Annotated in this window: 45 protein-coding genes (1 of these 45 running past the window's edge); 20 read left to right on the forward strand and 25 right to left on the reverse strand. The window is 40.8% G+C overall.

All coding sequences use genetic code 11. The annotated features are described in order from the left end of the window. Window positions 1-16: 16 nt before the first annotated feature. From B5X76_RS01250 to B5X76_RS01315, 14 genes are all read right to left on the reverse strand, one after another. The gene (locus B5X76_RS01250) at window positions 17-1141 is read right to left on the reverse strand and encodes a FecR family protein (RefSeq protein WP_079640611.1); all 1125 of its coding nucleotides are present in this window, start codon (window positions 1139-1141) and stop codon (window positions 17-19) included. Window positions 1142-1488: 347 nt separating this feature from the next. Beyond that, window positions 1489-2385: a 3-hydroxyacyl-CoA dehydrogenase gene (locus B5X76_RS01255; protein ID WP_079640612.1), complete on the reverse strand. Its 897-nt coding sequence runs from the start codon at window positions 2383-2385 to the stop codon at window positions 1489-1491. A gap of 10 nt (window positions 2386-2395) precedes the next feature. Then, window positions 2396-2770, reverse strand: coding sequence for a DUF1304 domain-containing protein (locus B5X76_RS01260; protein WP_079640613.1), 375 nt, complete (start codon window positions 2768-2770; stop codon window positions 2396-2398). Between the two features lie 33 nt (window positions 2771-2803). Then, the gene (locus B5X76_RS01265; RefSeq protein WP_079640614.1) at window positions 2804-3433 is read right to left on the reverse strand and encodes an RNA polymerase sigma factor; all 630 of its coding nucleotides are present in this window, start codon (window positions 3431-3433) and stop codon (window positions 2804-2806) included. Between the two features lie 182 nt (window positions 3434-3615). Further along, the gene (locus B5X76_RS01270; RefSeq protein ID WP_079640615.1) at window positions 3616-4221 is read right to left on the reverse strand and encodes a HEAT repeat domain-containing protein; all 606 of its coding nucleotides are present in this window, start codon (window positions 4219-4221) and stop codon (window positions 3616-3618) included. A gap of 144 nt (window positions 4222-4365) precedes the next feature. Continuing rightward, window positions 4366-4632: a hypothetical protein gene (locus tag B5X76_RS01275; protein ID WP_079640616.1), complete on the reverse strand. Its 267-nt coding sequence runs from the start codon at window positions 4630-4632 to the stop codon at window positions 4366-4368. A 17-nt stretch (window positions 4633-4649) separates the two neighbouring features. Next, window positions 4650-5810 (reverse strand): TlpA disulfide reductase family protein, encoded by a 1161-nt coding sequence (locus B5X76_RS01280; protein ID WP_079640617.1) that lies wholly within the window; start codon window positions 5808-5810, stop codon window positions 4650-4652. 166 nt (window positions 5811-5976) lie between these two features. Beyond that, window positions 5977-7473, reverse strand: a complete 1497-nt coding sequence (locus B5X76_RS01285; RefSeq protein WP_079640618.1) for a TlpA family protein disulfide reductase — start codon at window positions 7471-7473, stop codon at window positions 5977-5979. 4 nt (window positions 7474-7477) lie between these two features. Further along, window positions 7478-8914, reverse strand: a complete 1437-nt coding sequence (locus tag B5X76_RS01290) for a PKD-like family lipoprotein (protein WP_079640619.1) — start codon at window positions 8912-8914, stop codon at window positions 7478-7480. Between the two features lie 11 nt (window positions 8915-8925). After that, on the reverse strand, window positions 8926-9639 hold the full coding sequence (locus B5X76_RS01295) for a DUF4843 domain-containing protein (RefSeq protein WP_176140961.1): 714 nt from the start codon (window positions 9637-9639) through the stop codon (window positions 8926-8928). 4 nt (window positions 9640-9643) lie between these two features. Next, window positions 9644-11068, reverse strand: a complete 1425-nt coding sequence (locus tag B5X76_RS01300) for a RagB/SusD family nutrient uptake outer membrane protein (protein ID WP_079640621.1) — start codon at window positions 11066-11068, stop codon at window positions 9644-9646. A gap of 12 nt (window positions 11069-11080) precedes the next feature. After that, window positions 11081-14323, reverse strand: a complete 3243-nt coding sequence (locus B5X76_RS01305; protein ID WP_176140962.1) for a SusC/RagA family TonB-linked outer membrane protein — start codon at window positions 14321-14323, stop codon at window positions 11081-11083. A 159-nt stretch (window positions 14324-14482) separates the two neighbouring features. Next, on the reverse strand, window positions 14483-15712 hold the full coding sequence (locus B5X76_RS01310) for a FecR family protein (protein ID WP_079640623.1): 1230 nt from the start codon (window positions 15710-15712) through the stop codon (window positions 14483-14485). A gap of 96 nt (window positions 15713-15808) precedes the next feature. Beyond that, window positions 15809-16408, reverse strand: coding sequence for an RNA polymerase sigma factor (locus B5X76_RS01315; RefSeq protein ID WP_079640624.1), 600 nt, complete (start codon window positions 16406-16408; stop codon window positions 15809-15811). Between the two features lie 320 nt (window positions 16409-16728). On the opposite strand from B5X76_RS01315, the gene B5X76_RS01320 reads away from it, so the two are divergent. From B5X76_RS01320 to B5X76_RS01330, 3 genes are read left to right on the forward strand one after another with little or no spacing between them, the layout of a single operon-like run. Then, on the forward strand, window positions 16729-18180 hold the full coding sequence (locus tag B5X76_RS01320) for a TonB-dependent receptor (RefSeq protein ID WP_079640625.1): 1452 nt from the start codon (window positions 16729-16731) through the stop codon (window positions 18178-18180). 17 nt (window positions 18181-18197) lie between these two features. Beyond that, window positions 18198-20267: a tetratricopeptide repeat-containing sensor histidine kinase gene (locus tag B5X76_RS01325; RefSeq protein WP_079640626.1), complete on the forward strand. Its 2070-nt coding sequence runs from the start codon at window positions 18198-18200 to the stop codon at window positions 20265-20267. Between the two features lie 11 nt (window positions 20268-20278). Further along, entirely contained in the window at window positions 20279-21028 is a 750-nt protein-coding gene (locus tag B5X76_RS01330; protein ID WP_245800887.1) for a LytR/AlgR family response regulator transcription factor, read from the forward strand. A gap of 51 nt (window positions 21029-21079) precedes the next feature. On the opposite strand, the gene B5X76_RS01335 is transcribed toward B5X76_RS01330, so the two are convergent. Continuing rightward, complete coding sequence (locus tag B5X76_RS01335) at window positions 21080-21373, reverse strand: RNA polymerase alpha subunit C-terminal domain-containing protein (RefSeq protein WP_079640628.1); 294 nt, start codon at window positions 21371-21373, stop codon at window positions 21080-21082. A gap of 128 nt (window positions 21374-21501) precedes the next feature. On the opposite strand from B5X76_RS01335, the gene B5X76_RS01340 reads away from it, so the two are divergent. Beyond that, entirely contained in the window at window positions 21502-22146 is a 645-nt protein-coding gene (locus B5X76_RS01340) for a CatB-related O-acetyltransferase (RefSeq protein ID WP_079640629.1), read from the forward strand. Window positions 22147-22340: 194 nt separating this feature from the next. Here B5X76_RS01340 and B5X76_RS01345 read toward each other — a convergent pair whose 3' ends face one another. Both B5X76_RS01345 and B5X76_RS01350 read right to left on the reverse strand, forming a co-directional pair. Next, the gene (locus tag B5X76_RS01345; RefSeq protein WP_245800891.1) at window positions 22341-22790 is read right to left on the reverse strand and encodes a DUF1398 domain-containing protein; all 450 of its coding nucleotides are present in this window, start codon (window positions 22788-22790) and stop codon (window positions 22341-22343) included. Between the two features lie 99 nt (window positions 22791-22889). Then, window positions 22890-26327, reverse strand: coding sequence for a pyruvate carboxylase (locus B5X76_RS01350; RefSeq protein WP_079640818.1), 3438 nt, complete (start codon window positions 26325-26327; stop codon window positions 22890-22892). A gap of 451 nt (window positions 26328-26778) precedes the next feature. Here B5X76_RS01350 and B5X76_RS01355 point away from each other — a divergent pair, with 451 nt between their 5' ends. Then, window positions 26779-27303 carry a hypothetical protein gene (locus B5X76_RS01355; RefSeq protein ID WP_079640631.1) on the forward strand — a complete coding sequence of 175 codons (525 nt, stop codon included), beginning with the start codon at window positions 26779-26781 and terminating at the stop codon, window positions 27301-27303. A gap of 80 nt (window positions 27304-27383) precedes the next feature. Here B5X76_RS01355 and B5X76_RS01360 read toward each other — a convergent pair whose 3' ends face one another. From B5X76_RS01360 to B5X76_RS01370, 3 genes are all read right to left on the reverse strand, one after another. Continuing rightward, window positions 27384-29801, reverse strand: coding sequence for a TonB-dependent receptor (locus B5X76_RS01360; RefSeq protein ID WP_079640632.1), 2418 nt, complete (start codon window positions 29799-29801; stop codon window positions 27384-27386). Between the two features lie 257 nt (window positions 29802-30058). After that, window positions 30059-33244 (reverse strand): GH92 family glycosyl hydrolase, encoded by a 3186-nt coding sequence (locus B5X76_RS01365; RefSeq protein ID WP_079640633.1) that lies wholly within the window; start codon window positions 33242-33244, stop codon window positions 30059-30061. A 289-nt stretch (window positions 33245-33533) separates the two neighbouring features. Continuing rightward, entirely contained in the window at window positions 33534-34985 is a 1452-nt protein-coding gene (locus B5X76_RS01370) for a sulfatase family protein (RefSeq protein WP_079640634.1), read from the reverse strand. Window positions 34986-35630: 645 nt separating this feature from the next. Here B5X76_RS01370 and B5X76_RS01375 point away from each other — a divergent pair. Continuing rightward, window positions 35631-36419 (forward strand): CPBP family intramembrane glutamic endopeptidase, encoded by a 789-nt coding sequence (locus B5X76_RS01375; protein ID WP_079640635.1) that lies wholly within the window; start codon window positions 35631-35633, stop codon window positions 36417-36419. A 189-nt stretch (window positions 36420-36608) separates the two neighbouring features. On the opposite strand, the gene B5X76_RS01380 is transcribed toward B5X76_RS01375, so the two are convergent. The 3 genes from B5X76_RS01380 to B5X76_RS01390 form a co-directional block, all read right to left on the reverse strand. Beyond that, on the reverse strand, window positions 36609-36959 hold the full coding sequence (locus tag B5X76_RS01380) for a DoxX family protein (protein WP_079640636.1): 351 nt from the start codon (window positions 36957-36959) through the stop codon (window positions 36609-36611). Between the two features lie 74 nt (window positions 36960-37033). Continuing rightward, entirely contained in the window at window positions 37034-37789 is a 756-nt protein-coding gene (locus B5X76_RS01385) for an SDR family oxidoreductase (protein WP_079640637.1), read from the reverse strand. An 86-nt stretch (window positions 37790-37875) separates the two neighbouring features. After that, window positions 37876-38250: a helix-turn-helix domain-containing protein gene (locus tag B5X76_RS01390; RefSeq protein ID WP_079640638.1), complete on the reverse strand. Its 375-nt coding sequence runs from the start codon at window positions 38248-38250 to the stop codon at window positions 37876-37878. Between the two features lie 467 nt (window positions 38251-38717). Between B5X76_RS01390 and B5X76_RS01395 the strand changes: the two genes are divergently transcribed. Continuing rightward, complete coding sequence (locus B5X76_RS01395; protein ID WP_079640639.1) at window positions 38718-39590, forward strand: AadS family aminoglycoside 6-adenylyltransferase; 873 nt, start codon at window positions 38718-38720, stop codon at window positions 39588-39590. Between the two features lie 89 nt (window positions 39591-39679). Here the strand turns inward: B5X76_RS01395 and B5X76_RS01400 are convergent, their stop codons facing one another. Then, the gene (locus B5X76_RS01400) at window positions 39680-40090 is read right to left on the reverse strand and encodes a hypothetical protein (protein WP_079640640.1); all 411 of its coding nucleotides are present in this window, start codon (window positions 40088-40090) and stop codon (window positions 39680-39682) included. A 262-nt stretch (window positions 40091-40352) separates the two neighbouring features. On the opposite strand from B5X76_RS01400, the gene B5X76_RS01405 reads away from it, so the two are divergent. The 13 genes from B5X76_RS01405 (at window position 40353) to B5X76_RS01465 (ending at window position 57033) form a co-directional block, all read left to right on the forward strand. After that, a complete protein-coding gene (locus B5X76_RS01405; protein WP_079640641.1) occupies window positions 40353-40931 on the forward strand; it encodes an RNA polymerase sigma factor in 579 nt (192 codons plus the stop codon). Window positions 40932-41010: 79 nt separating this feature from the next. Then, window positions 41011-42150, forward strand: coding sequence for a FecR family protein (locus B5X76_RS01410; protein WP_079640642.1), 1140 nt, complete (start codon window positions 41011-41013; stop codon window positions 42148-42150). A gap of 250 nt (window positions 42151-42400) precedes the next feature. After that, window positions 42401-45817, forward strand: coding sequence for a SusC/RagA family TonB-linked outer membrane protein (locus B5X76_RS01415; RefSeq protein WP_176140963.1), 3417 nt, complete (start codon window positions 42401-42403; stop codon window positions 45815-45817). An 11-nt stretch (window positions 45818-45828) separates the two neighbouring features. After that, on the forward strand, window positions 45829-47319 hold the full coding sequence (locus B5X76_RS01420; protein ID WP_079640644.1) for a RagB/SusD family nutrient uptake outer membrane protein: 1491 nt from the start codon (window positions 45829-45831) through the stop codon (window positions 47317-47319). Between the two features lie 26 nt (window positions 47320-47345). After that, window positions 47346-48071 carry a DUF4843 domain-containing protein gene (locus B5X76_RS01425; RefSeq protein ID WP_176140964.1) on the forward strand — a complete coding sequence of 242 codons (726 nt, stop codon included), beginning with the start codon at window positions 47346-47348 and terminating at the stop codon, window positions 48069-48071. Window positions 48072-48088: 17 nt separating this feature from the next. Beyond that, a complete protein-coding gene (locus tag B5X76_RS01430; RefSeq protein ID WP_079640646.1) occupies window positions 48089-49660 on the forward strand; it encodes a PKD-like family lipoprotein in 1572 nt (523 codons plus the stop codon). A 46-nt stretch (window positions 49661-49706) separates the two neighbouring features. After that, window positions 49707-50936 (forward strand): thioredoxin family protein, encoded by a 1230-nt coding sequence (locus tag B5X76_RS01435; protein ID WP_079640647.1) that lies wholly within the window; start codon window positions 49707-49709, stop codon window positions 50934-50936. 62 nt (window positions 50937-50998) lie between these two features. Beyond that, window positions 50999-52366, forward strand: coding sequence for a TlpA disulfide reductase family protein (locus B5X76_RS01440; protein ID WP_079640648.1), 1368 nt, complete (start codon window positions 50999-51001; stop codon window positions 52364-52366). Between the two features lie 98 nt (window positions 52367-52464). After that, window positions 52465-53109 (forward strand): DNA alkylation repair protein, encoded by a 645-nt coding sequence (locus B5X76_RS01445; RefSeq protein WP_079640649.1) that lies wholly within the window; start codon window positions 52465-52467, stop codon window positions 53107-53109. Between the two features lie 70 nt (window positions 53110-53179). Next, window positions 53180-53572, forward strand: a complete 393-nt coding sequence (locus B5X76_RS01450; RefSeq protein ID WP_079640650.1) for a hypothetical protein — start codon at window positions 53180-53182, stop codon at window positions 53570-53572. Between the two features lie 122 nt (window positions 53573-53694). Beyond that, complete coding sequence (locus B5X76_RS01455; protein WP_139375167.1) at window positions 53695-54207, forward strand: hypothetical protein; 513 nt, start codon at window positions 53695-53697, stop codon at window positions 54205-54207. A gap of 57 nt (window positions 54208-54264) precedes the next feature. Beyond that, window positions 54265-54672, forward strand: coding sequence for a hypothetical protein (locus B5X76_RS01460; RefSeq protein WP_079640652.1), 408 nt, complete (start codon window positions 54265-54267; stop codon window positions 54670-54672). Between the two features lie 141 nt (window positions 54673-54813). Beyond that, the gene (locus B5X76_RS01465) at window positions 54814-57033 is read left to right on the forward strand and encodes an ATP-binding protein (protein WP_079640653.1); all 2220 of its coding nucleotides are present in this window, start codon (window positions 54814-54816) and stop codon (window positions 57031-57033) included. A 30-nt stretch (window positions 57034-57063) separates the two neighbouring features. On the opposite strand, the gene B5X76_RS01470 is transcribed toward B5X76_RS01465, so the two are convergent. Further along, a protein-coding gene (locus B5X76_RS01470; RefSeq protein WP_079640820.1) for a YihY/virulence factor BrkB family protein crosses the window boundary here: on the reverse strand, window positions 57064-57671 show its 3' portion. Its footprint extends 370 nt past the window's final position; 608 of the gene's 978 nt are visible here — the last part of the coding sequence; its start codon lies off the right edge, out of view; its stop codon occupies window positions 57064-57066.

The raw sequence follows: 57671 nt of genomic DNA on the forward strand, positions 1-57671 counted from the left end.
TTTTGCCGCTATAGAGCTAACGGATCACATGGATCGTACGCCCTTCTATCCGAAATCGTACCATGCCCGAAGATTCGATAGATTTAAGTACCTGCGATAGCGGTTTGCCCCTGGATATCCATCCCCCAGATTCCAGACCTTCGGGTACAGAACCGTCGTAGACGATATCGACATCATACCATCGGGCTATCTTGCGCATGGCCACTTTGAAATCGACATGGTTTAAGTAAAAATCGCCGTCTTTCCAATCGGTGATATTCTCTGTCTCGGTACGTACGATGCGAATATCCTTTCCGGTATTGATGGCCTGTTCTCCAGGTCGGACAAGGTGTTCTCCTTTTTCGGTCTTGATCTTAATAGAACCCTCCACCAGCGTAGTGCTCGTAACGGGTTCATCCAGATAGGCATTTACGTTGAAGCTGGTTCCCAAAACCTCGACTTGCTGCGTGCCTGTCCTTACAATAAAAGGTTTAGATCTATCTTTGGCCACTTCAAAATAAGCTTCTCCTACAAGCTTGACCCTACGCTGGCCCGCCTGGACCAGTTTGGGCGCATAGGTCAAACTCGACCCCGCGTTCAACCAGACCCGGGTACCATCCGGCAAGCGTACCTGATAGGTCTCCCCATTAGAAGTAGACAAGGTATTCTCTTTATTGACATCAGCACCGTTGCCCTTTAGTGCATAAATCAACTGCCCATCAGCTGATTTTGTAATGCTCACCCCGGATTCTTCGGCTATGGTGCCGCTCAAGGCATCGGACAGTCTTACCTTCTTGCCGTCGGCTAAGGTCAACGTAGCACCCTGTGCCCCTGGAGCTACATCCTGCACAAGACCGCTTGCAGACTCCAAACCAAGCTGTTTCTTATCGTAGTAGAAATAAAATCCAAATGCAATGACTAGGATAGCTGCCGCCACAGCGCCGATACGCTGCCAGCCTTTGAACCTACGGACAGGGATTATCACATCCGGCTGCAAACGATTCCAGATCTGTTCGCTGGTATCCTCCAATTCGGCTTCCGAAATCTGATCCAGATCCTTACTCCTTAATTGAAAAAGCCAGAGCTTGGCAATGCGCTCTTCCTCCTCATTGTAAGTGCCGGATTCTACTTTCTCTAAAATGGGTTTAATATCTTTTTGCATCGGGTCTGTAATCCTTAGTTAGTGTTAAGGCGTGCAACTATACCCAATTGGTGACAAGGAGAAAACTTTTTTTTGGATTATTTCAAAAACAACTCAAAAAACAAAATCAAGTAGGTATTTGACAAGGAGAAATAGTGCCACTAAAGGTAAAAATCACCGAAGAAATCGTAGATCTGGTTCAAATAGATTATGGTATCAAGACAGCAGCGCTAACTAGAAATGGTAATTCCCAGTGCCTCTTGAACTGACAATTACCATTTTATAAAGTTCATGTTTAACATATCAACTTTCGACCCTTATAACATTAAGGGTTGAAGGTTGAGATGTTGATGATAAGGCATCTTTAGTTACTTTAAGAAATCTTCTTCTTTATATTTTGGATTAGGATACTTATAAAATCCTTCACCTGTTGCAACGCCTAATTTACCTTGATCTATAAACTCCGATTTTAATTTTTCTACGATTTCAATCTTTACAGGGTCTTTAGTCGCGTCAGCGGCCATTTTGTTAATATTATAAGCAGTAGTAATACCTACTACATCCAATATTCCAAAGGGACCAAGCGGCGCTCCTGTAGCTACCATCCAAGTTTTATCAATCGTCTCAATATCCGCAATATCTCTTACCCACAAATCCATACCAGCACTTAGAAGCGGTACTAAGAGGGAATTTACAATATAACCGGGCTGTTCCTTATGCAAAGGCAAAGCCACCATTCCTATCTGTTTAGCAAATAGCAGCAAACTTTCAAATACCTCATCAGATGTACCTGCGTGCTTCATCACTTCTCCGGTATTATGTTTCCATATTTCATTCGCAAAATGAAGTGCAACAAATTTTTCCGGACGCCCTGTATACTCGGCAAACTGGCTAGGCAACATAGTCGATGAATTTGTTGCAAATACCGTTTTAGCGGGTGCCAATTTTGCTAATTTCTGATAGAAATCAATCTTAATCTCCGGGTTTTCAGGAACAGCTTCAATAACTAAATCGGCATCTTTTACAGCCTCTCCCAAATCCGAACTATAGGATAATCTTGCTTTGGTAGCTGCCAATTGTTCATCTGTAGCACCTAAGTCTCTTTTAAAAGCAGCACTTAAAATAGCAAACTTTGCTTTTGCCTTTTCTAAAACTTCATCATTAATATCGTAAACAGTTACATTAAAGTTATGAAAAGCTGTTTGAAAAGCGATTTGATAGCCTAATACACCGCTTCCGGCTATTGTTACATTTTTAAACTCCATACTTTTTGTTTTAAGAATTATAAGAAATCAATACACAAATCAGCGCAAGTATTGCGGGTAGCCCTTGTTTTAAAAGGATACTTTTAGAAGAGGTTATACCTCCATAAAGTGCTGCAACAATCACGCATCCTAGAAAGAATACACGGATATTAAAACTCCATTCTGGGTTTTCGATAAAAAAAGACCATATCAGACCCGCCGCTAAAAATCCATTGTACAAACCTTGATTAGCCGCTAAGCCTTTGGTTGCCTTAAACAGTTCTTCCGGTAAAGCACCTTTAAAAGTCTTTTTGCCAACCGTTTCCCAAGCGAACATCTCCATCCAAAGAATATACAAATGTTCAAGAGCTACAATTCCCGTTAATATTAAGCTTAAAGTTTCCATATTTTAAATCGCCATAACTTCTAACATACTTTCCTAACCTAAGAAACAATATAAAAGGACAACTTGTTTTACAATATAAAAAAAAAATCTGTTCATGATGTAGACCACATAGATGAGCATCCCAAGATTATCTCTAAGCTTTTTTGCGGCTCTTTTCAAATGCGTATTTACGGTGTTTTCAGAGATATTCAGTTGCTCGGCGATCTCCTTAGCACTGAGATACTGTTCAAAGCGAAGTAGATATACCTCTTTCATCTTTTGCGGCATAGCATCGATCTCTTGCCGGATCATCTGGGCAATGTCTTTTTCGCGAATCAGATAGTCGGTCTCCGTGCTATCAATATCAATATAATGATCTCCCTGTTCAATATATTTACGGATTACGGACTGGTGTCTAAAGATATCAAAGATCTTATTGAGTACTGATTTGTAAAGAAAGCTAGAAACCGAGGAATTGATAGCAAAACGGGTCCTATTGTTAAGGAGCCAGGCAAATACATCCTGCACAACATCCTTGGCCTCTTCTTTGTTGCGGAGCTTATTGTAGGCGAATAAATAAAGCAGCTTATTGTACCTATCGTAGATTTCTTTGAATGCACGATCATCTGCTGACCGTACAAGATCAGCCAACTCTATATCACTATATGATGTGTAATCGGTCATTGGCAAAAAAATGGACCGCAAGTTAGCTAAAAAATATTATTCTACCGCCAATCCTTACGGTCTAAGCACTTCTTATTTTCTCAACATTTCTATTCATAATATGCCTTACGACATAACGATAAACAAGCTGTTTCAAAACTCCTAATTTCTGTTGGTGTTTTTCATAGAAAGAATCCGGTGAATCAGCCTTTTTTAAGCACACACCTATGTGTAAAAGCAATTTTCTTATTCTCCAAATTCCATCTGGATATTTCCTTATTGATGAGTTGCATATGCTTTTTACCTATATCACGCAATGCATTACCGACAGACTTACGGAGATACGCACTGTCGCTAGCTTTATGCTGACTTATCAACTTTATGGCGACTTCAGGATTAGTCTTAAAATATGGGCGTGAAGTCCATATACGCAATCCCTCTGTCACTGCCCTGCAGACATTTGGATCTTTATCTTTAAGCCAGGACAGGATTTCAGGTAGAGCTTTTTCGTATCCTATATCCTTGCAATACTGATCAAAAGACTTTGCAACAATTTCCTGCACTTGCCAACTCTGGTCTGATCGAGCGGTTTCTTTCAACACAGGTAGTACGGTGGCGTCTTTGCATGCAATAAATCCTAAAACAAACACCCCACAAGCCCTTACTTGGTAAAGATTATGGTTAAGCAGACTTAACGCTTTTTCTTTCGAATGAAATACACCTTGCTGTTCAACTATTTTTCGAGCTTCAATCTCAAACGTTTTAAAACCATGTTCAACAGCGGCCAACGCCGCAATATTTACATCCATATATCTAAATATCAGTCTGTATACGCAAAATACACTTTTTTTGGTAGATCGTCTTTTTAAACTAATCACAAAAAAGTCCGTTACCCTCTCTTAGAGAAGTAACGGGCTTTAGTTCATATTAATACCTGTGATAAATACTCTATACTAATTAGCTATCAAGAGTCGAAGTGACTCTACGGGTATCGTATTCTTGATAACCATCTGTACACTGGGATTCATATCACTATGTAATAAGGTGCGGGTGTTGGACACCGTGCCAACGATATTACCAAACTGGTCCATTACCGAACCTCCGCTGGAGCCCGTTGCATAGCCGGCAGAGATCGACATCACGTTTCTCAAATCTTCGGGACACACAATGATTTCATTAGAATTTACGACCAATCGATTTGATAAATTTAGAAACAACATGTGGAAGTTCTGAAAAACTAATTTAATTTTCCAAATACACGCTCCAGTTCTTTATGGAGATGTTCACCACGCAGTCCGGATGCTATTATCTTTCCTGATGGATCGATCAAAAAGTTAGCTGGAATGGCCTTGATTAGATACGATTGGCTCGCCGAATTGTTCCAGCCTTTTAAATCCGAAACCTGCGTCCACGGAAGCCCGTCTTGTTCTACTGCTTTTAGCCACGCTTCTCGTTTATCATCGACAGAAACAGACAGCACCTCGAGGCCCTTTTTATGAAAATCGTTGTATGCTTTTACGACATGTGGGTTTTCAGCACGACATGGTACACACCAACTTGCCCAAAAATCCACGAATACATACTTGCCCTTGTAGTCAGAAAGCCTTACAACCTTTCCATCTTTGTCAGGTTGTTCAAAATCAATGGCCATCGCTCCTGGAGCTATCTTCAACCGGCTACGTTGTTCATTAATATCGGCATAGATGGTCTTTGCGAGGAAAGATGAACGGAGAACTGGATCCATTAGATCTAATTCGGCTTCAAACTTATCCAATCCAGCTTCATCCGGAGGAATAATCATGCTCTTATAACGTAGCGTAACAAAACTGTTCGGATTTGCCGCTATCCAATCGTTAATATCTTTCGTATAAAGTTCCAGCGCATTCTTATTTGCACTTGTTAAAGCTCGCATCTGAGCGGTATCACGGCGTTTTTCGGCTTCGATATACGCCTCCCTAATTTTATCTCTTCCGGATCGCTTCATAGCACCTTCAAACAAATCCTCATTTTCGTCATGAACTTTAGACCCCGTAATTTTCAAGTTCTTCACGTACTCGCGCGCAGACTTGTCCCAAGTGGCACTTAAATTAATCTTAGCATTCTCCAAAAATAATTTCATCGAAGCTGGATATTTACGTCCAGCTACATTGATATAAACATTTACCATACACGGCTCGTCTACCCTACCTCTGAACGTAAACTTACCGTCTTTCATTAGTACCGAATCGGTCTGCAATTCTTGATCTCTAACTATCGACGAGAGATAAACATATTGTTTGCATTTCTGTATACTGTCAATCTTCCCCTGGATTATGTAGCTTTCCTTTTTCCCTTTTTGCGTAAAACCCCAAAAGGGCAACAACAGCAAAGCTTGAATTATTATCAATTTGACTTTCATATGTAAATAATTTGATTTTTAATGGTCATATGGAATATCCAAAGTATTTTCATCGGTGTTTGTGCAGTTCTGCTACATGGATATTTCATACGTATTATTTTACCTTAAATCTTAATCTACAACTTCTCTATAACAAACAAGCATCTCTTACGAGATGCTTGTATATTTATCCCTTCCTTGCGAACTCAATCATCGCAGACAGCTCCTTTACAGCGGTCTCGTCATCACCCGCAAATCCCGATGTTTCAAAACGGATACGTCCCTGCGGATCAATGATTACTTTTGTAGGGATACCATCTACTTTGTACGCTTGCGCCACTGCACTCTCCTTCGTTGATGGATCACGCAGATCCATCAAGACCTCGAAACTGTACTTATTATCCGTGACGTATTTCTTCGCATTTGCAGTTGCATCCCCCGCCCCTCTCTCCCAAGTATGTAAGAATAAAAAACGTACATCTTTGTCGTCCTTGTATTGATTTACTGCTTTTTGCATTGCTGGAAAGGACGCCTTACAGGGGCCGCACCAGGTCGCCCAAAAATCGAGCACCACCACTTTCCCACGCAGATCCGCTAATCTTACAGTGTTGCCATCCACATCCTTCAATTCAAAGTCCGGCGCATCTTTCGAGACCAGCTTTTTCATCATCTCGGCTTCTTCGTTCGCGACTTTACGGTGGTCTAGCCCTGCTTTGAATGCCTCATATCCGTCCATAGAACCTCTACTATCGGAATAGCCATTTTGAAGCAATTCGGCGGTTACCACTCTTCGAGTACCTTTAATATAATCCTCTTCGAGATAAGGGAGTGCCTCCCCATATTTTTTATTTGCCAGCAGGGCATTTAAATAAGCTCCATCTATAATCTCCAAGTTAATCTGCTCGATAGGCTCTCTTCCCATCAGTTCCTGTCTAATCGCTGCAACGAGCTGTAAGCTTTCAGGTGCTCTATCTGCTCGGCCCAAAGCATCGGCATAACTACTGAGCGAGATATAATACCCTTGCTCAGCACGACGACGCCGTTCCTTTCGGATCTGTTCCGTGTCACCTTCCTCAGGTTTAGCGAGATCCGTACGATGGTAAGCAAGGCCATCCTCCAGAAATGGCAATGCCGCCTTTGGATTGCTCCTACTGAGAAAACGGGCACAGCCGGACAATACAGATGCTTTATTCAGACGGTTCCCGTTCCGGTCTGATGCCATATTGGTATACAAGGTCGCGTATTGCAGCATCTTTTCCACATTCCCCTCCTCGGCATACGCATTAGCCATGTCATACATCTCAAAACCTATCGTTGCATTAGGATATTGCTTTAATAAGGCTTGAAATTGAATATCACGTTCAGCAAGCGATTTCATCTGACTAATCACCTTGACCTTTTCCTGAATGGCTAGGTTGCTATTCGGAAAATCTTTTACAACCGATTGCTGAATGGCCGCTGTCTTTTCTTCGTTTCGCTGATCATAATAATACCAGTAAGCCAGCATTCTATCCTTTTCTTCTTTACTCCGCTCCAATTTTTTCAAACTGGATTGCAATGCCTTGGAATCTTTAATCTCTTTCAAAGCGGTAAGGCGCTCTTGTATAGTAGAACCCTTTTTCTCTTGGGCCTGCGCTACAAATAGTAGCGCGACTAAGCCCATTGTTATACTGATTTTCTTCATTGATTTACTTGTTGCTTATGTGTACAATATGGCCAAGATTACCAAATACCTTTTTTGGGGCTTCATCCACAAATTGACCTAAATCGTTTATATCAAAAAGGTTCATGTTGCCAGCAGTACCATCCCAGGTCGCTACCGCAAGCGTTCTACTCGTTTTCCGCTTTATCTCGATGTCAGTAATCGTGTGCGAGCTTGGGAAACTATAGAGTAACTCGGCCGCATTAGCCACTATATTGTATAAATAGATCTTATTACCTACTGCATAATACATATGTTGAAATAAGCCTGATGCTGTAAATAATTTTGCTTTGCTAAAATCAGGACATGCACTGTCCAGAACTTTTTGAAATAAACTTGGATCAACATTATTTATACCCGCCACGTAACGGCCTTCACTATCCTCCATGACACAATAAAATACCCCAGAATTATAGGTAGTTCTTCCCTTTTCCACCGCGATCATCGTCTTGCCCACATTTGACATATTCAATATACTCACTGTGCTGTTCGAACCGTTCGACGCAACAGTGAGCGCCCTTTCAAAAGCAGGAGCAACCAGAAAACGCTTATACTTGTTGTCGTAAAAGAAAGTACTGTAGGAAGTTGACGAAATGACTGCAGGAAACAGATCATAATCTCCACCAAGCCCAGGCGTATATGGTTTTAATATATCTTCTGGATAAAAGTCGCCCATACCAACATGGATTTCGCCCTTATTAATAAAATACTGATCAATACCACGTAATCCGCTATCCCAAGCTATCCCATCATACCCGTTCGGGGACATAAAAACTTCCTCACTCTTGCCTGTCAATTTAAATGTATTCGGATCAAAGCGGAATATTTCTGTTCCAGTAAAGCTGGCTATTGACGCATATTTGGCACGATAGGGTATTTGGGTATAAAATGTCGCCTTTAGATTTTCTGGGAATGTCAGGTTATTAGCCTGTCCTACCGGATCTGGAAATACCATATCGTCATCGCGTATAAATGCAAGTTTACCCTTACCACCTTGATTATGCGAAACCAGCCAGCCTTCGTAAAAAGCCCCATTTACATTTAAAAAGAGCTGCTTATTAAATTCTAACCCATTGTCTAAATCAGTTACCGTGTACTGAATATTATACTGTTGAGGCGGCAAATCAATAATCGTATCCAAATCCTTTTTATCGGACAAGATGTAGACAGCATCATTCGTTAATGCTTTCCAGCGATAGGCATACCGACCAGCCTTTCCCGATGTACCGGTTATAGTAACCGGAATATGTAATTTTTCCAGCTGTACAGCATCGTATTCACTCTTGTCCATAAGGATACTGATTTCACCAATCGGAGATCGACTAAAGTCCTGTTCAAATGAGGAACAGCCCTGTACAAGCAAAGCTATCAGGCCGAGGCGTAACCAGCCTATAGTGTGTTTTAAAAATTTATTTACTTTCATTGTTTGCTGAATTAAAAAGTTACACGCTGTCCAAACTCATCGATCAAAGGTCCGTTTGTCGTTTCATATTTTGCCAGCGCGTTTCGAAGGATAACAGGATAGGTATAGAACTCGTATGTGCCAAGAGCTTCTCTAGAAAAGTCCGAAATAAGGAGGGTACTGATCATAAATCGTATACGCGTGGTCGAGAATGAGCCAAAGTAATATTCTACGTCATCCCAATAAACCGGCCTTTCAGGCTTATTGGATACCCATACCTTATAAGAATTTATAGCTTTGGTACCACCGATCGCCTGTCCGGTACCACCTGGCAAAAAGTCATCCGAGGCAGCTACTTCAGCAACGATCCGTAACGCCTGTGTTTCCATTTTGGCTGTATTGATGAGTATCAGTGGGTAATTAACCGTGACAGAGTCTGCCGGTAACACCACCTCTGGCAAAAGAAAGTCTTGTCCCAACACAGCTGTGGTACCAACTCCGGGTTGAATCTTTATGGTTCTCGGGCGATTGTGCGTTCTGCCCTGGATCCGCATTTTGAGGTACAGGGTATCCCTTTCTTTTTTCACAGGGTCAAAAGCGAACGTATAACTGGTGGAATCAACATCGTACTCACCGATAAAAAATGAAATACGCTCTTCGCCCTCAAATAAGATTGTGTCCTGTTTCTTACAGGAAATCAATGCGAGCAGCAGTCCGGCAAAAATAAAATATTTTCTTGTTTTCATATGCTTATTGATAAGTAGGATTATACTCCAATTCCACATCTGGAATCGGCAATTTATAGATAGATAGTGGTACGTCAGCAGTCATGAACGGCATGCGTGTGATTGCTTTTCTCTTTAAGTAGAAAAAATACTGTCCCTCCGCATAAAACTCTTTATGATACTCCTTCTGGATTTCATTCTGTAGCTGTGTAGGAGTCACCGATCCATCTTCGGGAAGCTTACTGACTGCCCGAGCGAAACGTACTTTATTCAATTCTACCACCCCCGACTGGGTCGAGTTGGCAGCTTCTGCCAAGATATAATACATCTCGGAGATCCGAATTAAAGGAATAAGTTGGTCCGTTCGGTACGACGATGTCAATCCTTCTCCAGTGATGGGGGTATAGGTTTGCCAGAACTTGGAAGGAAATAATATACCCTGATCTTGTTCAAAGAGGTAGAGCTTCCTTACATCGGTAGTGGAGTTCTCATATAGGGTATTTATATTAGCCAAAGTACGGGTCAAGCCCCTTCCTGAAGAGATATAAAACCGGAAATAATTCTGGGTCCAGGTCAGGATATCCCGAGACCGAAGGGCAAAGACGAGCTCTGACATAAACAACCTATCTTTTGATCCGGCAGCAGCACTAACTCGCGTATTTGACACAAATGGAAACTCAGCGCCATCCACCACTTCCTGCGCAGCTTTAGCCGCTGCCGATTTATCTCCCATATACATATATACCCGAGCTGCTAACCCCTTGACACCGTAATAATTCATGCGTATACGGCGTGTATCCATATCCGTACCCTCTTGGAAAACAGGATCGACAGATTTGAGCAAATCTGCAGCTTCCATAATATCGTTCAAGACCATTCGGCATACTTCCTCCGAGGTACCAGGCACATTGGCAAAGGCATCCACCATAGTCTCGTATGGAATGGCTTTCTGTCCTTTTCCAGATTGGTAGTCAGAGCCAAATAAACGGAAAAGATCAAAATGAATATAAGCACGCAATGCCAATGCTTCTCCACGAATCAAATTATAGCCTCGGGAAGAAAGCGCCGATCGATTGGATTCGGTCTTTTCGATAATCTTGTTCAGTCCAGCTATAGCATTATACGAGCTGCTCCACACAGCGCTGAGGATATTTCGGACCTCATCGCTATTATAATTATACGAACGGGTCTCGTAATAAGGTGCTGTCGAACTGGATTGGGTATAATTCTGCGCCAAGGCTGATACAAAGCCCAAGGAAAGACGGTCTCCGTACATACTCTGCTTGCTCAATTGGGAATACACGCCGACCAAAGCCTGTTCAAACCCCGTTTCAGAAGCAAACATCTGCTCCTCGGCTACAGATGACTTGGGCTCCACATCCAGATACTTACTGCATCCAGCGAGAGACGCAACCGTCATTACTGCTACTAAAAATAGGTATATTTTCATAATCTCTTCTATTTAGAAACTCGCGCGAAGCGATAGTGAATAATTACGTGCGAATGGATTGTCCGTACCTCGTTCGAGCTGGATAGAACTCCACCATATCGGGTCATTTGTCAATGCAGTTATCGATAGCGAATTTATGCCCCAACGTTTTAGAAAGGCTTTGCCATAGAAATTATAACCCAATGATGCGGAGGTCAACTTCAGGTTATTGTCATCCTGAACAAACCTTGACGTAGCCTGTGTAGCGTTAACTGTGGACGTAATACGCTTGAACAAGGCGACGTCACCTGGTTTGGTCCATCCGAGCTCGTAGGCCCGGCGGTCTACATTATTTGCTACATTAACATTCTCTACACGATCCACCAATGTATAGTTGTATAACTTTCCACCATACTGGTAGTTAAAGATCAGATTAAATTCAAATCCTTTGTAAATCACGTTGGAACCGAAGTTGCCATTCCACTTGGGCTGTTGTACACCAACAGGCACCTTATCTCTAATATCCCAATCGTACGTTACAGTACCGTCCCGCTTCAAAAACATCTCGGTACCGGTAGCAGGATCTATTCCTAGCGAGCGCACCGCAAATATGGTATTCATCGACTGGCCTTCTTCCAACAGCACATTCGGGTAAATCTGACCTGCATTTGCCGTATTCAGATCTTCATTCGCCGTCTTCAATTTATTGGACAATTTCTTGAGTATGTTTTTATTCGTGAATCCATTTACATTGACAGACCACAGTATGCCTTTCGCTTTTTGATTGATAATGGCGTATCGCGCCGAAAACTCCATTCCTGTATTCTGGAGCTCACCTAAATTCTCCGAATAGCTACTAAACCCAGTGGAAGGGGCCAATGTAACCGAAGTCAAGGCGTTCTTGGTCTGGTCCCTATATACTTCCATACGGAGATCCAAACGTTCGTTGAGTAGCGACGCATCCATACCTACATTAAGCTTGTAGACGTTCTGCCAGCTCAGGTTGTAATTTCCTAAGTTGTTCAAGACAGCTCCGAGCTGGTCGTAGTAGGTAGAACCTACGCCAAAATTGTAACGGAATTGCGCACCATATGCTGGAATATTGAGCGATCCAGTGCTCCCATAATTGGCTCTTAACCGAAGTTTGTTAACGATTGGACTGTCTTTAAAAAAACGTTCGTTGTGTATATTCCATCCTAAACCCGCAGACCAGAATGTACCAAAGCGCCTGTCCGTACCAAACTGAGAGGAACCGTCTCTACGGATGGACAAATCCATTAGGTAACGATTGTCATAGCTGTAGTTACCCGAATACACAATACCTATATTACGGGTGGTGCTTTCATCGCCTGTAGGTCTGCCATTCGTCTGGTATTGATTGGCAAACAATAGGTTATCTAGACGGTCGTAAGGAAATCCTTCGGCAACGATCTGATAGAACTCATTGTTACTGCTTTTCGCATTGAAGCCCAGCATCGAAAAAATCTGACTTTTACCATGCTTCACATTGTAATTGGCTGTGGTCATACTTTCGTAACCAAATGCCTTTCCAGTACGCGCGGTATAAGATCCACGGCGGCTTGGCTCTGCTATAGAAGCAAATCTAGAGTCCTGGGCAGAGAAAAACTGATCGGAGCCATCGTTCTGTTTGGTAATACTGAAATTAGACTCTACAAATAATCCCGGCGTAATATCATATCGTGCCGAAAAATTATTGGTCACACCAAAGTATTCTGACTTATTTACGGAATGTAACGTGGTATTATACAGTGGGTTTATTGTGGTATAGGGCTCATACCAAGGATGATGAACGACATTTTCCAATAGTAAGGGAATATTGCCATCCGCATCATAAGGCGAGAAATAGGGATTGGCAGTGACATAATCACTGAAACTTCCATATGGGGATACATTGGCTTTATTCTGGAACACCCGCAAAGAGTTCATAAAGCGGAATTTATCGACATTGTAAGTGAGGTCGACCTGACCACTGTAGTTGTCCCTGTCCTGCCCCTTCATTACGCCCTCTTGGCGATCCGCGGTAAACTGCAGACCATACCTCAAAATCTCATCGCCTCCCTGAAGCCGTAGCGAAGAACGGTTGCTGCGTCCGATCTGTGTCGGAATCTTCAACCAGTCTGTATCTACGCCCTCTAACACATTTTTGAAGCGCGAATTATATAGAAAATCTTTAGACAACTGATTGATATTGACGGCTCCCTTATAAAATCCGGCTCGCTTCTCAAAGTCGAGCTTTTCCTTGGCGTTTAACAGATTATATACGCCTAATTCAGGTGTTGCTAATCTAAAGTCATTTGTAAAGGTGACCTGTACTTTTCCAGCCGCTGGCGGTATAGTGGTAATGACCATAACGCCGTTTGCTCCTCTAGAACCGTATATAGCGGTAGCCGAAGCATCTTTCAGCAGTGTAATCGACTTGATCAAATTCATATCGAGATCGACAACACGCTGCAGGTTGACCTGAAATCCATCCAATATAAAAAGTGGCTCATTGGGTTTGTTGGAAAGCTCTCCACTAAGGTTGGGGAAAGAGTTCTGTCCCCGCATCTGCACTTCGGGTAGGCGATTGATATCTCCACCAAACTGATTATTGGCCACCAATCTAAAGGCTGGATCTACTGCCGATATTGCAGCCAGTACCGAATTTGTATTAATTTTTTTGATTTCCTCGCCACTAATAGTTGTAGTGGCTCCGGTAAAGCTCTCGGCAGAGCGGTTAAATATACCCGTCACCACGACCTCGTCTATATCTTCGGAGGTGGGTGATAAGTGAATGACGTAATTATTCGCAGGAGTTAACGTAATTTTTCTCTTTTTAAACCCCAGGTAAGAGACCTCCAACTCTTTGGCGTATTCGGGCACTTGGATGACGAACCTACCGTTTATATCGGTATTGACCTTAATTCCCTTATCTGGAAAAGATAGCGATACGCCGGCCATCTCCCGATCCGTGTCTTCGCGGTGTACTACTCCGCTAATTCTGCGCATCTGGGCCTTCTGCTCGTCCATCAAAATGATACTGTTATTCTTAAAAACGTATACTACACCTGTGCGAACATTAAAATACTTGTCCAATACCTGATACAGTGGTTCATCTTTAAAATTTGCATCGATCTTTTTAAAGTGATCTATTTTGGAAGTTAAGGAGACAAAGTCAACTCCGCTCTGCTTCCGAAGTTCATTCAGAAGTTCATCTAGCGTAATGCCCTTCTTTTGGATCGTTATCTTTGGTTGCTGTCCAAAGACACTCGTCATGAAAATAATGCTGCAAAAAAACAGCAGGCAGCATCTATATCTGTTATTATAAAAAAATTGCTTCATAAACAATGTAAGAAAAGACTGGTTAGTTCTTTATATTTTAGGATTAAAAATTCTTGGTCTTTAAAACCATAGTTTTTACTTATTTGGTTAGTATCAATCTGTCAAGATCACCTCCTTTCCACGGAATTCGTATTTGATATCATAAGTCTGGGCCAACATATCCAATACATCTTTTAGACTCTTATTTCTAGATATTTGAGCGAGTATTTTCTTCGTTTCTTTGCCTCTATTATAGGTCACCTTTATACCATACCATCTTTCCAACTCATGGCAAGCATCATCCAAAGGGGTGTTCTTGAAATAAAACACATTGTTCAGCCAAGCTGAATTCATTTCCAAATCTGCTGCAGCTATGGAATAGTGCTGATCGACTGTGATCTGTTTGGATGGCTGCAAGCGGATAGGTAGCGGCGTAAGCCCAGACACCTGAATAGCCCCTTCGTATAGGGTAGTCACACTTTGTCTGTCCTGCGGGAATGCCCTGATGTTAAACTGGGTTCCTAACACTTGAACCATGTGTTCCTTCTTAAAGCGATCACCGTGGACATGCACATTGAATTTTCGGTTCTGCGCTTTGGCAACATCAAAGTAGGCCTCCCCCTTCAAGTACAAATCCATGTCTTGCTGCTGGGTATTAATAGGATAGCGCAATTCTGTGCCCGAATTGAGCGATACCAGCGTGCCATCAATCAGCCTAACGGAAAAACGCTTGCCGTACGGCACCTTGATCGTATGGTATAGTACCGTGCTGGAGATATGCTGAGCAGTGGTGTCTTGGAGCATGTAACTGATCTGGTTATCCCCACGTACGATATGGATGTTTTTCTCCACATCCACGAGTGCAGCAGCTTCCTCTCCTAAAAGATTGACCGTTCGATCATGCGAGAGAACCAATTGAATCTCCTCTGTTAATTCTTCGGAAGTCGTGTTCGGGGTCTGCGGTTCAAAAATCTCATTTACCTCTTGTACCAATTTCAACTCGGTGATCGCCGTAGGCAAGGCATCCCTAAAAAAGTATAACGGGATCGTCAGAAACAACAATACCGCAGCAGCATACCTCACTACCTGCAATACCCTGGTATAGCTGCGGATAGGTTTTAGTGGAGCCTCTTGAGCCATCTGCTTCTCTATCGCTGTCCAAACGGTATCCGCAGGCTCTAGCCTAACCTGTGCCTGCTGAAAAGCAGCAACGATCTTCGCTTCGATCTGCTCATTGTCTGTGTATTTCAATACGCGCAACAGCGCCTTTCGCTCTTCGGCAGTCGCTGTACGATCCAGACAACGCTGTATCAATAAGTCTATATAGCTATCGTTATAATTCATATGGCTTATAAAAAAAGTGGGATTAGACCGCTTCAAAACATCCAACCCTTTATTAGTATGACTTTGGGGTCTTTCCTTTTGGGGGGGTAGGAAAATTTATTTTTTTTGCAAATAGAATAAAATGAGAGCCAATGGCAGGTTTTTGAGCATTTCAGACATCGTAGACCTTATTTTTTTTACAGACTCGTCCAGGTTCCATTTCACGGTCTCGGCAGATACTTCGAGTATCTTTGCCACCTCTTTGCGAGAAAGCCCTTCGATCTTCACCAGCTGATACGTGATCCGTTGTTTGGGAGATAGGCTCTGTACTGCCTGTTCAAATGCCGTCTCCAGCTCCCTGTATTCGATATCATTATAGGTCTTAGGGGTCGCGAAGATATCGTGCAGAATAAGATCAAGCGGTTCTTGTGAGGGAGTCGACTTCTTAATCTTCGTCAAGAAGACATTCTTTGCCACCCGATAGATCCAGGCATCAAAATTATCGACTTCGACGAGTTTGCTTCTGTAGTTCCAAAGCCGGATAAAAGTATCCTGCAAGACTTCTTCAGCCATAAATTCGTCGTCACTCAAGTTAAAAACCGTAGAGTATATGGATGTTTTGTAAGCCTCAAAAATAGTACGATAGGCCTGTTCATCTCCATTAGAAACACGAAGTAATATTTCAGCTATCTCGTCTTTAGGGATGCGGCTATCCATGCTGTATTAGATCCTAATTTTGTATGTATGTTAGTCGTGATTAGAGCCTTCGCTCCGCTTTACTGTGCCTACAAATATATAAATAGATTTCAGAAGATTATCTATGTTATAACTGAGAGTTAAAATTTAATGATAAAACAAACAGCCCCCAATCATCTTGAGGGCTGTTCCTATCTGAATACAATATTGAAGATGTCAAATTCAGCACGAACGACGACCTGCGTTATACCAATTCGGATATTGGTTATTTTAGCAAAATAGATCTGGATTATGATATTAGTAAAAATGCAACCATTACCTATGTAGGCACGCTAGGCAACATGAAGGACAACGATGTAGGCGAACTGGTATTTAACGGACTGTCATCTCTTGAGGGCACCAAAAAAAAGAGCCTGTTGTCTAACCAACTGCTACGCTACACCCAAAAACTATCGGATCGGACGGCATTGGTATCCTCTTTCCGTTGGATCAACCAACAGTCTCCTGTTAACTACGGTATAAACGAGTATTTCTACACTGATCTGTTTGGCCAAGACAACATTGACAGCGTAGGACAGCATGTCGAAAACAATGTAGAATATTATGGTGCAATCAGCCAGTTTGTAAAGCGCGACGCAAGGGGTAATCCTTTTAGTGCTTCTATAGCACACGAGTCTACTTTCCGTAGCTTCAATTCGAACTTTTATCTGATAGACGAGCTTGAGCAAACACATAGCCCTGACGGCTTCTCGAATAATTTGGATTTTAACGAGCGTAATACAGCTATCTCGGCACAATATACTTGGCAGTCCCGCAGTTGGGAACTGACCCCGAGTATAACTGCACGCCATCTCAGCTCTACTATAAATGATCGAATTTCTCAAACCAAGCAATACCGTCAAAATCAGTTATGGTCTCCAAAAGCAACTTTGCTATGGAAAGCGCACCGCAATGGGGAACTCCGTTCGGAGATCGCCTATCAGATGGACATGTCGGATAATGCCCTGGAGCTCACCCCTAACTTTGTATACCTTGGAAATCGTACATTTTCCGAAGGTTTAAAGGAAAATCCCATGCTAGATGCCTTTAACTTTAACGCCGTATATACGTTAGGGAAAATGACCGATAAACTCTATACCATCCTATCGACAGGTTATAGTAAACAACTCCACTACATCGGGCAGCGGCAGGAGTTGACGCCCGACTACAGCCTTATCCAAGGCGTTCTTTTCAAGAACAGAAATGTGTCGTACTTTAGTGCACAGATCAACTATTTCCTAACGCCGCTAAAAGGTAACCTTAGACTGACTAGTGACGGTCAGGTAGCACATTACCAGACACAGATCGAAGGCCACTCCCCCAGCCCGATCCGTACCGCACAATACCAGCTTGGACTCGAATATCGTAGCGTATGGGACGGTCCGGTAAATATTTTCACGAAGCTGCAGGTCAATAATTCCTCCCTTCGCAATGGAACGACTACAAAATTCAGACAGTCTAGGATACAGGCCAATGTCAATACCCGTCTGAACAAGAACATCCGTGCCTCACTTAAAAATGAGCTCTACCTATTTGACGAAAACCTTTATAATCAAGCCCGACATTACCTATTTTCCGATTTTGTCCTGCAATACTATTTTAGAAAAAATAATATGCACCTAGAATTAATGGCAAACAACATATTCAACGTAGATTCCTTTGAACAAATATCACTTCGCGAAAGCTACCGGTCTACAACATCCTATACCCTACGCCCCAGACAGATTATGCTGGGCATTAATTATAGTTTTTAGCAATTAGACATAATCATATGATAACAGCAGCTAAAGGTCTCCGTATTTTTTTGCATCATCTTTCTAAAGCAAGCTGGACTTTCACATTTGTAAACTTACTGTCAATGGATTTTAAAGATGTATCGACAATATGGATACTTTGTACTAACTTTAAGAAAAATGCCGCTTTAACTCGCATGCCATATACCTGGAAAAACTGTATAACCGTATTATTTCTTTCATGGGTCCTATCTGCCTGTACAGATGGTAATCGCTCCTCTACACCGAAGTCCGTGCAGGATGAACAGACCCCTTTAAAAATAGACTATATCTCCTTTTACATAGCCTCCGATACCTTGCCGCTACCCGATAGAAAAAAGGCTATCGCTATGGAAGACAGCATACTGGTCAAGCGTAGAGACAGCGAATCCTGGCCGATGCATTTTTTCTTTCAGGCCAAACTTAAATTTTGGGACAACGAGCCGGAAGCAGGATTCTTAATGCTGGATAGTATGAAAGTTACCGAGCCATCCAGCGACATCTACTTTTTGAAACATTGGGCTACCCTTGAACATGAAACGAACAGGAATAGCGTGGTAGAGGCTACCGTGATGAAGGAGATCCAAGAGCTCTTGCAAAAAGCAGAATTGGCTAAGAGCAGAGTAACATTCCATTTTTACGATGTGGCAGCTAAAGCATTCTATCAGAACAGAAACGAAAAGACCGCTCTTAGCTACGTAGCCAAATATTTCGAATCACATCCCTACAATTGGCACCCTGTAGTAAAACAACGCTACTACGATGTTTCGTTCCTGCTCGCATCCCGAATGGCCGACTATGAAAAAATGGAAAAGTACAACGAGCTTGCACGCCAGCTGGCCCTCTCCTCTAAAAATAACACTGCCCTAGCTAGAACCTACGACAATGAGGCTCAAATGTACGCACGCAGAGGGCTATTCAGCAAAAGCTTAGAATACAGCAAATTGTATGTTTCTATCTTAGAACAAAACAACAACATCCACGATGTCGCTTACAACAACTTGGCTTTGAGTTTCGCGAACAGCGGGCAACTGGATTCGGCAATAACATACTATAAGAAAGCTATTGAACTCAATAAAATAAAGATGCCTGAAAAGCCAAGGTATCTCCTTTACAAAGGCCTATCTGAAGCCTATCTCCAAAAAGGGGATTACAGAAAGGCGTTCGAAGCTTTAGACTTTGGCAATAAGCTGGAAATAAAGTCCATTAAAGAAATTGAAGCGACAAACATTGCGGAAATCGAAAGTAAGTATCAGACCGAAAAAAAAGATCGAAATATCTTAGAGCTAAATAATAAAAACCAGCACAGCGAAAACATTATTCGACAACAGAAATGGATGCTCTTTACGGGCTTAGCATTGGCTATTGGTGTATTGGCAATCGTCTACACGATGTATCAACAAAAAAGTCTAAAGCAAAAAAACAAATTGCTGCACAGCGATAACAATCGGTTGAAACTGGAACACAAACTTTTGCAAACGCAGCTAAATCCCCATTTCGTTTTTAATTCTATTGCCAATCTTCAGGGACTTATTGCCACGGGAGATACCTCGCAGTCGGTGCTTTACCTCTCTTCATTCTCGCAGTTACTGCGGGATATACTCGAACAAAGTCGTAAGGATTTCATAGGTCTGGACGAAGAAATTGAATCGCTAGAGAATTATCTGCATTTGCAACAAATGCGCTACCCCAATCTTTTTGACTATCAGATCGCCATAGACAAGCATTTGGATCTGGAAGAGATTGTAATACCGCCCATGTTATTACAACCTTTTGTAGAAAACGCCATTGAACATGGATTTAGAAACCTGACTTACAAGGGTAAGCTGAACATTCAGTTTGAATTAACAGAGAAAGCACTTTCCATAACGATAGATGATAACGGTAATGGTATGAGCAACCCGAAACCAAAAGGACAGAAAAAGAAGTCGTTGGCATACGAAATATTGAAAGAACGTTTGCAATTACTGTACAGGTTCAGCAATCAAGAAGCATATTTTGAGGTTACCGAGAAAAATGTCTTGGGCGAAAAGGGCGTCAAAGTAAAAATTAGTATCCCCAAACTTTAAATAAAACAGTAATGATGAAGGTCTATGTGTTAGAAGATGAAACGAATATAATGCGCCATCTGTTGCAGATACTGAATGGGATTTCGTACGTACAGGTGGTTGGCCATGCTGAAGGCATTGCGAAAGCGGCGACCGAAATACCTCTTTTGAAACCGGATATGGTACTAGCTGATATCCGGCTTAAGGATGGGAACAGTTTTCAGCTTTTTGAACAGATCGGAACAGAAAACTTTCAAATAGTTTTTTTAACTGCCTATGATCAGTACGCTGTTGACGCCCTCAACATGGGTGCATTGGGTTACCTGTTAAAACCTGTAAACGAACAAAGCCTGCATACTGTCCTTGAAAAATACTACCACCAACAAGAGCAAAAGGCCTCCAAATTAGAGGCGGTCTCCATTGCGAAAGATTACTATGTCTCTCAAGGTAATTCAACAAATCACCGTATTGCTCTAAAAAGCTTGGACTACATCGAAATCGTATCCCTTGAAGACATCATCTATTGCAAAAGCGATAAAAGCTACACCACTTTTTTTCTCCAAGACAAGCGGGAAGTAATGGTATCAAAAGGGCTCAAACAATACGAGACCATGCTAACGAGATTCGGATTCATCCGTTGTCACCAATCTTATCTGGTAAACTTCCTATACGTAAAAAAATATTTTCGAGAAGGCTTTCTTGAAATGTCTAGCAAAGAAATGATACCGGTGTCCGTTAGAAAAAAAGAAGAAGTTTTAAGTTATTTAGAAAATATGTCTTAGTGTTATACCTGCTTTTGGGTTTTGGTTAATCATCTGAACTAATCAATTGAGTTATCTCTTAAAGTCCAGATTTTCTTTTTCTAAAGCTTGCTGAAGTTTAGGAATGGAACGCTTACCAAAGCCATGTAACTGTAACAACTCTTTCTCGCTGTAATTTGAAAGTTGCTGTAATGTGTTTATCCCGTTATCTGTTAATGCCCTTCTTGCCGGGGCAGACAAAGTAGAGAGAAATCCGCTTTGGGGTTTCTTTGCAGCTTCGCATTGGGGACAAACCGGACAATCACTGCTTTTATAATATGCGTGTCCATCTGGACACGTTCTCAACGTTCCTTTGGGCATCTCCATTAAATTATGAAATAGTTGCAGTATAAAAATAATAAAATATGGAGGTCAAAGTAACGATAATATTAAATTAAATGAATGGAAGATAAATTTTGTTAGTTTTATATTTTTAATCTGGAATTACGCTACAAATGCAAAAACATTGGTCAAAAGTAGAATACCTGCACGAATCGGTCACAAACCCCAATATACATATTAAAGGTGCTAGCAGTTATTATAGCGCTGCCTGGACGGGTTCTTTTGAAGAATCTGTCGTTCGTTATCTGTATGGGGATGCGTTCAGTTTGAATAGCTGGGAACCAGCCTGGCCTATTGATCAACTATTTATTGGTTCGCATGTGTGTATAGCCGCCGAAGTCGTCATCTTAATGGGAGGAAATAATACCCACCGTATGGACTGGATAAGTTTGTACCCCTTCGTAGACCGTATCACGGAGGCTTACCAAGGCAAGGGTGATACTGTTATCGAAGATGGTGCATGGATAGGTATGCGCGCGATGCTGATGCCGGGTATCACTATTGGAGAAGGTGCTATTGTTGCTTCGGGAGCTATCGTAACCAAAGATGTGGAGCCCTATACTGTGGTGGCTGGAAATCCTGCCAAACCGATTAAAAAAAGATTTAGCCCAGAGGCTATTGAATCTTTACAACAGTTGAGAATATATGACTGGGATGCACAAAAGTTTACGGCATTAGGTGACTATATCTGTTCCGGTGATGTAGCAGAACTGGTCGTGCAAAGTCAACGCTATGATGAAAGCCAATCTAATGTATAAACTATAGGCTTTGTCCATCTGAACCTCAGTACTGAGCATATCGGATATTATGAGGCTTTGGATATATTGGCCACGGTTATCACCCGTGCGGTAAGGAATCAAGGATCTATCGGGTACTGGTATAATGGTCTATGTCCTACCTGTATCTAAGGGAGCACACCGCTAGAAGTACGTGAATAAAAAATACGGTTTCCCTATTGGGGAATGTGTTCGACGAGAATTTCTCTCCCTGACTTGTCGTAATAAGTACAGGTCATTTTATCCATACAGATTGCCCATTTCTCAATGCCAACATCTGCACACATTTTAATGAATGTAAGGAAGTCGGTTTTGCCTTGTTGATGGGCAATCAACTCCCTTTTGAATTCCTCAGGCCTGACCATGTCAGCAATAGGAAGCGCTTCATAACTTGCCGGGACTTTTGCAATATAGGTGGCAGCACCGTGATAGTCGATATGACCGTCTGAAACGTAAGCTTCGTAATGCGTTACTCCCATCGCCTTGATTTCTTTAACGTAAGCCGGGAAGTCGGCCCCCGATTTTACTTTGCTGTGGGCTACTTTAATTTGTTCTACTGTAAACATGCTACTCTTATTTTTAATTGCTAAACGATCTGTTGAAGCACAGGCAACCAAAATGCCCATCTTTTAGTTTTACCATTTCTTGCCTATATTCGTTGTCGTATCTCCCTAAAATAAACAGAAAAAAGCGGACAACCTAACACTGCCCGCTTTTATATTTCATTATTCTATCACTACGATAAGATCTCCAGTATCTACCATTGATCCAGGTGGTAAAACAACTTTTTTGACCTTACCTGCTGAGATAGCACAGATCGTTGACTCCATCTTCATGGCTTCTATCACAAACAATGGAGAATCTTCCTGTACCGTATCTCCCTCCTTGACATGAACCATTGACAACATGCCGCGTAGTGGGGATCCTACCTGATTTAAATCATCTGGATCACACTTAACATGTGCCTTTTTCTCTACTTTGATGGACCGATCCTGCACTTCTATATTTCTGGTCTGCCCGTTCAGTTTGAAAAAGACTGTACGCCTTCCCTCGCTATCTGCTGGACTGATCGACAGAAGCCGTACCAATAATGTCTTGCCTTGAGCGATATCGACTGTGGTCTCTTGCCCTACCTCCATACCGTAAAGGAAAATCGGTGTAGACACGAGGGATACATCTCCAAACTTGCGATAGGCTTGTAAATAATCTAAAAAGACCTTAGGGTAGAATTTATAACTGAGGTAATCGGTCATCGAAAGGTCTTCTCCGTATTGTTGAAGGAAATCTGCGAACTCGCTTTCTATATCCAACGCGGGAAGATGTTTGTTTGGTCTATCCGTGCTGGCAGCCTGCCCCTTCAAGATAATCTGCTGAATTTGCGCAGGGAAACCGCCTTCTGGTTGTCCGATGTCGCCCTTAAAGAAGGAAATAACCGAATCGGGAAAAGAAAGGGTATCGCCCTTGGCAAGTATATCATCCGCGACCAAATTGTTAGAGACCATATACTGCGCCATATCGCCCACAACTTTGGAACTGGGCGTAACCTTGACAATGTCTCCAAAAAGCACATTGGCTTCGGCATAAGCTTTTTTGATATCAGGGATACGATCTCCAAGTCCCAGTGCTGTAGCCTGCTGTTTGAGATTTGAATACTGACCTCCAGGAATCTCGTGCTGATATACCTCCGCAGAACCGGCATTCATACCTGATTCGAATGGTGTATAATATTTACGGACTGACTCCCAATAGTCGCTATACTGTTGTAGATTTTCGGCATCATAGTTTTGATCGCGGTCTTGAAAGCGCATCATTTCTACAACAGCGTTAAAATTAGGCTGTGAGGTAAGTCCGGAAAGTGCCCCCAACGCGCAGTCTACCACATCTACTCCTGCTTCTATGGCTTTGAGATAAGTAGCGGCCTGTATCGAGGACGTATCGTGCGTATGTAGGTGTATCGGAATTGCTATAGTATCTTTTAGCGCAGCCACCAGTTCCTGTGCCGCATAAGGCTTTAATAAACCAGACATATCTTTGATCGCAAGCATGTGAGCCCCAGCATTCTCTAGATCTTTGGCCAAGCGCAGATAATAATCCAGATTATACTTACTACGCTTGGGGTCCAGAATATCGCCGGTATAACAAAGTGTACCCTCCGCAATACCTTGGGTACGTTTTCGTACCATATCAATACATGGCGCAATATTTTCCATCCAATTGAGGGAGTCGAAGATCCGGAAGATATCTACCCCTGTCTCCCAGCTCCGCTCTACAAATGAGGCAATAAGATTATCTGGATATGCCGAGTAACCTACCCCATTGCAGCCACGGATTAACATCTGTAAAAGAATATTAGGTATAGCCTTACGAAGTTTGGACAAACGTTGCCAAGGGTCTTCGAGTTGAAAACGAAGCGCCACATCGAAGGTAGCTCCACCCCAAACTTCCATACTGAATGTCTGCGGGTGTGCCTTGGCAAACCCTTCGGCAACCTTAAGCATATCGTAGGTACGTACCCGCGTGGCTAACAAAGACTGATGGGCATCGCGAAAAGTCGTATCCGTGTACTGAATAGCTTTTTCATCCTTCAACCAATTACAGAGTCCTTCTGGGCCTAATTCTTCAAGCCTATTTTTTGAACCGTACGGAAAATCAGATACCGGATCGAACACAGGTACTATGGGCAGTTCTAAACCTTCAGGACGGCCAGCACGGACATCGGGATTACCATTGACTGAAATATCAGCTAAAAATGAAAGAAGTTTCGTACCACGATCTAAACGCCTGGATGGCTTGAACAGCTGTGGATTGGATGCGAGGAAGCCCACATTAACCTGTCCCGCAAGAAATACGGGATGTGTTATCAAGTTTTCCAAGAAGGCAATATTATTTTTCACGCCACGGATCCGGAACTCGCGCAATGCTCTGTCCATACGATAGGCAGCTTCTTCTAATGTCTTGCCATGCGTACTAACTTTAACCAACATCGAATCGAAGAAAGGGCTTACCTTCATACCTGGATAGGCACTGCCTTCATCGAGCCTAACTCCGAAACCGGCTGCATTACGATAGGTAACTATAGTGCCATAATCTGGCCGAAAGTCGTCTGCGGGGTCTTCTGTGGTGATACGGCATTGAATGGCGTACCCGTTGATTTTAATGGCTTTCTGATCAGCGAGCCCCAACTGTGGATCGGCCAACCTATAGCCTGAGGCGATGTAAAGCTGTGTCTTAATAAGATCCACACCAGTAATCATTTCAGTAATGGTATGCTCGACCTGTATGCGGGGATTGACCTCGATAAAATAGATGTGCTCGTCGGTGTCTACCAAAAACTCAACTGTACCCACATTATCGTAGTTTGCCAATCCGGCTATAGCGGTGGCATACTGATATAGCAAATTCTTGGTGTCTTGCCGAAGATTGCTCGCTGGGGCTACCTCTACTACTTTTTGGAAACGGCGCTGCACAGAACAGTCTCTTTCATAAAGATGAACTACTTTTCCATACATATCGCCGACAATCTGTACTTCAATATGTCTAGGGTTTTCAATGTATTTTTCCAAAAAAACGGTACCATCACCGAATGCATTGAGCGCCTCTTGCTGAGCACTACCAAAGGCTGTTTCCAACTCTTCGCGATTACGGACAACGCGCATACCGCGCCCGCCCCCGCCAGCAGATGCTTTCAGGATAACAGGAAAGCCTATACGCGCTGCTTCCTTCAACGTCTTAGAGATGTCTGCCAATACCCCTTCGCTACTTTCTATAATGGGTACCTGAGCCTGAACAGCTACCTCTTTGGAACGCACCTTATCGCCTAGCATTTCCATGACTTGTGGTGAAGGCCCGACAAAAAGAATGTTTTCTTCGGCACATCGTCTAGCAAAATGAGAATTCTCCGAAAGAAAACCGTAACCAGGATGGATAGCATCTGCCCCACACAATCGCGCGGTCCGCAAAATAGCCTCTATATCAAGATAAGGTTTTAGCGGTTCATCATCTCCGCCGATCTGGTAGGCTTCATCGGCCTTGTACCGATGGAGGGAATACCTATCTTCAAAGGTAAAGATAGCAACGGTCGCAATCCCTAGTTCATTGCAGGCCCTACTAATGCGGATAGCAATCTCGCCTCTATTAGCAATAAGCACTTTTTTGATGTTCATGATATTTGTTAAGTTTAAAATGGTGTTCTTCTCATAAGGCCGTCCTAAAACGAACATCTATTTAGGTCGGCATTTATTATCGCAAATCAAAAAAAAATGAAACAATAAATATTATTGCAAAATTGAAAATTACTAAACCAATATTCAACAGCAAGAGTTAATTTCAATAAAAACAAACAAAATAAAGCATCATAACCGAATAAAAAACACCATCAAACACTCATTTATTGCTAAAATCCGAAAGTTTTAGTCTGATGCAATACGCACACTCATTATCAACAGTTTACTACCAAAAGTTATGATTTCATTTTCCGCACGCCCTACAAGATATCGGCATGGAAAAAGTAAACACTTAAAAAGTCATTCAAAACCCTGTAATAGAAAGATTAAGGACCACGATGAAAGAAATTATGGTAAATTAATTATATTTAAAAAATGAAATTACTAACCGATGAAGTCTACTAAAAAATCTTTAAAAATTGTACTTATTTCGGCTATAGCACTATTATTTCTACCGTTAAAACTGATTATTTTAAATAACAACCTTGTCCCGATTAATGGCGTAATAAAAGAAGTTGAGAAATCTTCAACAAGAATTCCGTATTACAAATTCAGGCTTTCTGATGACTCTACAATATACTATAATTCAGGAAGGGGCCTACTCTCTAATATTAAAACCGACAAGGAAGTTCTATACAACGGAAAAAATAAAGAGATTAGCTTTTATATAAGCAAAGTAGACTTTTCTAAGCTTAATAAAGGAGAAGAAATCAAATACATAGGACTAGAAAAACGAAATGTTTTGATCGACTTATATTATCACTCGATATCAGGATTGTGGAATGTTGTTTTAGGAATGCTCTGCATTGTGATGATGGCATTAAATACTTATGCCGTGTATACTTATAAAAAGAAGGTCTTTGAAGTATTTATTATTATTTATATGTTACTCGGTATTTCGATGCTAATGCTATAAACAAGATCTAATTATTAGGTGGCTCGCGCTTTCAGTTCTTACCCTGCTAAAAAACAAACAGAAAACTTAGGACAAAAAAATTACTTGATTCGCCCACTCTCGCTCTCCAAAGCTGATTTTCGACTTCTCTGATCTTTGGATACACCTTTACTGAACCGGTAGGTAAAACTAAGTCTTGCTTGTCTTGATTCGTAATAACCGTAACTCTGAGATGTGAATCCTGGAAAATCTTGGGTATATCGGCTTACATTTCCTTTATAGATATCGCTAAAGCCAAATCGTAATGATGCTTTATCTTTTAGTAAGCTCTTTTGAATAGCGATATCCACTTGACTATAGCCACGGCTCAAGATATTGGCTCCACTCAATCGCTTTGTATTGTAGGTACCTGCCAGCTCAACCTTAAGCTTGAACGGTAACTGAAATGCCTGTTGTAAATTGAAACGTGCCGCTAGTTGTTTTAAATTAAGATTGCGATATTGGTCAAAGGATACATCGTTGTGAATGTGGTAGGCCAAGCTATTAAATGTGATGTCCCACCAGGGTATAGGCTTAAAATTATGGGTAAGGGATAATGACCAATGTTTCTGGGTACCAATATTCCTATTTATCATCACGATCTTTTCAATATCTACTGTATCGGTCACCCTAGCATTGAACTGGTCTGTATAGGCGTAATTGAGCGATATGACAGTAGCACTCTTCAGGGAATACAACAAGGTAAATCGCTGGGTAAGCTCTGGATTCAAAAATGGATTTCCCTGCCAAAATGATAATTCGTCCAATAAATATACGAATGGATTGAGGTCTTGATAGGCCGGCCTTTCTATGCGCTTGGCATAGGAAAGGGAGATATTATGCTCGGCAGTGGGTCTTAGGCTTACAGAGAAAAAGGGAAACAGGTTTTTGAAACTGCGTTTTATTTCGCTCCCCTGTTCTTGATTACGCTCCATAAAGAATAGCCTACCCGTGGAATTGGATGATTCCATCCGCAGTCCGGCCTGAAATGACCATTTGCCTAAGGTACGCTTGTAGTCCGCATAGGCCGCAAAAATACGTTCGTCGTAGCGAAAATCATTAGTACGCCGATTGTCAAGGCTATCGGTTTCCTGAAGAACATGGTAAAACTTGGAGTCGTTGGCCGAACTGATAGCCGAATACTTGACTCCTGTCTCTAACTTTCCGCCCCAAAAGTTGGTCGAATAGTCGATCTTGGCTCCTTTAAGGTCAATATCAATTCCATTTAGGGTTCGGTATAGATTATCGCTCATAATAGCGCCATCCCGATCTTTGTATGTATTGGATTGTAAATTCTTATTCCACTTATCAAATAGACCGTAATCTGCATCAATGTTCAAGACATGGCCCAACGTATCTTCATACTTATAGTTCAAATTGAAATTATATCGCGCAGTCCCCTGCCCATAGTAGTCATTTATAGCCGCGAGGGAATGATCCACAGCGGAAGATGGAAGTATGTAAATGTCGGTCTTGGTATCGGTAATGCCTCCGCCGAAAATAAAATTACCGTTGGCAAGGATACCTATCGTGCTCTTGGCATCGATCACATAGTCGGCCCCAATCTGCCCGGACATCTTTTGTCGCTTATCGACATCATCGGTATGGCTATCGTAGGACCTACCATTCTGCTGTCTATTAGTACCATAGACGTAATTAAAATTGCCCAGTGTATGGCTGTAATTGCCGTATACATTAAGCCTTTCGCGGCGGTAACTAATGCCGATGTTCTGCATTTGCTTGGTGCTGATACCGTATGCTACACCTGTAGTCATCGTACCACTGATCCCTTTCACTTGATTTTTCTTAGTGATGATATTGATGATACCGGCCGCCCCAGTGGCGTCGAATTTAGCAGTGGGACTATTTATAATCTCGATAGATTTGATGGTATTGGAAGATATAGACTTCAGAAGATCTGTAAGCTCGGCACCGGAGAGATAAGTCGACTTGCCATCTAAGAGAATCTGTACACCAGCCTTGCCGTTTAAGGTGATATTCCTTTCGTTCTCTATATGTACTCCAGGAGCCTTTTTGAGCAGTTCGAGGGCCGAGATATCTTGTCCTCCAATCGTACGATCCACGTTATAGGTTAATATACCTCCATTTACCTCTAGCACTTTGGGGATTCGGTTTACCTCCACTCCTTCTAATAGGTGCTGTAAGGAAAATAGCTGTATGGTGTCCAAATCCATAGCATGGGAAACTTTAAGGTCTTTCCGATATACCTGATAACCTACCGAGCTAATCGATAGACTATATAAGCCTGGGGATGGACAACGCAGTTTAAAACGCCCGTCGTTGTCTGTGATAACGCTAATGTCCTTCGTGTCATCGGTTCTTTGTGCTACAACAGTAGCGGAAATTATCGGTTGACCAGCACCATTTGCGACTACAGCAGTTATATCCATAGCTACTCCCTGAGCGAACACTGTCACATGGAATAAAAACAAAAAACTAATCCACAAAAAACGGAGCATCGTAATAGGTTAATTGGACTTTGTATTTGAAACCGGGATAATTTACTGGTATTAAAGCTAATAACCCCTGCAGTAATATTAGTAATAATAATTGAAATATGCAAAAAAGCGCAGACCACTATTAGAGTTGATGACTTGCAAACCCTACCATTGACCTACAACAGAGGGCTACTTACCTTTGCTGGCCCGGACTTACAACTCTTATCTCTCAAAAACAAATAAGGAGCAAAGAAGCAGTCTCGGAGTAAAATTTAATCCTATTTTATAAGTCCCCAGTTTTTATTCGGTTCATCCCCCATTTTTAAGCGCAAAATCCCCCCTTTCAATACTTCACTTTGCGGCAATAGAAAATTCGTTAGCGGCTTCCCATTCCACTGAGCCTCTTGGATGTACATATTGATTTTAGATGCATTATTGGCTTCTATAGTTAGACTTTCTCCACGACCGTACCTACCCTTAAAATTTACTTTCATTCGTTTGAAGCGAGGTGAACCCAACTCGTAAGTAGCATCAGCTGCAACTCCTCCATCCATTTGAAAAAGTCCCAAGCAACTCATTATATACCAACTACTCATCTGGCCTAGGTCCTCATCACCAGGGTATGCGTCGTAAGGAGATGTTCCATAATACTGCTCTTGAATTGCCCTATTCCATTTCTGTGTTAACCAGGGCGTACCCGCCCAGTTAAATAGATAAGAAACTTCCATTGACGTCTGGTTGCCATGATTGATGGGAAAGGCAGAAAAATTATCTCCGGCGGCATTGAAATTAGCTTTAGCTGATTTTTCCATAGCTTCGTTCAACCGGCTAATAAAACGTTCCTGTCCCATACTATCAATCAAAGCCAATGGATTATGTGGAACAAACCAAGTGTAGTTAAAGGAATTTCCTTCCACAAAGCCTGGTGTGTGGTAAGGATCAAAAGGTTCAGTCCAACGTCCATCCACATCTTTCGGTCTCATAAAGCCAGATTCTGTGTCAAAAATATTCTTCCAATTGTCCGATCTATTTTTAAAAAACTGATAATCTTCCTCTTTACCAAGCGATCTCGCCATTTGTGCCAAACTCCAATCGTCGTAGGCATACTCCAAGGTATTAGACACATAGCCCTTGCCAGCAGGCACATACCCATACTTCATGTATGCAGGCAAATGTTCAACCCCTACCGTACCTCCTCCCGCAAAACGTTGCGGATGTGTTGTCATCATTTTTTTTAATCCCTGATAAGCTGTTTCCATATCAAAATCTCGAATTCCACTTTGCCATGCGCCCTGTAACTGTGAAATTACGTGCATAGCAACCATTACACCACTATGCTCTATGCCAGCGGGATCCGTATTAAACCATCCTGAATTTTTATACAATGAAATAGCCGATTTAGCCCAAGTAGATGAAATTTCTGGGGCAACGAGGTTAAACAACTGTTGATTGTCCCAAAAGGTATTCCAATACTCCCCGGAAACTATTGCATCTTGACTATCGGCCAACTGTTGGACATTTTCATTTTCGTCCCTATACCTTCCATCCGCATCACTCCAAATAGCTTTAGCTGCTATAGCACGATATAGGTTCGTATAAAACTTTTTCTTTTCTCTATAGTCATCCGTTTCGATTTCGATACGTCCGAGATAATCGTTCCATATCGCTCGAGCGTTACGCACAACAGCTTCAAAATCCCATCCAAATGGAGCTGTAAGTTCTTGCTCTAAATTCTTACGTGCACCTTCCAAATCAACTAGAGATACGCCTGAGCGTACCAGTACAACCTCGCCCTCGGCTGTGTTAAAATTTGCATAAACACCAAGATCGCCTTTTCCTTGGATCGTCTGAATATTATCAAAAAGCTCACTTGCTGTTTCAAATTCATGATTGCGGTCCCAATTTCCGATGTATCCTTCAACAGGCATTACACCTTCATTTTTCCAGCCTCCCAAAGAAGTGAAAGGCTTGCTAAATTGCAATACAAAATGTACAGTGTACTCTTGCTGTAAAGAATATCCAGTAAAGGCATTGTAATAACTTGCATACCCTTCAATCTCGGTATCGCTTACTTTCGTTATTTTAGCATCTGTCAGGTTATGTGGATATTCGTTCGGAGTGAACATATCGATCATCACCCTGGCATCTTTACTTTTTGGAAAGGTATAACGCTGCAGTGCAGCTCTTCGTGTTGCCGTAAGCTCGGCTTTGATTTGGGTATCTGTCATGAAAACCGAATAATGGCCTACCTTTCCCATCTCTGTAGATTTATCAATTCGCGAACGGTACACTTCATCCGGAAAGGATTCCCGACCAGGGTTAACCTGCAGTGGCCCTGTCGTAGGTTGCATTAATAGACCTATCATCGTCCAGTCGCAAAAATGACTGAATCCCATAATATTTTCTATTCCGTACTCATAGCCGGCTTTCCAGATCTCATCTTGGTTATCCGGTGCAATTTGTACAATACTCAAAGGTAAAGCTGGTGAGGGCTTGAACATCCAACGTGAATTGCTCGTGCCCATCAACAGGTCCACATAGTTACACAGCTCATGCACCGGCTGTGTAGAACGTATTATATCTGCGGAGTAAATTAATTGTTTACCATCATACACACGGATTACGCTATTTTTTGCTTTAGCTTCTTTAGCTATTGCCGGCATATTTATTTCTTGCGTCGACTCGCCTGCTTCTACAAAACGAAGTTCCTCAGGTAGTCCATCAATACGAAAACTTAAGTTTCTACCTTGACCGAATTGTACCATATCGATCAATACAGGCTGTGTTCGTATGCCTATAGCTGTTTGGTACTCAAAATCAGCAACACGAACGTCTTTAATCAAGGTCGAAGTGGCCTTTGCCAGACGTATATTTGCCGAGCTTTCTAAACGGATGCAGTCAAACAAAGCCCAACTACCCTCGACCGTGCCTATACGTATTTGATTCATTCCTTTTTTTAACCTGCTATTGGAAAAGGAAATACGGAATAGTCTTTCGGCTCCTTTGTCAATCTTCCCCTGCAACAGTTTGACATCATCATCCCCCGTCAATCGATGCTCCGAACGATGTCCATTTACTTCAACACGAACTATGGCATCTTTCGCTTTATGGACACCGGAAAAGTAAAAAGTTAATACGGATTCGCCTTCTTTGGAAAAAGCTTCTAGCGGGAAATAGATAGACGGAAAATGTCTGGGGTGATAACCCGCCCAATAACCACCTCCAGCCCAACTATCCAGAGGGCCGGGCAGCACATAAGGCCAATCTTTCTCGATAGAAGAATAGCCCACATAGAATGACTTTTCTCCGGAAAACTGCGCTAAAAACTGCTCGTATTTCTCTGATGACAATGCAAACTCTGAAGATCGGCCATCTTGATTACCTAACTGAAAGACTGTTTGATTTTGGGCAAGAGTCAATGCCGTATTAAAAACAAAAAAAACTACAACGAAAAGTCTATTCATGCTGAGGGTCTAACTGGTCTTTACGAAGTTAATCTTTTAAAAACTCTAATTCAAACTCTTTTAGATATGCTTTTACTTCGTATTTGAATTCTGGTAAAACACCTACCTTGATCCCAATGCAAGGTTGAGAAATCCTTATTTGTACATTTGGAGAGCATTTCTCGTTGAAATGGGATAGTGTTTCTGTTTCGAAGCCAAACAAAAGGGGTATACTGAAAGATTGCTAATATTTCTTCATCGATATATTATTCTACCTTCAGGTATTGAGATACAATAGTTTTTATTTTAATTAACTCCCATAAGCCTTCTGCCCCGGTTTACGTCCCCAATCGGATTTGTCAATATCTAGATCATCGTACGCTTGCTTCATCTCCTTTTTGAGGAGAGTCCTTAGTTGAATAATACGCTGCTGCTGCACTGGACTATCTGCCAAATTGTGCATTTCCCAAGGATCTTCCTTCAGATTAAATAGCTGCACATAAGGGTTTCCTTTAACATTATAAACGATCAGCTTATAGCCATCGGGAGTTTTGATGCTCCGGCTCCAGTGTCCATAAATATTATAAATATTTGTCCTTACAGAAGCATTCGTATTCTTAAAAATAGGTTTCAGACTTTTTGCTTCGACAGAGGAAGGTGCTGCAAGGCCTAGCCAATCGTAAATAGTCGGTGTAATATCACTAAGATAAGTAAAGGCTTCGCTCCTCTTATCGGAAGGTACTCCAGGTCCTGAAAATATCATCGGAACGCGGATACTATGCTCGTACAGGCTTTGTTTACCCAACAGCCCGTGCTGACCTACGGCCAGGCCATTATCGCCCGCGAAAACAATCAAGGTACTCTCCCGCAATCCCGATCTTTCTAAAGCCTCCAGTATCCGTCCCACTTGATTGTCCATCTCACTGACCATATCATAGTAAAGGGCAATCTGTTCCCTTACGGCCTCTTCTGTGCGCGGGTGCGGAAGCAACATTTCATCACGCACACGTAACTCTCCGTTATCGAAGGGGTGCTCTGGTAAGAAATTGGGGGGTAACGTTAGGTTTTCGGCTTTATGCTTATGTTTAAAGTTTGGAGGTGGAGTCCGTGGGTCGTGTGGTGATGTGAATGCTACATAGCACAAAAAAGGGTTTCCCTGGGCTGTAGTGCTTTCCAAAAACTTGATCGCTGCATTGGCGTACAATTCGGTACTATAGGTATCGCTTTTACGCCCTGCACCAGGGGGATATTTCCCTTTCGCATCATAGTCGTAGACATAGGGTTGAAACTGTCCTCCACTTTCTTCAAAATGCATACCTCCAAAGAATATATCACTACCTGTACTAAAAAAACGATGATGTGAAGCTTTATCACTATGCCACTTGCCACAATGAAAAGTGGTGTACCCCTGATTTCTCAAAACTTCGGGCAAACCTACTATACTGTCGGGAACTACTGCACCGTCGTCGGGCAGTCTATTGAGATATCTACCACTCAACATCATAATTCGACTGGGCATACAGATAGCGCCGTGATGCCCTCCCATAACATGGGCTTGCCGAAAGGTTATCCCTTGCCTGACCAATTTATCCAGATTAGGCGTATGGATCTCATTATTCCCCAATGCTCGAATCGTATTGTAGCTCTGATCATCGCTATAAATGATGAGTATATTTTTATGTTGAGCCTGCAAATCTGCAAAAAAGAAACTGGTCAAAAGAGCAACAATACTTAACGCGAATTTATAGTAAAGGGTATTCATTTCTATTGTGTTTTAAAAAGTCTACATTATTAAAGTCAACAAATGAGTCTATTGAAATCTATTTTTTATTGTATCAACAACGCCTTCAACTCTTTTATCTATTTCAGATATCTATTAATCAATTATCCGCGAGAGCATCTATATTGTGCCTTTTGCTATAGAAATTCCTACAAATATCACCGAAACATATTTGATGCCTTTAGTCAGTAACTGTTGTAAATTCATATTTAAGCCTATTAATCGTGTATAATTAGCTCTAAAATAGGTTAAATTAAAGATATGTTATAATTCAACTACAAATCAATCTTTTGTGCAACACAAAACGATTTGTCTTAATCTCATCAGCCAATCAAAACCTAGGCTTACAACAATTGAAATATAATATAAACTGAGACTTATCGTAATCAGTAAAGCTGTCCCGATAAGCCTAAAATTCAGATGTGATACGGCTCATTATCAATTAGGCTGAACGATTCCCTGGAAAAGTAATCCCCTTGTCTTAGTTGGGCTGGAGGAAATTCGTTTTTTTTAATACCTTTAGGTCGTCAGGGTGTATTCTATTGTAATAACTTTCCGTTATCAACAAGACTAAGTATAATACCGCAGACTTTATAATCCAACGTGCAGCCGACTCTTATCTTGAATATGAAATCGAATCAACAGCTAAAGATAGTTCTAATTGTATTGCTGAGTTTTGCAGCTTATCATCTTCTATTTATTAACTTCAAATCGATAAAAGTTACTTTAGATATTGTGACCCAACAAGGTCTCGTAAGCTATATTTTGACATATCTGCTCATTGGCATACCTATTTTTCTCGGGACATGGTGTATCGACAAAGAGGTTAATGTTTTAAAAAATCTTGGTCTTTCGTACGGTATCACATGGGCTCTTGTGATCAGTATTCTATTTGTCGCTCCGATGTTTGTAGGCGGGATCTGCTTTTTTAACTTCACACCGCAAATTGACATAGAAGAGCTCATTGCAGGAACTGCTGTTGCAGGATTTATGGAAGAATTGTATTTCAGGGGCTTTCTGTTCGGAATGATATTTAGAAATACAAATTGGGGATTTATACCTTCTATCCTCTTCGGTGCTTTAATCTTTGCTCTCGGACACCTCTATCAAAGTCAGGATATCAACGAGCTAATAGGCATTTTTTTGGTTACATTTTCCGGTGCAGTCTTCTTTGCTTGGCTCTATGTAGAATGGAACTATAACTTGTGGGTACCTATTCTGACACATACTTTCATGAATCTTTCTTGGAGCCTATTCGAGATCGACAACTCAGCATTGGGTGATGTCAAAGCCAATATTTTCAGAGGGCTCACAATTATAGTCGCTATAGTATTTACTATTATCTATAAAAGAAAGAAAAGCCTCAAGCTAAACATCAACCGACAAACATTGTTTGTGACGAAAAAAGCCCTATAGACAAGTTTGTGCATACCAATGAAACTATTTTTTTGTAATCTTATTGATCACCAAAGGCGCTAATCCAATGCTGCTCCTCCATATTAAGTGGAACCGTAGTCAGTTTTTGAAGCCGCTAACTGCAGAGGATCGATAATCAACTCCTCTTCAACCATGAATAAAAAAATCCGTTGCTGTTATTTTCGTCTCTTAGTTGCTTTTTAATGGATGTTGCAAATAAAGAATGATTAAATTCAACAGTAAAAAAGGAACCTCAATAGCTACGCCTTTTAAGTCTTTGTTCAATAATTGGAGACAAATAATCATTAAGATCCCAGTCGCCATCAAGAAATTCCCCCAAACGAAAGTCCTTGGAAATAAGATTAACACAGAAGCCAACAGGGTGATGGATCCGTTAACTATTACAGCTGTTCTACCCAAGTTCCATTTCCCAAACATCTCCAACATCTCGGGTTTCGCGGTTAGCATATTCCACCCGTGTTTTGCGCCCATAAATACCGCAAAAAGAATTAAAATCGAATTTAAAATTTTTAGTATCATTGTGTTTAGGGTTAAAATTAAAAAGGCAAACAACTCAGTTATTTACCTTTCTAAATTAATAAATAACTTTGAAATTATCTTGTCGTGTACCCACCATTGGCAAAAATGGTCTGCCCGGTAATCCACCAGCCATCGGTTACTAAAAACTCCACCAAAGGCGCAATGTCTTTAATATCGGTTAAACCACCCAAATCAGAAGCTTGTTTATGGTAAGCCACAGCATCGTCACTTTCTTGCCCATAGAAGAAAGGGGTGTCCATTGGGCCAGGGGCAACAGCTGTAACAGAAATCCCTCTTGATCCAAATTCTTTGGAAGCCGCTCTGGTAAAATGTTCTACTGGAGCCTTTGCTCCCGCATAAGTAGAATAGTATCCCGTAAATGCTGCCAGTAATGAGGTGACAATAGTGTTTATTTTTCCGTTATCATTCAGCTTTTTTCCTGCTTCTTGGATGAAGAAATACGCTGCTTTTGAATTAATATCACTCATACTGTCGTATTCTTCTTCTGTTGTCTCTGCAAAAGGTTTTTTCAGTACTTTTCCCACAGTATTGATCGCAATATCGATACCACCAAATTTTTCGATAGCTGCATCAAAAAGTTTGGTAATATTTTTTACATCCGTCAAATCTGCCTGAAACAAAAAAGCATGTCCACCTGCATTGGTAATTTCTGCCAAGGTTTTTTCTGCATCGGATTTTGTGGTATCGCTGTTGTAGTGGATAACGACTTTAGCACCTTTTGCTGCAAAATCACGACTTAACAAGCCACCCAAGTTTTTAGCTCCTCCCGCAATTAAAACCACTTTTCCTTTTAAATCATTTCTTGCCATATTCTTTGCGTTTAATAGTTAAAGTATTTGATATCACAAAGATGATGTACTTAGGAAGTTATTTCATGGTGAACTTTTCGGAACTTTTATTTTTTGTACATATTTCTGAATCGACCAGGTGTTTGCAGGACAAATTTCTTAAAGAACTTAGAAAAATTAGAAGGATCATAGGTCAATATCCGTGCAATTTCCGAAACAGATTTATCGGTTTCAGTAAGCATTTTCTTCGCTTCATCAATAATTCTAAGATCATAAAAATGACAGGGGTGATTGCCTGTTTCTTTTTGAATAGTGTCTGTTAAATGTTTATGTGAAATAAATAACTGACTAGATATTTGATTGATCTCCATAAAATCGGATACTCTTCCCGAAACTACATCGGCAATGTGCTTATCTAGAAACCGAAAATACGCTTCCGTAATTTCTTTGCCTCTTTTTGAGTCATTATTCGTATCACCCATTTATTTAATTTTTATGAAATATAACAAAAATGCTGCTTTTTTAGAACTCCACTATGGTGAACTTTTCGGTTTTTCATGTCGACGCTTGATATTCATAATCATAACCGCATTCGCGAAATGAATACAGCTACAAGCAATAAACAGAAAATGAGATAAGAAAAAACATATGAAAAATGAAAAGGGTCCAGACATATCTGAACCCTTTCTATTGGCCTTATTACCGCTATCCTTTTTTTCTGTTTCTATGTTTCCTTTTTCGAATAAATCCTACATTTATTCTTTACAGACCTAGTAATTATAGCTTTTATTTTAAAACAACCCCATCTTGGGGATCCATCTTTTGTTCGATCGTTTTAAATAAAACGTAAATTCTTATAAAATATTGTGTTCCTCCCCCAGTCATTCACCATATTAATTGTAGATTATTTAATATAAATTTAGTATGTAAAATAGCATAGCGACAAAACATGAAATCAAGAGAAGAAAAACTAAAATCCATAAGGGATTGGTCGGAACGAAACAAAGATGTAAGAGCGGTGTTACTGACAAGTTCGCTTGTGAACCCGTTGGCGCCTGTTGATGAATTTAGCGATCTGGATATCGAAATCGTTTTTGAAGACAACACTAAATACATTTCGGATATTACTTGGACATATAATTTTGGCAACCCTATTTCAATGGTCGAAGAAGACGAGAGCTATTTCGACGGCAAACATGCTATGAAGATGCTTCTGTATGATGACTATGTAAAAGTTGATTTCAAATTATATAGTAAACAAAAATTTTTAGAAGAAGTACACCAGAATGCACTGTGTGAAGATTGGGATATTGGTTATAAAGTTTTGATCGATAAAGAAGAACTAACCCAACACATGAAAAAGCCGACTTATCAGGTATCCATCATAAAAAAACCTACAGAACAAACATTTCGTCAAATTCTAAACGACTTTTGGTGGGATACGACCTACGTCGCAAAATGTCTCGTTAGAAATGACTTGTTTTATGCAAAATTTATGTCCGAGAACAATATTCGCACAGATTATTTAGTCCCTTTGATTGAGTGGTATATTGGCAGTCAACACGATTGGAACATTAGCACCAACAAATACGGAAGACTTTTTAAAAAATACCTGAGCCCTGAAATGTGGCATAAAATAGAACGAACATTCTCAGGTAAAGAAATCGACCAGAATTGGGAGGCACTATTTGCAATGGGAGATCTAGTAAATGAAATAGGGAAAGAACTGTCCGAAAAATTAGGTTACGAGTACCCTGTTAAATTAGAAATAGATATACGCAAATATTTAAACCATCTGAAATCAAAAAACATAGGTAAATAAAAGACGACTAAACCACGTTGGCAACGAGCAAGCAATGCAATTAGATGTGCAACTAAAAAAATCTTAATTCAAAGCAGCATAATACAACATCACTGCTTGCGTAGAATATGTCCGTTGAAGGTTAGTGTTTCGCGTTCGAAATATGGTACTCCCATATAAATATAGCTCGCACCTTTTCCGATGATGTAACTATCATTTTGCTTTAGTAATGCAAATGCTTTCCTTTTTTTGTTTCGTCCTTTATAGGGGGTATAATAAAGACTACCTAATAATGTGTCTTTCTTAACGTCGCCGCTTAGTTCGTCCGTGATTAGGAATCCGCCTGGACGGCTCTCTGTATAGGTCCCTTGAAATGTATTACCTACTAAATGTAGAACGACTGAAATGCTATCCCTCCCATCTGTATGAACAAAAGCCTCGCTTTGCTCAATATTATGCTTTTCACGGCAGCCAAGAGTTATTAAAAGAAAAAAAAAGATTAAATAGATATATTGTCTCATATGTTAGACCTGCCTAAGAGATCGAAATGAAGATACAATATTTTAGGCAAATGCCAGAAGGTTTTTATACATAGTCTTCAATTCATTAGCCACTTTGATGACAATAAAGGCTATAAACAACGTGAAGTGATAAAGCGCATGAAAAGTCACAAAAATAAAGAGTCTATTAAACGCACCGAACGTCGGGATTTTGCTGTAAAAAAACCATTAACTTTCACTCCACATTATTTTGCTCGAAATAATTACTAATTTCGTGTTCTAAATGAAAAGAGAATACGATCATGTGGGTTTTAGGAATATCCTGCTTCAGGTGGCTGATGGGGATGAAAAGGCATTTTCGAAGCTTTATGATATATTCTATCCCGAACTGACAAAGCATGTATTGCGTAAGATAAAGGATCAGAATATTGCAGAAGATATCCTACACGACCTCTTTCTATCGCTATGGAAAAACAGAAAACACATTACTGAAATTGAATCCATCCCAGCCTATCTGTACAGCGCTGTACGTTATCTCATACTCGCTCAATACCGACAACAAAAAACAAGAGAACTACCTGTTTTTGATCTAGAGGAAATTGACATGATCCAAGATGATGTCCCTATTGAGGATAGATTATATTATCGATATATACTGGACGAAGTACAACGTGAAATCGAGAATCTACCTGAAAAATGCAAAGAAGTATTCAAACTGAGCAGGGTGCATCACCTCAGTATTAAGCAAATCGCAGAAGAAATGTCAATTTCGGAGTCTACCGCAAAAAAACACATCAACAAGGCTATCAACCACTTAAAGGATTTTTCAAAAAAAAGATTCGGTTTTACACTCTTTTTTTGATTTTTGACTAGAACCTTCCCTTCCCTTTGGTCACTTCTTATATAACTGACCGTACATTATAAACTGTATTAAACAAATTATGAAGGAAGCTAAGCACTTACTTTCCCTTATTTTTCGATTTCTGAATCGCAAAGAGACACCGAGCGATAAGCAGGAACTATTGGACTGGTATGATACCTATGAAATAGGTTACGAACCTACAGAAGGTCATATCGAACAAACGGGACATGCTGTCAAGGAGGAAGTGATGCATAGTATATATGCCGAACAGCCACAAAAGTCTTCGATTGGTTTCTGGCGCCCTTTTATAGCTGCAGCTTCACTCCTATTGGTTATCGGCTTAGGCTATTTCTGGTATGCACAATCGAATCGAGAGATCCTTGCCAGTCCCGATCTATTAGCCACTATTCAGCCTATGAATCCGCAAGCCAAAATCACTCTAGATAATGGTCAGGTCATTGACTTAGAAGAAATGGAAGCAAATAGCAGCATAAAACAAGGTAATACGGAGATTGTAAAAGACAGTACAGGTCAAATATCTTATAGGCAACTAGAGCTGCGCACAGCCAATACAGGTAGCAGTACCATGCAGACACCGGCTACAGCAAACTATACCCTTACCCTTTCGGACGGCACTACGGTTTTATTGAATGCAGATACACGTCTAAAATACCCCAATAACTTTGGTACCGGAGACCGTATCGTAGAGCTCGATGGTGAAGCTTATTTTAAAGTCAATCGAACAGCAAGCAAACAACGCTTTTTGGTCAAAACCAAACAGCAAATCACCGAAGTACTGGGTACTAGCTTCAATATAAAAGCCCGTAAAGGACAATCCTTGGAGCAAACAACTTTGGAAGAAGGTTCTATTCGTGTCAGAAATGGTGGATCGGATCAATCGAAATTGCTCCTACCGGGACAACAAGCGCAGGTATCCGCCACAAACATGGATATAAAAACTATCGATCTAGATGTGTCATTAGCCTGGACTAAAGGTTTTTTCTACCTCGATGGTATACATACCGAAGAAACCTTGCAAGAGATTGCAGCTTGGTATGATATCGATATATCGTATACCAAACAAGTACATAAAAAAGTGTATAAGGGCAAAATACCTAAAAACCTACCGTTGAACAAGCTCATTGAGCTGCTAGAATATACCGAATTGAAAACTAATCCCATAGTCGAAAATGACCGGGTTAAACTACTAATCAAATAACAAACTATCTAAATGAATGCAACATGAGAAGAAAAATAACACCTAGCTAAGCATGGATTGCAACGAAAAAACCGGAAAATGTTGACGCATTTCCCGGCTATAATTAACGTTGCAAGCAACTCGATTCTATTTACTAACTGGAGTATTTACTTACAACAAGCCAAATTTAATGAAAATTCACAAAAACCCAACCGGTTCTTCGTGGGAAGGCATTAGTGCGTTTTGGACCGGTCCTATGCGAAGCAAAATTATGAAATTTAATACCGTCGTACTCTTGGTAGGAACCTGTCTATCGCAGGTCAATGCCCATACATACGGTCAGCAGGTCACCATAAACCGAAAGAAAGCACCACTCGAACAGGTTATCAAAGATCTCGAAAGACAGAGCAACTACGTATTTCTTTACGATAAGGAAGTGGTGGAAAAGATCAAAAATATCGATGTATCTTTTCAGAACAAACCATTTCAGGACGCCCTAAATCAAATCTTGAAAAACACCGACTTAAAAGTTGACTTTTTCAACAATACGATTGTGCTCAAGAAAGTAGCTGGCCAAACCACAAACAAACTCAACAATACTACGCATGAAACAACTGTACAACAAACACAAATAACAGGTCGTGTCGTAGATGAACAAGGCAAAGGTATTGCAAAAGCCTCTGTTAGGCTCAAATCGAACGGTCGTGCCACCTCAACAGATCATGACGGTAGTTTTAGTATACAGGCTTCTAGCAAATCCGACATCCTGATTATCTCTTGCATTGGCTATCAAGAACAAGAAGTAAATGCAGCGGGCAGTAATCTGCGAATAATATTGAGAAACGCAGAAAACAAAATGGAGGAAATAGTCGTCAGTACGGGTATAGTAGATCGTAACTTGAATACCTTTACGGGGGCTGCGTCACGACTTACAAAAGAAGAGCTGCAAAGGGTTAGTCACAAGAACGTGATCCAATCCTTAAAAGTTTTAGAACCTTCATTGATGATCTTTGATAATTTGAATCTAGGATCCGATCCAAACGGCATGCCCGAGATGACATTAAGAGGGAACTCTACCTTTCCACAAGAGGGAAGCTCTGATTTGAAAGGCGATTATATTAATAACCCCAATCAACCGCTCTTTATACTAGACGGATTTGAGGTAGGGCTCACCAAGGTGGTAGATCTGGACATGAACCGTATCGAAAGTATTACGATACTCAAGGATGCTTCTGCAAAGGCGATATACGGGGCCAAAGCAGCTAATGGTGTAGTCGTTATAGAGACCAAAAAAAACACAGAAAACAAGGTCTTAATAACCTATAATGGTAGTTTGGATGCTGAATTACCCGATTTGAGCAGCTACAACTTAACGAACTCTGCTGAAAAACTAGAGGCGGAGCGTATCTATGGTCTATATTCTGAAATCCATAGCTACGACCCGAATTATGTGAAACAACTCACCTTAGACCAACAATATAATCAGCGCCTTAAAGCTGTGTTGTCGGGTGTCAATACCGATTGGATGTCGTTACCACTACGCAATGCCATAGGTCAAAAACATGGAGTATCTGTTGAATTGGGTGATAGAGATCTTAAGTTAATCACGGATTTTTCATATAATAACGTAGAAGGGGTAATGAAAGGCTCCAAGAGGGATGTTATCGCCACCAATGCAATGATGTCTTACCGTTTCAAAGGATTTCTATTCCGCAACATTATTAGCTATACCGCAGGCTCCAGTAACGATTCACCCTACGGTACATTTGATGAGTATGCAAAAATGAACCCATATTGGACACCTTACGACGAATTTGGAAATCTAAAGATGAATGCGGAAACGGGCCTGGTACCCTACGTAGGTAGCGTAGCGGCAGAGGTTCAATCCTTTCCCAACCCACTCTACAACTCGACACTTAACACCAAATTAGCCAAGAGTTATACAGAATTCACCAACAACCTATATGCAGAGGCAGCATTAGCCGCAGGTTTAAAAATGCTTCTTCGTGGCAGTTTCACCAACACCAAAAATGAGGCTGACGAGTTCTACCCTGCCAATCACTTAAGATTTGCTAATTATTCAGGAGATGATTTCTTTAGAAAAGGTTCTTATAAAAAGAATGAGGGAACTCAAATGCGATATTCTGGGGATATAAACATCAATTACAACAAACCTTTTGGCGAAAAACATCTGCTCTTTGTTAATGCAGGGGGATCCGTTAGTCAGCGTTCTTTTGAGGAAGTGATTTATAACACTGAAGGTTTTCCAAATGACAGGATGAACGATATACTATTCGCAAAACAATATGCCAAATATCAAAACAGACCCTCTGGATCCGAAGGGACAACGCGTGATCTAGGTTTACTTTCAATTGCCAGTTACTCGTACGATAACCGACTATTTGCAGATGCATCTGTGCGGGCCTCTGCCTCTTCTCAATTCGGGACCAACAAACGCTGGGGAGCCTTTTGGAGTACGGGAGTTGGCTGGAACATTCATAACGAAAAATGGCTAAGCCAATACCAGATCTTTGATAGGCTTAAGCTACGTGGTTCAGTAGGATCAACCGGGTCTCAAAATTTCAGCTCCTACCAATCCATGGCTACTTATACCTACTTCCTAGACAAAGTTTATCAAGGATATCTAGGTTCGTACCTTAAAGGGATGGCTAATCCGGATTTAAAATGGCAACAGAAAATGGATTACAATGTAGGCTTGGATTTTTCTATCCGACGTAAATTATCAGGTCGCTTAGATTACTATAACTCGATTACAGAAAATACACTAGTTGATTTTAGCTTACCACCATCATCAGGATTTGCCTCCGTTAAGGAGAACATGGGAAAAATAAAGAACACCGGAATCGAGCTTATGCTGACTTACATGGCATACTCCGACCCTACAAATCGTGCTTTCTTATCTTTTACCGGATCGGCTATTAAGAACACCAACAAAATTGTTTCTATATCCGATGCGTTGAAGTCATTTAATGAATTACAAGATCAGGTAGCTGGAGATCGCTTCAATAACAGACCTGTAACCAAATATTACGATGGGGTGTCTATGAATGCGATATGGGCTGTACGCTCATTGGGTATAGATCCGGCCAACGGGCAGGAAATATATATAAAGCAAGATGGCAGTAAAACCTACACCTATTCTGCAGCGGATCAGGTTGTAGTTGGTGACAAAATACCTAAAGTCTCTGGTTCATTTGGGATTAACGGCGAATACAAAGGCTTTGGCTTATCGGCTTATTTTAGGTTCTTATTCGGCGGCCAGCTCTACAATCAGACGTTGATCGATCGGGTAGAAAATGTAGACATGAGCTACAACGTGGACAAACGCGTACTTTATGGCACCTGGCACCAACCTGGAGATGTAAAGCCTTTTAAAGCTTTAGGTTCTGTAGAAATACAACAAGAAGACGGCTCCTGGGAACGAAAGTTTTTGCGCACACAGGCTTCCGACCGCTTTGTGATGGATCAGAACGAAATAGCACTATCATCATTAAGTCTGTCGTATGATTTTTACCGTTGGAATTACCTTAAGCAAATTGGTCTGGATAGATTGCGCTGTGCTTTATATACCAACGATGTGTTTACGATATCCAGTATTCCTATTGAACGTGGATTGAGTTACCCATTTGCACGTAAGTTTTCATTCAGTTTAACTGCAACATTTTAAAGAAATATAAAATGAAAAAAATTATTCCAATCGCCTTATTCGCAGTACTCGGTTTTAGCTCTTGTGAAAAATGGCTTGCTATAACACCCAAATCTGAAATTGCTTCAGATGAATTATTTAAATCCGAACAAGGATTTAAGGATGCTTTAATGGGGGCATATCTATTGATGACCGACCGAGGTATTTATGGCTTTGAAAGTACAATTGGTTTTATTGATGCACTCGCGCAACAGTACCCAACCACTGTTGTAAACCATCCCTATGCCAATGTTTCCACCTACCAATACCAGTCCACTCAAGTTATAAATCCTAAAGACAATATCTGGAGTAAAAGTTATTCCGTCATTGCGAACTTAAACAATCTTATTAGCCAAATTGAAGATTATAAAGATAAAATTCACCCCACCCATTATAATTTGATTAAAGGCGAAGCTTTAGGATTACGTGCCTACATCCACCTCGATCTGTACCGTTTATTTGGCTACGGAAATCTAATTAACTCGCCTACAGATTTAGATAGAATCACGTTACCTTATGTGGACAAATACATTAAAACGATGACCCTCCCCGTTTCCGGAAAAGTATATCTCGAAAATGTAGAACGGGATTTGCAAGAGGCCGAAAAACTCATGATCAATTATGATCCGGCATTAATAACTGCTACAAATGATTTAGGAGGTGTCGAGATTCCAAATGCGGATAACTTCTATAGTGACCGTAGAATGCGCTTTAATTATTACGCTGTAAAAGCAACACAGGCCAGATTGTACTTATGGAAAGGTAATTACGAAAAAGCAATAGAAGCAGCTGAATTGGTAGCCACCAAAGCTAGAGGTACATTGGTTTCTTTTCACAATGGAAGCATCAATAATCCAGACCCTTTACAAAAAGACTATACCTTCAGTGCTGAACATATTTTTGGCTTAAACGTACAGAATATGTTTGAAGTGATTAAGCCGTACATCACACAATTCGGACCAGACGGAATTAATGTCAATAGCCGTAGACTAAACCATAACGGTACAGTTGCTAATACCTTATATGAGATCAACACTAAAGGAGGTATGTCGCTATCCGATTATCGCTACAAAGAACTCTATAATAAAATATCAACAAACGATTACTTATTGCTAAAGTTTCATTACGTAGACCGTTCCACCTATAAAGACAGAATGCCTTTGATTCGACTTCCAGAGATGTTCTATATATTGGCCGAATGCTATAATGAGACCAATCAAAGCAATTTGGCCGTAAGGATGTTGAACACCGTACGTATCAATAGAGGGATAGCACCAACCTATAATCTCCCGGAAACCTTAACGAAAGAAGAAGTTCAAGTTCAAATACAGCTGGAATACCGGAAAGAATTTGTCTCCGAAGGACAGTTATTTTATTACTATAAACGTCGGGGAAATGAGGCTATACCAAATACCAACAAGCCAATGGACAATACGGTATATGTATTGCCTTTACCGCAGCGTGAAATTGAAATGGGTAACTAATGTTAAAAATACTGAAAGGAATTATTATGAAAAAGAACAACATACTTTTCACACTTTCCCTCTTCATTCTAGCATTGCTGGGGGCTTGCAAAAAAGAAGAGTTAAAGATTTATATCGACGAGTCACCTTCTCTATATGGATTATCAGGTTATTCATATTCATTTATTGAGGACATGGAGGCGCAATCAAAAACCATTTTCCTGACCGCGCGACTGTCTGGTGAACCCAAAGATTATGATCGAGAATTTAAGGTTGAAGCCATCTTTGACAGCACGACGACAGCTAAGCCCGAATGGTTTGAAATCCAAGAAGGAACATTGCCAAAAAACAGTACTGAAGCCCAGATTCCAATCGTACTAAAGCGAAACACGACAGTAGACACATCCTTAGTTGACCTCAATGTACACATTGTACCCTCTGAAGATCTTGGGACCATGTTAAACACAAGATCAAAAATAACCTGGACAGCGAAAATTATACAGCCCGTCAATTGGAGGTGGATGCGCTTCTATTTGGGAGCAGATTTCTCTACGGGTTGGTACAAATTTTTGATAGAAGTTACAGGAAGAACATCATTCCCTTTCGATCCAACACAAGCAGACAAAGAGACTTGGTGGATGTCGACCGGTGAAGTACAAGCGTTAGGTCTTAAGGCAAAGGAAGCTCTAATTAAATATAATATGGAGCACCCGGGGGAACCTTTTACCCATAATGACGGTCCAAAAAAAGGACTTCCTGTCGTTTTTTATTAACTTTTTAGACTAAGACAATGAAACATATAATCTATATATTATCTTTCATCACCTTGCTGATGTCTGCTTGCTTAAAAGACACTTCAACTTTAAATATGTATGAAGTATCCGAGATCGGCATCGATACGACTGGCCTACCCATTGCTTATACCATATATCAACGCGATACTTTAAAAATCGCGCCAACAGTCAGTGTACAAAATACCGATAAAGGGACTCTAAAATACAAATGGACATTAAACGCTTATGGTGGTTACGAACGCTTATTGGGCACCCAAGAGCATTTGTCCGCAATAATAAATGAGACACCGTCTTCAACGCCGTATAAACTTATTTTCACAGCCACCGATTCCACAAATAATGTCAAAGCATTTTTCACTTGGGATATTACTGTTATTTCACTCTTTGGCGATGGACTTATTGTAGCCGACACCAAGGATGAACAAAATACAGATGTTAGCTTAATTATGGCATTTAATTTTACAGGAGCCATTACCAAAGACAGTGCTTCACAAAAAATCATGTATAATGCCTATAGTTCAGCTAATGGTGAGAAAATAAAAGGAATTGTAAATCAGCTAAACTTTCATAGGCGCTTCTCATATAAAGACATAACATTTATGACAGACCAGTCATACTTAAGAATTAATCCAGACTCTTATATCAAGACACAGGGTGGCAATGAACTTTTTATTATTCCACCGGATAAACTGGCCCCCAATGACGTATCAACGGTCGTTAATAACAATCACCGTCAGTTCTTGATTAACAATGGTAAAGTGTACGGACGGTATGGGGAGAATCAAAAGTTTGGCTATTATTTTCTTCCATCCGATGATAAGGGCTATAAAGCTTTTAGAGTTTGTGGATTTAACACAGGCTTAGGGGGCATAACCTATGACGAATTAAACAATCGCTTCCTCTTAGTAGCAGATGCCGCTTCTATGGATCGACCTCTGATCAATTTCCCAGCTACACATAATGAAGCAACATTTGACCCGAATAATATGGGAAATAAGACTTGCTTAGACATGTTTGAAGGTTATGATCAGCGGATTATTTCTATTATGAAAGAACGTGATCAGGAAAAATACTATGCTTACCAAATAAAACGCTCTAATCCAGTGTCGGGATCTATGGGGATTGCGCTTAATGATCTAAGTGCAAACCCAGACATTAGTAATGCAAAATTTTTCTCCACATCTAGCAGTGAGCAGGTACTATTCTACGCTACGGAAGATAAAGTATATGCAACAATAGTTGAATTGGGTGTGCCGTCCACTACGAATCTCCGGTATACAGCTAATTCCGGCGAAAAGATAACTGGGATGAAAATAATATTTACGTCAAATGGGAAAACATATATACCAAGTACAAGCGATCCTTTGGATTGGTCAAAGCGAACAACTATAGGTGCTGCCCAACGTCTAGTTGTGCTAAGCACATATAATGCAAGCAGCAAGACCGGGAAGATAATAACCATTCCTATCGAAATATTAGGTGTAGGTGGTTTAGTTACAAATCCAGATTACATCCGTACGTATGAGGGTTTTGGCCGTATTACAGCTTTTGACATGCAATTGCCATAATAAAGTCGCTCATTAACTGATTAAAAAATTAAATTATACTATAAAAATGAAAAAAGTAAAAAACATTATACTAGCTATTGCTACCCTATTCATAGGCAGCACCGTCAGCGGTCAAGGAATTCAGTTTGAACATAATTACAAAGATGCCCTCGCTCGAGCTAAAAAGGAGAAAAAGGCCATTTTCGTGGATTTCTATACATCTTGGTGTGGACCATGTAAACAAATGGACGCCGATGTATTCTCCAAAAAAAACGCTGGCGATTACTTCAATAGTAATTTTGTCAACTTGAAAATTCAATGTGACGATAAGGGCGAAGGTGTCGAGTTAGGCAAACAATACAAGATCGCGGCCTACCCTACCCTGATGGTTATGGATGCGGATGGTAATGCTATGCACTCTATGGCTGGAGGTACTTCCATTCAAGGCTTAATCGAATTTTCTAAAGTCGCGATGGATCCAAACCGCAATCAATTGACACTTATCAAAAAATTTGAAGCTGGCGAGCGCGATCATAGCTTTCTGACAAAATATTTTGAGATGTTGGTAAAATCTTATCAAAGCGAAAAAGCTACAGCCGATTTTGATAAGTACTTTACATCCTTATCGAAGTCTCAGAAATTAACAAAGAACACCTATGATCTCATGGAAGTTGTGAAACCAGCACCATTTTCAGCTCCTTTTGACTTTCTGGAGCAGAATAAAAAAGAATTTTACAAAATTGTAGGAAAAGAACAAGTTGATAAAACAATCGCCAATAAATACCTCTGGTACCTAAAAGCGTTACAAGATGATGGATTATCGACTAAAGACATGACGAATTTCAACGACAAGATGAAAATCTTCAAATCTAAAAACTATCCTTATTACGATGAATATGCTGCATTCTGCGATATTTTTAATTCCAAAACAGCAGACAACAGCGATTACGACGTACCGTTGTACAAGAAAAAAGGTACCGCATTTTTAGATAAATATGGTAAAAACAATGCGCAGTATACCTTAGCATTGACCAGCTTGCTAGGTAATTTCACCGGTAAAAAAGACCAAAACGTGGAAGGTATTAAATGGATGGAAGACCTACTAGCATGGGACAATAAGCCTAGCTACTATAACACCTACCTATACATCACTTGGCGTAACTATCAATTTGACAAAGCGTTAGAAATAGCCGAAAAGATGAAAGCTAACGCTATTGCGAACAACAGTTCAACAGCCGATGCAGAAAAAAACATCCAAATGGTCAAAGATCTCAAAGCTAAATACGGCAACAAATAAAGATAAAACTTAAGGCACGGCTTCCGTGCCTTAAGCGATTTTATAATTCAACATTCCTATTAATGAAAACACATACTAAGACATTCTGCGTCATAATCGGTGCCATAATCGGACTTACACTATCACTTCATGCTTTTGCAAAAGAAAGTGGTAAGGCCGTGATTCGAGGTAAAGCAACGGTAACAAAAGGCATTGTAGTACTCTATTATGGGGAGCAAGGCAAAAATCTTCGAGAACGTTATGATTTTAACGACGGAAACTTTGTCGTCGGAACTGAACTGGAAAAGCCCGATTTCTACTTAATCTATACCTCAGATCCGACTTTAAAAAAGTTCAATCTGTATCTACAGCCTGAGGATGATATTTCTATTGCTGTAAAGAATAATAAAATTATACTCAGTGTTAAAGGTAGTGCGCTCAACCAATTTTATCTAGATATGAGCCTCCAATACGGGTTCAAAGATTCCAACCATAGCGATAAAGAAGCTTATACCGGCCGGATCAAGGCAATCAATACCTCTACCCTAGCAGAAGTTAAGGAGCATAGAAAAATTCTTTTAGCACAAACACAAGCAGAATACTTAACCGCTGCATTTGGTGATTATATCCAAGCTAAAATAAGTCCTCCATCGACTCCATTAGCCAAAACCCAGTTTGCCGATTGGGATTTAAAATTCGTCCCCGAATTAACAACCTGCTACAATTGGATCGGGCTGTTAAACGAGTTTATGTATGCAAAAATAGACGCCGGCGAATTGAAAATCCACAATGCTAATAATTGGGTGGCCGACTTTGCCAGTTCCATCTCAGATCAGACGCTCAGGGAAGCATACATCGTAGAACTAATCCATTTGATGCTAAAAGAAAAGGAGCTAGTTACGATACATGACCTAGCCAAGCAATCTTTGCCTTTGGTAAAAGACAAAGCCAATGTAGCCAAAATCAATACCATGCTCCAAGACGCTAATAAAGAGACCATATTTAAAAATAGTCTACCAGGCACGGACTTCAGTACGCTTACTTTCCATAAGCCTGACGGCACGAAAACAACCATCTCTGATTATAAAGGCAAGGTGGTGTTTATTGACATCTGGGCTACCTGGTGCGCCCCATGTATTGCCGAAATGCCCTTCCTAAAACGCGTAGAACATGGTATGGAAGAAGAAGATATTGTCTTTCTATCTGTTTGTGGCAATACAAAGGAGGTAGATTGGTTAAACTATCTGAAAAAGAATAATTCAACCGGCGAACAACTCTGGTTACCTGGAGGTACCAACAGTCCCTTCTTCCGTCAGATAGCAGGCTCAGGTATTCCTCGTTTTATCATATTGGACAAAGCAGGCAAAATGCTCAACCCAAAATGTTACCTACGACCTTCAAACCCGGTCCTCAGCGTATATTTAAAAGATTTGGTGAATAAATCGATTTAAAATAAAAACGGGCATCCTAGCGGTGTCCGTTTTTATTATATCCCCTCTGCTTATTGAGTAGTTCATCCATCGTATTCATTTTTTTGTTATTTTTAATCATGAAAACATCTTCAAAAGCATCGAATGTGTTGAGTGGAATTGATCACAACACGACAAAGCTGGGTGACCTTCGAAATATTGCAAAAGATATTAAGAAGGACCACGATCTTGCTTTAGAACTGTGGTCATCCGGTCTATACCTGCCTAGGCAACTAGCGATTCTGATTATGGACAAGAAAAAGATCACTCAAGAATTTATAGACAGCTTGACCAAGGATATTGAAGAACATCAACAGGCCGAAAAGACTCAATTGATGGACTGGCTCATGGCAAATCAACTCGCTAAGGACAAGCAGACAGTCGCACTCATGGAATCCTGGCGGGATAGCGGCTTTGCCCTTCAAAGGAGGGTATTTTGGTACCATCAAGCTCGGCAACGCTGGGTAGGGCAAACTCCACCTCCCAACACCGAGTATCTCTTGGCGATGATCGAAAATGGTATCACAAACGAGGTTCCGGAAGTGCAATGGGCCATGAATTTCACAGCGGCTCAAATAGGAATATTTGAACCAAAATACCGCGCAAGGTGTATAGCACTAGGCGAACGAACCGGCCTATATAAAGACGAAGTCGTGTCCAGAAACTGTACTCCAAATTATCTACCTAAGTTTATCACTATGCAAGTTGCTAAACTTAAAATATAAGCCCCCCGAAAGACGCAGCAATCGCGAATCGAATTAATACATTTATATTCTATGATCTAACATCAATTTTATGAAACCACTAATTTACATCATTACCCTGCTATGTATTCCTACTATCATGTCGGCCAACGGAATACGTTTAGAAGCAAAACCTGGTTGTGAAATGGCTTCCACTTATGGAGAACTTGCTTACCTCTCTTTTAAAAAAGCTTATCAAGCGAGTTCCATTGAAAATGCAATGCCCCTGTTAAAAGATGGCGTACTCAAAGCGGATGAAGCAGCAGCCTATGCAATCTCCCCATCTTGCAACTGTGCTAACGCAAAAAACTATGCGCTCAATGCAGTTACCTTTGGCAACAAGGCCATGAAAGAAACGGATCTAGCAAAGCTCAAAAAGAGTGCAAAAAAAGCAATGGATATGGCATTAGACGTACTGACAGCAACCCCTAACTGTGGCAAGTAAATCAAATTCCACTATATAGGAAGAGATAGTTAGTCTTCTAAGACTATTGCTAGCACAGCTATCGTATATCCGTTAGAGGCACAGTTATTGCATTAAACATGGCGTTAATTTAAATAAACGTTATGACGAAGAGAATTATTTTTGCATGTTCTGTACTTTCCATGTTCATCACCGGATGTAAAAAAGATGACGCTACAGGAACCGTAGACTCCACGTATTTTATGGTTAAAATTGATGGTGTTGAAAAAAACTTTGCGTCTGCAGAGGCACGATGGGTAGATGGCGGCAATTATTTAGAAATAACCGGATCCAATGGCGGAACCGAATGGATGAAACTAACGGTTATGTCAGAAGATACACGTGTACCTGGTGGTCAATATACTTTAGATGATCTTTCGGGATTTGACATCTTAGCTATCTATTCCTTAACAAAAGATAATCAACAACTCAACGTTACGGCCACAAGAAATACGCTTGCGCCTGAGGACGCTTTGAATCTGGACATTGCAAAAATAAACAATAGTGCTGTAGAAGGATCTTTTTCCGGTGCTCTTGTACGTGTAGAAGGTTCTAAAACCCTACAAACGGTTAAGGTAACAAACGGGAAATTTAAAACTTCTATTAAGGCAAATTAGAAAAAATACGGACTTATCAACTACTTCTTGTAACTTCACCGTTCAAACATTATTACAATGCCATATCAGACTGTATTTAACGAATTTTGTGAACGCGTACAATCGAGTATCAATCAAGGAACATTTGCCAAACTAACTTTTGCTAAAACAATAGGTAATACCGAGTTAAAGAATATTTATGTACGTCTTCATATTTTAGAATCTGGCGGCTATGATTTTGCATTAACCTTCAGCTATAAAACACAAGAAATTGAGCATTTTCATACAGCCGATGAGGTTTTTACAGTGTTAAGCAACTATATAAAAAATCCGTTCAGCAGCGCATTACTGTTTACCACGGAAATGGATCTTACCTTTAAAGTCAATAAAAAAGGTGCTGGGAGCCTTGTTGAGCAAGCCCCCACCTTTAAAAATGTATCCCCTCCGATGCTAGAAATGATAAAAAAAGGAATTATAAAGATTTAAAGATTTCGACGTCTAGTTTCTTGGGCTTATTCAAGCATAAACAATAAATCATTTCTCCCCGCTATCGATGAAACGAAGCATCTGTTCAAAACTTTGATAAGTGATTTTATAAACATATCTTTAAATTTTGAACGTCTAGTTATGGGTAAAGCTTGGTTACATTGCGAAGATGAACCGATTCATCTTTGTGGCCGCATTCAGGAGTTTGGTTATTTGGTGGTGTTTGATTCTGGTTTGCATTGCGTTGCCATCAGCGATAACTTTGCCCATTGGCTTAGTACACCTGTACAGGATCTTTTAGGATACCATCTAAATGACTTTTGGGCACTTAGTCAACTAGATCCCGCCAACCTATCCGTCTTCTTTTCCAAAGCCGAAGAAGATCCTCTTTACAGACAGGTTTCAGAAATAAAAATACAGGACAAAGACTTTCATTGGAGTATCTATCAAAATGAACATAAAATTTATTTTGAGTTCGAGCAGATCAACGCCTTAAAGTCCAACAACACCAAACTGTATTCCTACGCACGACATTTAGATGCCGCCGGAGACGAGCTTTGGTCTGCACTCTGCGCCAGCATCAGCACAGTCATCGATTTTGACCGTGTCATGCTGTATAAATTCATGGATGACGGTAGCGGTCAAGTCATCGCCGAAAAGGCAGCTCCAGATATGACTTCCCTATTAGGGTACCGATACCCGGAGTCTGATATACCTAAACAAGCACGTGAACTGTACACCCATTTCATAGCCCGTCATACAGTTGATGTTGATGCTCCTACCTATGCCCTTCTAGGTAAAGAACCTGACACATTGGATCTAGGGCGATCCAGTATCCGCGCATTGTCCCCCACGCACTTGCAATATCTTCGTCATGCCAAGGTACGTGCCAGCGCCAGTTTTTCGATCCTAATGGATGGACAATTGTGGGGGCTCGTTACCTGTCAACATCGGGACCCGAAAATGGTCGATCTAGCACAGCGTCACCTCTGCGTTTTCTTAGCACAATACGCTGTAAACAGACATTTGGCACGTCAACGAGAAATAGACCTTCTCTACAATAAGCGCATCAAATCTTTGGAACTGGAGTTGAAAGAAAAGCTCTTGGTCAATCGCAATATACTCGAAGTCTTAGCCAACAGCGCTCCTGCTCTCTGCGATATGGTATCGGCAGAAGGCTTGGCTATTCAGCATCCAGATGGCGTGTATTTATATGGTGAATCTCCTACTCTCAATCATTTTAGGAAGATTCAATCGACTATCAACCAACGTAGTCAAAAAGAACTGATCGCATACCAACACTTTACCCTTGCAGATCCGGAAAACCAAGATACATTCCCTGGTGTAGCCAAAGTCGTCATATTACGCGAACCAAAGTTTAGCCTATATTGGTTTCGCAAAGAAATAGAAATCGAAGAGACATGGGCCGGAAATCCAGAAAAAACATATGTGGACGACCCCAATGGGCAAGCACAATACCCTTCTCCTCGAACATCATTCGAGGCCTGGAAACGAAAAGTAAAGGGACATGCAGCCCCCTGGAAAAAACGAGAACTCCTATTTATGCGCCGCATGCGCTACATCGTACAAGACGCTGTGATGAAAAGAGTCTCTGAAATTCAGGAATTGAATGAGAGACTTGTAGAAGTCAACAATACGCTAGATACCTATAGCTATACACTTAGCCATGATCTAAAGAACCCCTTGTCATCCATCAAGTTGGCAGCACAGATAATACAACAGCGGAACAATCTACCAGAGGAATTCCTCAAAAAAGTCAGCACCAATATACTGGATGCTGTAGACCTAATGACAAATATGATGCAAAGGGTATTTGAATTTTCAAAAGCAAAGACTTATGAATTTGAATATGACACAATCCATCCTGAGCCCTTCATACATAAAATCATTCTGGAAAGTAAAGAACGCTATTCCTGCTCCAACCTCGATTTTCAAATTGGACAACTGCACCCGATCTCAGGAGAAAAGACATTACTTTATCAGCTCTTTTTAAATGTGCTAGCCAATGCAGTCAAGTATAGCAGTAAGACCGAATCCCCACAAGTGTCCATAAATAGCTATTCCAGCAATGATGCTGTTGTATACTATATTACCGACAATGGGATCGGTATACCTGCAGACGAAGTCGAGAATATATTTGAAATATTCAAACGGATGTCCAATGCAAGTGGTTTTGAAGGTTCTGGAATCGGTCTATCTATCGTCAAGCGTATTGCAGACCGTCTACAGGCAGAGATTAAGATTGAAAGTGAACTCGGAGAAGGAACCCGTTTTATCATAAAATTTAAAAACCAACTCCCAAAGGAAAGGCATGCCCTATCCCACAAAATGTCTTTGTAGTATAGGCTTTATCTGCAAAAAATAGTACTGCTATTTAGTACGTTTGCCCGCTGCTTTTTCATCCTCTGTCAATGGTGCTGGCGGTACTACATTGACCTCTTTCTCGATTTCTTTAACTTCGACATACACCGCAAATTCAGATGGCTGAATCGGAGTACCTTTGTAAATAGCGTACTCGCGCGTATACACCGCTCCAAAATAAAGTATAGCCGAGGTATAATATACCCATAATAAGATAAGCACAATAGCACTAGCCGTTCCATAAGTGCTTTCCGTACCAGAACTACCTATATATAGCCCTATCAGAAAATGACCGATAATAAACAGAACCGCTGTAAACAGAGCTCCCGACCGTACGGTACGCCATTTTATATTCACATCAGGAAGCACCTTAAAAACGATACAGAACATGAGAAATATAATCCCAAAGGACACCAAAAAGTTTATCCCATTAAACAGTTGCACTGAGGTATCTGGAAAAAATCGTTGCAAGCGATCCGTCAGTGCCATTACTACGCCGTTTACGATCAAAGTAACCACTAGCAGAAAACCTAACCCTATCACCAACGATGAGGAAAGTAGGCGGTCTTTTATAATTTTTAACCAGCCCTTTTTCACCTTAGGACGCACATGCCATA

It is taken from the genome of Sphingobacterium nematocida (assembly GCF_900168125.1).
In the GTDB taxonomy this organism is placed as follows: domain Bacteria; phylum Bacteroidota; class Bacteroidia; order Sphingobacteriales; family Sphingobacteriaceae; genus Sphingobacterium; species Sphingobacterium nematocida.

Bases quoted from the DNA above. Each gene is read 5' to 3' on its own strand.
- B5X76_RS01370 (WP_079640634.1), bottom strand. From the start codon at position 34,985: ATGAATACCCTTTACTATAAATTCGCGTTAAGTATTGTTGCTCTTTTG.
- B5X76_RS01270 (WP_079640615.1), bottom strand. From the start codon at position 4,221: ATGGATGTAAATATTGCGGCGTTGGCCGCTGTTGAACATGGTTTTAAA.
- B5X76_RS01400 (WP_079640640.1), bottom strand. From the start codon at position 40,090: ATGAGACAATATATCTATTTAATCTTTTTTTTTCTTTTAATAACTCTT.
- B5X76_RS01335 (WP_079640628.1), bottom strand. From the start codon at position 21,373: ATGGAGATGCCCAAAGGAACGTTGAGAACGTGTCCAGATGGACACGCA.
- B5X76_RS01315 (WP_079640624.1), bottom strand. From the start codon at position 16,408: ATGGATAGCCGCATCCCTAAAGACGAGATAGCTGAAATATTACTTCGT.
- B5X76_RS01275 (WP_079640616.1), bottom strand. From the start codon at position 4,632: ATGTTGTTTCTAAATTTATCAAATCGATTGGTCGTAAATTCTAATGAA.
- B5X76_RS01465 (WP_079640653.1), top strand. From the start codon at position 54,814: ATGGGTAAAGCTTGGTTACATTGCGAAGATGAACCGATTCATCTTTGT.
- B5X76_RS01305 (WP_176140962.1), bottom strand. From the start codon at position 14,323: ATGACGAGTGTCTTTGGACAGCAACCAAAGATAACGATCCAAAAGAAG.
- B5X76_RS01320 (WP_079640625.1), top strand. From the start codon at position 16,729: ATGAAGGACAACGATGTAGGCGAACTGGTATTTAACGGACTGTCATCT.
- B5X76_RS01390 (WP_079640638.1), bottom strand. From the start codon at position 38,250: ATGGGTGATACGAATAATGACTCAAAAAGAGGCAAAGAAATTACGGAA.
- B5X76_RS01410 (WP_079640642.1), top strand. From the start codon at position 41,011: ATGAAGGAAGCTAAGCACTTACTTTCCCTTATTTTTCGATTTCTGAAT.
- B5X76_RS01295 (WP_176140961.1), bottom strand. From the start codon at position 9,639: ATGAAAACAAGAAAATATTTTATTTTTGCCGGACTGCTGCTCGCATTG.
- B5X76_RS01405 (WP_079640641.1), top strand. From the start codon at position 40,353: ATGAAAAGAGAATACGATCATGTGGGTTTTAGGAATATCCTGCTTCAG.
- B5X76_RS01420 (WP_079640644.1), top strand. From the start codon at position 45,829: ATGAAAAAAATTATTCCAATCGCCTTATTCGCAGTACTCGGTTTTAGC.
- B5X76_RS01415 (WP_176140963.1), top strand. From the start codon at position 42,401: ATGAAATTTAATACCGTCGTACTCTTGGTAGGAACCTGTCTATCGCAG.
- B5X76_RS01285 (WP_079640618.1), bottom strand. From the start codon at position 7,473: ATGAAGAAAATCAGTATAACAATGGGCTTAGTCGCGCTACTATTTGTA.
- B5X76_RS01330 (WP_245800887.1), top strand. From the start codon at position 20,279: ATGATGAAGGTCTATGTGTTAGAAGATGAAACGAATATAATGCGCCAT.
- B5X76_RS01435 (WP_079640647.1), top strand. From the start codon at position 49,707: ATGAAAAAAGTAAAAAACATTATACTAGCTATTGCTACCCTATTCATA.
- B5X76_RS01265 (WP_079640614.1), bottom strand. From the start codon at position 3,433: ATGACCGATTACACATCATATAGTGATATAGAGTTGGCTGATCTTGTA.
- B5X76_RS01355 (WP_079640631.1), top strand. From the start codon at position 26,779: ATGAAGTCTACTAAAAAATCTTTAAAAATTGTACTTATTTCGGCTATA.
- B5X76_RS01460 (WP_079640652.1), top strand. From the start codon at position 54,265: ATGCCATATCAGACTGTATTTAACGAATTTTGTGAACGCGTACAATCG.
- B5X76_RS01380 (WP_079640636.1), bottom strand. From the start codon at position 36,959: ATGATACTAAAAATTTTAAATTCGATTTTAATTCTTTTTGCGGTATTT.
- B5X76_RS01290 (WP_079640619.1), bottom strand. From the start codon at position 8,914: ATGAAAGTAAATAAATTTTTAAAACACACTATAGGCTGGTTACGCCTC.
- B5X76_RS01340 (WP_079640629.1), top strand. From the start codon at position 21,502: ATGCAAAAACATTGGTCAAAAGTAGAATACCTGCACGAATCGGTCACA.
- B5X76_RS01450 (WP_079640650.1), top strand. From the start codon at position 53,180: ATGAAACCACTAATTTACATCATTACCCTGCTATGTATTCCTACTATC.
- B5X76_RS01425 (WP_176140964.1), top strand. From the start codon at position 47,346: ATGAAAAAGAACAACATACTTTTCACACTTTCCCTCTTCATTCTAGCA.
- B5X76_RS01250 (WP_079640611.1), bottom strand. From the start codon at position 1,141: ATGCAAAAAGATATTAAACCCATTTTAGAGAAAGTAGAATCCGGCACT.
- B5X76_RS01440 (WP_079640648.1), top strand. From the start codon at position 50,999: ATGAAAACACATACTAAGACATTCTGCGTCATAATCGGTGCCATAATC.
- B5X76_RS01385 (WP_079640637.1), bottom strand. From the start codon at position 37,789: ATGGCAAGAAATGATTTAAAAGGAAAAGTGGTTTTAATTGCGGGAGGA.
- B5X76_RS01345 (WP_245800891.1), bottom strand. From the start codon at position 22,790: ATGGGCATTTTGGTTGCCTGTGCTTCAACAGATCGTTTAGCAATTAAA.
- B5X76_RS01395 (WP_079640639.1), top strand. From the start codon at position 38,718: ATGAAATCAAGAGAAGAAAAACTAAAATCCATAAGGGATTGGTCGGAA.
- B5X76_RS01260 (WP_079640613.1), bottom strand. From the start codon at position 2,770: ATGGAAACTTTAAGCTTAATATTAACGGGAATTGTAGCTCTTGAACAT.
- B5X76_RS01445 (WP_079640649.1), top strand. From the start codon at position 52,465: ATGAAAACATCTTCAAAAGCATCGAATGTGTTGAGTGGAATTGATCAC.
- B5X76_RS01430 (WP_079640646.1), top strand. From the start codon at position 48,089: ATGAAACATATAATCTATATATTATCTTTCATCACCTTGCTGATGTCT.
- B5X76_RS01375 (WP_079640635.1), top strand. From the start codon at position 35,631: ATGAAATCGAATCAACAGCTAAAGATAGTTCTAATTGTATTGCTGAGT.
- B5X76_RS01255 (WP_079640612.1), bottom strand. From the start codon at position 2,385: ATGGAGTTTAAAAATGTAACAATAGCCGGAAGCGGTGTATTAGGCTAT.
- B5X76_RS01360 (WP_079640632.1), bottom strand. From the start codon at position 29,801: ATGCTCCGTTTTTTGTGGATTAGTTTTTTGTTTTTATTCCATGTGACA.
- B5X76_RS01365 (WP_079640633.1), bottom strand. From the start codon at position 33,244: ATGAATAGACTTTTCGTTGTAGTTTTTTTTGTTTTTAATACGGCATTG.
- B5X76_RS01350 (WP_079640818.1), bottom strand. From the start codon at position 26,327: ATGAACATCAAAAAAGTGCTTATTGCTAATAGAGGCGAGATTGCTATC.
- B5X76_RS01280 (WP_079640617.1), bottom strand. From the start codon at position 5,810: ATGAAAGTCAAATTGATAATAATTCAAGCTTTGCTGTTGTTGCCCTTT.
- B5X76_RS01325 (WP_079640626.1), top strand. From the start codon at position 18,198: ATGATAACAGCAGCTAAAGGTCTCCGTATTTTTTTGCATCATCTTTCT.
- B5X76_RS01310 (WP_079640623.1), bottom strand. From the start codon at position 15,712: ATGAATTATAACGATAGCTATATAGACTTATTGATACAGCGTTGTCTG.
- B5X76_RS01455 (WP_139375167.1), top strand. From the start codon at position 53,695: ATGACGAAGAGAATTATTTTTGCATGTTCTGTACTTTCCATGTTCATC.
- B5X76_RS01300 (WP_079640621.1), bottom strand. From the start codon at position 11,068: ATGAAAATATACCTATTTTTAGTAGCAGTAATGACGGTTGCGTCTCTC.